This is a genomic window from Nocardia sp. NPDC059240, from assembly GCF_042753865.1.
In the GTDB taxonomy this organism is placed as follows: Bacteria; Actinomycetota; Actinomycetes; order Mycobacteriales; family Mycobacteriaceae; genus Nocardia.
In genome coordinates, this window is record NZ_JBHZAC010000005.1 from 1 (window position 1) to 56,896 (window position 56,896).

At 67.4% G+C, this 56,896-nt stretch carries 51 protein-coding genes, 1 pseudogene and 1 riboswitch (1 of these 53 cut by a window edge); of the genes and pseudogenes, 25 read left to right on the plus strand and 27 right to left on the minus strand.

Translation table 11 applies throughout. From position 1 onward, the window contains the following. Window positions 1-433: 433 nt before the first annotated feature. On the plus strand, window positions 434-577 hold the full coding sequence (locus tag ACFXHA_RS18830) for a hypothetical protein (protein WP_379358347.1): 144 nt from the start codon (window positions 434-436) through the stop codon (window positions 575-577). Between the two features lie 7 nt (window positions 578-584). Here ACFXHA_RS18830 and ACFXHA_RS18835 read toward each other — a convergent pair whose 3' ends face one another. After that, window positions 585-1,223, minus strand: a complete 639-nt coding sequence (locus tag ACFXHA_RS18835; protein WP_379358349.1) for a hypothetical protein — start codon at window positions 1,221-1,223, stop codon at window positions 585-587. Between the two features lie 789 nt (window positions 1,224-2,012). On the opposite strand from ACFXHA_RS18835, the gene ACFXHA_RS18840 reads away from it, so the two are divergent. From ACFXHA_RS18840 to ACFXHA_RS18850, 3 genes are all read left to right on the plus strand, one after another. Further along, entirely contained in the window at window positions 2,013-3,845 is a 1,833-nt protein-coding gene (locus ACFXHA_RS18840) for an ArnT family glycosyltransferase (protein WP_379358351.1), read from the plus strand. Window positions 3,846-3,951: 106 nt separating this feature from the next. Next, entirely contained in the window at window positions 3,952-5,001 is a 1,050-nt protein-coding gene (locus ACFXHA_RS18845) for a 3-oxoacyl-ACP synthase III family protein (RefSeq protein ID WP_379358353.1), read from the plus strand. A 76-nt stretch (window positions 5,002-5,077) separates the two neighbouring features. Next, window positions 5,078-5,950, plus strand: coding sequence for an SDR family NAD(P)-dependent oxidoreductase (locus ACFXHA_RS18850; protein ID WP_379358355.1), 873 nt, complete (start codon window positions 5,078-5,080; stop codon window positions 5,948-5,950). A gap of 16 nt (window positions 5,951-5,966) precedes the next feature. Here the strand turns inward: ACFXHA_RS18850 and ACFXHA_RS18855 are convergent, their stop codons facing one another. Continuing rightward, the gene (locus ACFXHA_RS18855) at window positions 5,967-6,896 is read right to left on the minus strand and encodes an NAD-dependent epimerase/dehydratase family protein (protein WP_379358357.1); all 930 of its coding nucleotides are present in this window, start codon (window positions 6,894-6,896) and stop codon (window positions 5,967-5,969) included. 146 nt (window positions 6,897-7,042) lie between these two features. Between ACFXHA_RS18855 and ACFXHA_RS18860 the strand changes: the two genes are divergently transcribed. Beyond that, window positions 7,043-7,747, plus strand: coding sequence for a TetR/AcrR family transcriptional regulator (locus tag ACFXHA_RS18860; RefSeq protein WP_379358359.1), 705 nt, complete (start codon window positions 7,043-7,045; stop codon window positions 7,745-7,747). 70 nt (window positions 7,748-7,817) lie between these two features. Here the strand turns inward: ACFXHA_RS18860 and groL are convergent, their stop codons facing one another. The 10 genes from groL to ACFXHA_RS18910 all read right to left on the minus strand — a co-directional run bounded on the left by groL (window position 7,818) and on the right by ACFXHA_RS18910 (window position 17,520). Beyond that, window positions 7,818-9,440 carry a chaperonin GroEL gene (gene groL, locus ACFXHA_RS18865; protein WP_379358361.1) on the minus strand — a complete coding sequence of 541 codons (1,623 nt, stop codon included), beginning with the start codon at window positions 9,438-9,440 and terminating at the stop codon, window positions 7,818-7,820. Window positions 9,441-9,673: 233 nt separating this feature from the next. Beyond that, the gene (locus ACFXHA_RS18870; protein WP_157389774.1) at window positions 9,674-9,976 is read right to left on the minus strand and encodes a hypothetical protein; all 303 of its coding nucleotides are present in this window, start codon (window positions 9,974-9,976) and stop codon (window positions 9,674-9,676) included. Window positions 9,977-10,083: 107 nt separating this feature from the next. Next, complete coding sequence (locus ACFXHA_RS18875) at window positions 10,084-10,839, minus strand: Clp protease N-terminal domain-containing protein (RefSeq protein WP_379358364.1); 756 nt, start codon at window positions 10,837-10,839, stop codon at window positions 10,084-10,086. A 66-nt stretch (window positions 10,840-10,905) separates the two neighbouring features. Then, window positions 10,906-11,988 carry an NAD(P)/FAD-dependent oxidoreductase gene (locus tag ACFXHA_RS18880; protein ID WP_379358366.1) on the minus strand — a complete coding sequence of 361 codons (1,083 nt, stop codon included), beginning with the start codon at window positions 11,986-11,988 and terminating at the stop codon, window positions 10,906-10,908. A gap of 129 nt (window positions 11,989-12,117) precedes the next feature. Then, window positions 12,118-13,008 (minus strand): RNA polymerase sigma-70 factor, encoded by an 891-nt coding sequence (locus ACFXHA_RS18885; protein WP_379358368.1) that lies wholly within the window; start codon window positions 13,006-13,008, stop codon window positions 12,118-12,120. Window positions 13,009-13,155: 147 nt separating this feature from the next. Further along, window positions 13,156-13,587 (minus strand): hypothetical protein, encoded by a 432-nt coding sequence (locus tag ACFXHA_RS18890; RefSeq protein ID WP_379358370.1) that lies wholly within the window; start codon window positions 13,585-13,587, stop codon window positions 13,156-13,158. 125 nt (window positions 13,588-13,712) lie between these two features. Beyond that, entirely contained in the window at window positions 13,713-14,066 is a 354-nt protein-coding gene (locus ACFXHA_RS18895; protein WP_379358372.1) for a UBP-type zinc finger domain-containing protein, read from the minus strand. Beyond that, on the minus strand, window positions 14,066-15,529 hold the full coding sequence (locus ACFXHA_RS18900; RefSeq protein WP_379358373.1) for an ATP-binding protein: 1,464 nt from the start codon (window positions 15,527-15,529) through the stop codon (window positions 14,066-14,068). The genes ACFXHA_RS18895 and ACFXHA_RS18900 overlap by 1 nt, the downstream gene beginning before the upstream one ends. Window positions 15,530-15,541: 12 nt before the next feature. Next, window positions 15,542-17,215 carry an FAD-dependent oxidoreductase gene (locus tag ACFXHA_RS18905; protein ID WP_379358375.1) on the minus strand — a complete coding sequence of 558 codons (1,674 nt, stop codon included), beginning with the start codon at window positions 17,213-17,215 and terminating at the stop codon, window positions 15,542-15,544. A gap of 107 nt (window positions 17,216-17,322) precedes the next feature. Continuing rightward, window positions 17,323-17,520 carry a hypothetical protein gene (locus tag ACFXHA_RS18910; RefSeq protein WP_379358377.1) on the minus strand — a complete coding sequence of 66 codons (198 nt, stop codon included), beginning with the start codon at window positions 17,518-17,520 and terminating at the stop codon, window positions 17,323-17,325. Window positions 17,521-17,781: 261 nt separating this feature from the next. Here ACFXHA_RS18910 and ACFXHA_RS18915 point away from each other — a divergent pair, with 261 nt between their 5' ends. Both ACFXHA_RS18915 and ACFXHA_RS18920 read left to right on the plus strand, forming a co-directional pair. After that, on the plus strand, window positions 17,782-18,237 hold the full coding sequence (locus tag ACFXHA_RS18915) for an SRPBCC family protein (RefSeq protein WP_379358379.1): 456 nt from the start codon (window positions 17,782-17,784) through the stop codon (window positions 18,235-18,237). Between the two features lie 15 nt (window positions 18,238-18,252). Further along, entirely contained in the window at window positions 18,253-18,954 is a 702-nt protein-coding gene (locus ACFXHA_RS18920; RefSeq protein ID WP_379358381.1) for an SIMPL domain-containing protein, read from the plus strand. Here ACFXHA_RS18920 and ACFXHA_RS18925 read toward each other — a convergent pair whose 3' ends face one another. Further along, complete coding sequence (locus tag ACFXHA_RS18925; RefSeq protein WP_379358383.1) at window positions 18,955-19,983, minus strand: beta-ketoacyl-ACP synthase III; 1,029 nt, start codon at window positions 19,981-19,983, stop codon at window positions 18,955-18,957. 287 nt (window positions 19,984-20,270) lie between these two features. Between ACFXHA_RS18925 and ACFXHA_RS18930 the strand changes: the two genes are divergently transcribed. The 4 genes from ACFXHA_RS18930 to ACFXHA_RS18945 all read left to right on the plus strand — a co-directional run bounded on the left by ACFXHA_RS18930 (window position 20,271) and on the right by ACFXHA_RS18945 (window position 25,692). Next, window positions 20,271-20,987 (plus strand): phosphatidylserine decarboxylase, encoded by a 717-nt coding sequence (locus ACFXHA_RS18930; RefSeq protein ID WP_379359565.1) that lies wholly within the window; start codon window positions 20,271-20,273, stop codon window positions 20,985-20,987. Further along, entirely contained in the window at window positions 20,987-21,901 is a 915-nt protein-coding gene (gene pssA / locus ACFXHA_RS18935; RefSeq protein WP_379359567.1) for a CDP-diacylglycerol--serine O-phosphatidyltransferase, read from the plus strand. The genes ACFXHA_RS18930 and pssA overlap by 1 nt, the downstream gene beginning before the upstream one ends. Window positions 21,902-21,933: 32 nt before the next feature. After that, window positions 21,934-24,249, plus strand: a complete 2,316-nt coding sequence (locus ACFXHA_RS18940) for an AAA family ATPase (RefSeq protein ID WP_379358385.1) — start codon at window positions 21,934-21,936, stop codon at window positions 24,247-24,249. A 123-nt stretch (window positions 24,250-24,372) separates the two neighbouring features. After that, window positions 24,373-25,692, plus strand: a complete 1,320-nt coding sequence (locus ACFXHA_RS18945; RefSeq protein ID WP_379358387.1) for a hypothetical protein — start codon at window positions 24,373-24,375, stop codon at window positions 25,690-25,692. Window positions 25,693-25,720: 28 nt separating this feature from the next. On the opposite strand, the gene ACFXHA_RS18950 is transcribed toward ACFXHA_RS18945, so the two are convergent. The 5 genes from ACFXHA_RS18950 to ACFXHA_RS18970 all read right to left on the minus strand — a co-directional run bounded on the left by ACFXHA_RS18950 (window position 25,721) and on the right by ACFXHA_RS18970 (window position 30,180). Next, entirely contained in the window at window positions 25,721-27,082 is a 1,362-nt protein-coding gene (locus ACFXHA_RS18950; RefSeq protein WP_379358389.1) for a DUF5933 domain-containing protein, read from the minus strand. A gap of 160 nt (window positions 27,083-27,242) precedes the next feature. Then, window positions 27,243-28,391, minus strand: coding sequence for a glutamate--cysteine ligase (locus ACFXHA_RS18955; protein WP_379358391.1), 1,149 nt, complete (start codon window positions 28,389-28,391; stop codon window positions 27,243-27,245). 18 nt (window positions 28,392-28,409) lie between these two features. Continuing rightward, on the minus strand, window positions 28,410-29,078 hold the full coding sequence (locus ACFXHA_RS18960; protein ID WP_379358393.1) for a superoxide dismutase family protein: 669 nt from the start codon (window positions 29,076-29,078) through the stop codon (window positions 28,410-28,412). 129 nt (window positions 29,079-29,207) lie between these two features. After that, entirely contained in the window at window positions 29,208-29,795 is a 588-nt protein-coding gene (locus ACFXHA_RS18965) for a LytR C-terminal domain-containing protein (protein WP_379358395.1), read from the minus strand. 43 nt (window positions 29,796-29,838) lie between these two features. Further along, window positions 29,839-30,180, minus strand: coding sequence for a DUF3263 domain-containing protein (locus ACFXHA_RS18970; protein WP_379358397.1), 342 nt, complete (start codon window positions 30,178-30,180; stop codon window positions 29,839-29,841). A gap of 217 nt (window positions 30,181-30,397) precedes the next feature. Between ACFXHA_RS18970 and ACFXHA_RS18975 the strand changes: the two genes are divergently transcribed. From ACFXHA_RS18975 to ACFXHA_RS18985, 3 genes are read left to right on the plus strand one after another with little or no spacing between them, the layout of a single operon-like run. After that, complete coding sequence (locus ACFXHA_RS18975; protein ID WP_379358399.1) at window positions 30,398-31,021, plus strand: peptide deformylase; 624 nt, start codon at window positions 30,398-30,400, stop codon at window positions 31,019-31,021. Window positions 31,022-31,030: 9 nt separating this feature from the next. After that, window positions 31,031-31,981 (plus strand): GNAT family N-acetyltransferase, encoded by a 951-nt coding sequence (locus ACFXHA_RS18980; protein ID WP_379358401.1) that lies wholly within the window; start codon window positions 31,031-31,033, stop codon window positions 31,979-31,981. A 51-nt stretch (window positions 31,982-32,032) separates the two neighbouring features. Next, the gene (locus ACFXHA_RS18985; RefSeq protein ID WP_379358403.1) at window positions 32,033-32,848 is read left to right on the plus strand and encodes an exodeoxyribonuclease III; all 816 of its coding nucleotides are present in this window, start codon (window positions 32,033-32,035) and stop codon (window positions 32,846-32,848) included. A gap of 6 nt (window positions 32,849-32,854) precedes the next feature. Here ACFXHA_RS18985 and ACFXHA_RS18990 read toward each other — a convergent pair whose 3' ends face one another. The 4 genes from ACFXHA_RS18990 to ACFXHA_RS19005 form a co-directional block, all read right to left on the minus strand. After that, window positions 32,855-33,493, minus strand: a complete 639-nt coding sequence (locus tag ACFXHA_RS18990) for a hypothetical protein (protein WP_379359569.1) — start codon at window positions 33,491-33,493, stop codon at window positions 32,855-32,857. 110 nt (window positions 33,494-33,603) lie between these two features. Beyond that, the gene (locus ACFXHA_RS18995) at window positions 33,604-35,430 is read right to left on the minus strand and encodes an acyl-CoA dehydrogenase (RefSeq protein ID WP_379358405.1); all 1,827 of its coding nucleotides are present in this window, start codon (window positions 35,428-35,430) and stop codon (window positions 33,604-33,606) included. Window positions 35,431-35,588: 158 nt separating this feature from the next. Next, on the minus strand, window positions 35,589-36,542 hold the full coding sequence (locus tag ACFXHA_RS19000) for an oxygenase MpaB family protein (protein ID WP_379358407.1): 954 nt from the start codon (window positions 36,540-36,542) through the stop codon (window positions 35,589-35,591). A gap of 101 nt (window positions 36,543-36,643) precedes the next feature. After that, window positions 36,644-38,563, minus strand: coding sequence for an acyl-CoA dehydrogenase family protein (locus ACFXHA_RS19005; protein WP_379358409.1), 1,920 nt, complete (start codon window positions 38,561-38,563; stop codon window positions 36,644-36,646). Between the two features lie 155 nt (window positions 38,564-38,718). On the opposite strand from ACFXHA_RS19005, the gene ACFXHA_RS19010 reads away from it, so the two are divergent. The 4 genes from ACFXHA_RS19010 to ACFXHA_RS19025 all read left to right on the plus strand — a co-directional run bounded on the left by ACFXHA_RS19010 (window position 38,719) and on the right by ACFXHA_RS19025 (window position 44,344). Further along, window positions 38,719-39,345 (plus strand): TetR/AcrR family transcriptional regulator, encoded by a 627-nt coding sequence (locus ACFXHA_RS19010; RefSeq protein ID WP_379358411.1) that lies wholly within the window; start codon window positions 38,719-38,721, stop codon window positions 39,343-39,345. Window positions 39,346-39,439: 94 nt separating this feature from the next. Further along, the gene (locus tag ACFXHA_RS19015) at window positions 39,440-40,645 is read left to right on the plus strand and encodes a homogentisate 1,2-dioxygenase (protein WP_379359571.1); all 1,206 of its coding nucleotides are present in this window, start codon (window positions 39,440-39,442) and stop codon (window positions 40,643-40,645) included. 44 nt (window positions 40,646-40,689) lie between these two features. Beyond that, window positions 40,690-41,868: a fumarylacetoacetase gene (fahA, locus tag ACFXHA_RS19020; protein WP_379358413.1), complete on the plus strand. Its 1,179-nt coding sequence runs from the start codon at window positions 40,690-40,692 to the stop codon at window positions 41,866-41,868. 124 nt (window positions 41,869-41,992) lie between these two features. Next, window positions 41,993-44,344 (plus strand): MMPL family transporter, encoded by a 2,352-nt coding sequence (locus ACFXHA_RS19025; protein ID WP_379358415.1) that lies wholly within the window; start codon window positions 41,993-41,995, stop codon window positions 44,342-44,344. Between the two features lie 39 nt (window positions 44,345-44,383). Here the strand turns inward: ACFXHA_RS19025 and ACFXHA_RS19030 are convergent. Beyond that, window positions 44,384-45,670: pseudogene (locus tag ACFXHA_RS19030) on the minus strand (MFS transporter); the annotation flags it as partial. A gap of 69 nt (window positions 45,671-45,739) precedes the next feature. Between ACFXHA_RS19030 and ACFXHA_RS19035 the strand changes: the two are divergent. Both ACFXHA_RS19035 and ACFXHA_RS19040 read left to right on the plus strand, forming a co-directional pair. After that, entirely contained in the window at window positions 45,740-46,714 is a 975-nt protein-coding gene (locus ACFXHA_RS19035; RefSeq protein ID WP_379358417.1) for a LysR family transcriptional regulator, read from the plus strand. A gap of 5 nt (window positions 46,715-46,719) precedes the next feature. Beyond that, the gene (locus tag ACFXHA_RS19040) at window positions 46,720-48,462 is read left to right on the plus strand and encodes a serine/threonine-protein kinase (protein ID WP_379358419.1); all 1,743 of its coding nucleotides are present in this window, start codon (window positions 46,720-46,722) and stop codon (window positions 48,460-48,462) included. A gap of 12 nt (window positions 48,463-48,474) precedes the next feature. Here ACFXHA_RS19040 and ACFXHA_RS19045 read toward each other — a convergent pair whose 3' ends face one another. Then, complete coding sequence (locus ACFXHA_RS19045; protein ID WP_379358421.1) at window positions 48,475-49,170, minus strand: TetR/AcrR family transcriptional regulator; 696 nt, start codon at window positions 49,168-49,170, stop codon at window positions 48,475-48,477. 96 nt (window positions 49,171-49,266) lie between these two features. On the opposite strand from ACFXHA_RS19045, the gene ACFXHA_RS19050 reads away from it, so the two are divergent. Together ACFXHA_RS19050 and thiC are read left to right on the plus strand one after the other, a co-directional pair. Beyond that, the gene (locus tag ACFXHA_RS19050; RefSeq protein WP_379358423.1) at window positions 49,267-50,661 is read left to right on the plus strand and encodes a lipase family protein; all 1,395 of its coding nucleotides are present in this window, start codon (window positions 49,267-49,269) and stop codon (window positions 50,659-50,661) included. A 76-nt stretch (window positions 50,662-50,737) separates the two neighbouring features. Then, a riboswitch (TPP riboswitch) is annotated at window positions 50,738-50,846 on the plus strand. Beyond that, window positions 50,838-52,520 (plus strand): phosphomethylpyrimidine synthase ThiC, encoded by a 1,683-nt coding sequence (thiC, locus tag ACFXHA_RS19055; RefSeq protein WP_379358425.1) that lies wholly within the window; start codon window positions 50,838-50,840, stop codon window positions 52,518-52,520. (Overlaps the previous riboswitch by 9 nt.) A gap of 56 nt (window positions 52,521-52,576) precedes the next feature. Here the strand turns inward: thiC and ACFXHA_RS19060 are convergent, their stop codons facing one another. From ACFXHA_RS19060 to ACFXHA_RS19070, 3 genes are all read right to left on the minus strand, one after another. Next, window positions 52,577-52,984 carry a VOC family protein gene (locus tag ACFXHA_RS19060; protein ID WP_379358427.1) on the minus strand — a complete coding sequence of 136 codons (408 nt, stop codon included), beginning with the start codon at window positions 52,982-52,984 and terminating at the stop codon, window positions 52,577-52,579. 65 nt (window positions 52,985-53,049) lie between these two features. Continuing rightward, on the minus strand, window positions 53,050-54,048 hold the full coding sequence (locus tag ACFXHA_RS19065; RefSeq protein ID WP_379358429.1) for a 2-hydroxyacid dehydrogenase: 999 nt from the start codon (window positions 54,046-54,048) through the stop codon (window positions 53,050-53,052). A 48-nt stretch (window positions 54,049-54,096) separates the two neighbouring features. Further along, window positions 54,097-54,747, minus strand: coding sequence for a TetR/AcrR family transcriptional regulator (locus ACFXHA_RS19070; protein ID WP_379358431.1), 651 nt, complete (start codon window positions 54,745-54,747; stop codon window positions 54,097-54,099). A gap of 87 nt (window positions 54,748-54,834) precedes the next feature. Here ACFXHA_RS19070 and ACFXHA_RS19075 point away from each other — a divergent pair, with 87 nt between their 5' ends. The 3 genes from ACFXHA_RS19075 to ACFXHA_RS19085 all read left to right on the plus strand — a co-directional run. Beyond that, window positions 54,835-55,992 (plus strand): epoxide hydrolase family protein, encoded by a 1,158-nt coding sequence (locus ACFXHA_RS19075; protein WP_379358433.1) that lies wholly within the window; start codon window positions 54,835-54,837, stop codon window positions 55,990-55,992. A gap of 98 nt (window positions 55,993-56,090) precedes the next feature. Further along, window positions 56,091-56,714, plus strand: a complete 624-nt coding sequence (locus ACFXHA_RS19080) for an NAD(P)-dependent oxidoreductase (RefSeq protein ID WP_379358435.1) — start codon at window positions 56,091-56,093, stop codon at window positions 56,712-56,714. Window positions 56,715-56,845: 131 nt separating this feature from the next. Continuing rightward, window positions 56,846-56,896, plus strand: partial view of an alpha/beta fold hydrolase gene (locus ACFXHA_RS19085; RefSeq protein ID WP_379358437.1) — the beginning only. 738 nt of this gene lie beyond the right edge of the window; the window shows 51 of its 789 coding nt (coding positions 1-51); it begins with the start codon at window positions 56,846-56,848; the stop codon falls past the right edge of the window.

The following is a 56,896-nucleotide window of genomic DNA, read 5'->3' on the forward strand; positions in this document are numbered from 1 at the left end:
GTTTGAACCGGCTTGTCGGTGAGGCTGCTTGTTTGTTGCTTGTGAAGCTTAGCTCAACCCTCGCAGCAGAACCAAATCCGCCGATCAGGTGAAGCATTGGTGATCATCAGGCGCTCCTCGTACAACCTCGTTTCCCAGGCCCTTGGGGCTCCGGGTCGGTGTCCGTGTCGCTCTGACCTGGAATAAGTTACGTGGTGCGCAGAAGCAAAGTCAAATCGGCTGGTCAGACCCACAATTTACTCAATTCGCACACTCAGGACTTGCGGCCGTTCACCACTAGGACGACCTTGATGGGGTGTACGTCTGCGATTGGTCGATTACGAGTGGTGTCGTCGACGAGTTCGCGGAACGACTTCCCGGCAATAAAGAAACCGACTGGCGTGTTAGTTGGCTGCCGGGCCGACTCTTCACCCGGGCTCAAGCGGTGGCCGCGATGGAATTGGTCGAGCTGCTCTACGACAAGACCACCGCGGACAACGGCACGATCCACGCCACCATCGCCGCCACGGCCGAGCAGCTCGGCGTCCGGCCCATCGACATCGCGGTCACGCTCTCCGAGCGCCACCCCTATCCCTGACCACGGATCAGAAGCCGGCGCGCTGCATGAACTGCTTGGCGGCGTCGACACTCTGAAAGCCGGGCAGCTCGAAGTACAGGTTGGACTGCGGGACGAAGACCTCGAGCGTCGCGGTGCCCTCGGAATACGTGTTGCCCGGATCGATGCGGACGAGGCGCGTGCCCTCATCGGTCGTCCACTCCGGCTGTTGACTACCCCAGATCCGCCGAATCGTGTCGGGCTGCGTGGAGATATAGGCGATGGCGTAGTTGTCGTTGCTCTGGAAGTGCATGAGTCCCTGCACCAGCGGGTTGTTCCCACCGAGGGTGAATCCGGCCGCCGCGTCGTAGCCGAGCATGTCGTCGGCGGGCTTGGCCCGGATATCGTGCTGCAGCACCGCTTGGCGCAGGGCCATCGGCAGCGCATCGACAATCGGTTGCACCGCGGGCGGCACTGCGACCGGGGCCTTGGATGTCGTTGTCGGCTTGGCCGAAGTCCTGGTGGTCGAGGGCGCACCGGTACTGGAGGTCGACAGGGGCGTAGCAGCGGAACTCGCCGCGGCACCGTTGCTCGTCGAATCGTCGACGCTGACCGCGAACACCACACCCACCACCGCGAGCAATGCCACCACGGCAGCGATGATCAGCGCGATCGGCGACTTCCACATCGGCCGTCGCGGTCCCGCCGGCGGCGCTCCCCACTGCTGCGGAGGCATCCCCGACGGCGGGAACCCCTGCCCGCCCTGCGCCCAGGGCTGACCCGGCGGAGGCTGGGCGCCCCATGTCTGTCCGGGCTGCGGCTGACCCGACCATGATTGGCCCGGCTGCGGTGGATACGGCTGCGGCCGGCCCGGTGGCGGCCAAGACTGACCGGGCTGGGGCTGGGCGTATTGTGGCTGCCCCTGCGGGACCTGGCCGGGCAACGGCGGCGGGAAACCTTGTGTCCCTTGCGAATACGGTGGCAATGGCGACCCGGCGTCGCCGGGCGGGCCGAACTGGCCAGGCCGGCCGGGCCCGCCAGGTCCACCGAGCCAGCCGGACCCCGTGGGCTCTCCGGGCTGCGAAGGCTCTCCGGGCTGTCGGGGTACTCCGGTTTGTTCGGGTCCACCGGGTTGTCCGGGCTCTCCTGGGCTCCCGGGTTGGCCGGGGTTGGCGGGGTCGGGATTCTGCGGCGGATTTGTCATCGGGTCGTCTCCTCAGTCGGATCTGCCCTGATAGGCGGGCCGCACCCCATCTCGGCTCGTGGTCGGAGCGTACCGATCGGACGGAACCTGCAAACTTTCAGCACACTTCAGGGCGGCGGGTCCGCTCCGCCCGACGGGACGATGACCGTCGGGCGGAGGGGTCCATCGGGGGACGGGCGGGTCTACACCGTCGGGGCGATTTCGGGCCGGAGCCCTACAACCACGGGTGGAATTCCTTTGACAACCCCCAGTGGCGGGCCGAGATTGGGGGTTGTGACAGGGGCAATCGCAGTACCCGTACGGTCCGGAACCGACTGGTCACGATGGCTGCGGGGGCCCGACGAGCAACCGCGCTGGGCTCGGCCCGCGCTGCTCGCGCTCGCGACGGTGGCGGGAGTGCTCTATGTCTGGGGCATCGGCACACGGACACCGCACCTCTACTACTCGGCCGCCGCGCGCTCGATGAGTATGAGCTGGCACAACTTCTTCTATGCGGCCTTCGATCCGGACGCGACCATCAGCATCGACAAACTCCCGGGCTCGATCTGGATCCAGGCGTTGTCGGTACGGATCTTCGGGCCACACCTCTGGGCCTACCAATTACCGCAGGTCATCGAGGGCGTGCTCACCGTGCTCGTGCTCTATCGGGCGGTGCGGCGGCTGTCCGGTCCCCATGCGGCACTGGTCGCGGCGGCGATTGCCGCGCTCGCGCCCGCGTCGGTCGCGCTGAATCGCGGCAATATCTCCGACACGCTGCTGATCCTGCTGCTGGTGCTCGCCGCCGATCAGGCGGCGGCCGTCATCGCCTCCGGGCGGACCCGGCATCTGCTCTATTGCGGACTGTGGGTGGGCCTCGCCTTCCAGGCGAAGATGGTGCAGGCCTGGCTGGTCATTCCGGCTATCGCGGCGGCGGTCCTGATCGCATCGTCAAAAACCGAACTGCGGCAGCGGATCACGGGGATCGCAGGATTCGGGGCGGTCACGGCGGTGGTGTCGCTGAGCTGGATGACGCTGGTCGGGCTGCTGCCCGCCGGGCATCGGCCCTACGTCGACGGCAGTCACCACAACTCGCTGTTCGAGCAGGTGTTCGTCTACAACGGGGCCAGTCGCACCAATGACGGATTCGGTGTCGGGGCCGCGAATTTCGTGACCGGCGGCGATGGCGCGGGATACCGGGCTGCCCTGGTACTCGGACCGGACAATCGCTTCGACCACGTCTTCGGCGGCGGTGGCGGGCGCGAGGCCGGATGGCTCGTCCCGCTCGCGCTGGTGTGCCTGCTCGCGCTGGGCTGGGCCGCGCGGCGGCGGCCGCGGACCGACCCAGAGACCGCCGCGCTGACGCTGTGGGGCGGGTGGCTGCTCATCCACCTCGCGGTTTTCCTGCTCATCGGCACGGTCAATCCGTACTACCTGGCCGTCCTCATTCCACCGGTTGCGGCCCTGATCGGACTGGGGGCCAACGCTTTCCGTCAGTCGACGGACCGGCGGGTGCGCGCACTGGGGCTGCTCGCCGTCGCCGCAACCGCCGCCTACGGCTGGCGGCTGTCGGCGGATGCGCCCGGCTGGGCGCGCATGGCCCTGGTCGTCGTCACCGTGGCTGTCATCGCCGCCGCGCTGCGCGTGCGCGAATCACTCGCGACCGCGTTATTACTGGTGGCGGCACTGGCGGCGCCCACCGCCGCAGCGGTGTCGGTGGTCGTCGACGGTTACGGTCCGCTCGACACTCCTTACGAGTCGGCGCGGGCCCGGCAGGTCACCCAGGGATTCATGGCGTCCTCGATCGACGAGGCCCGCAAACTCGATGCCGACCTGGCGAAAATGCCGGTACACGTGCGCTATCCGCTGATCAGCTACACCACCGCGCTGGCCTCGCCGTTCATTCTGGTCAGCGGTCGACAGGTACCCAGCATCGGTGGATTCACCGGCGCCGCACCCGTCCCGGCCACCGCCGACGTGGCCCGCATGATCGACGCCGGGGAGGTCGGCATAGCCCTGATCACCAACGCCGACGACGATCGCCTCGCCTGGATCCGGCAGCACTGCCGTGCACTCCCGGGACAGGGCGACGGTGCAGCGATCCAGGTCTACAACTGCGCCCACCACTGAACACGGAACCGGTCGAACGATCGAATTATCTTGTGCCACGCTACTTTTCACCACGGTGGTTGTAACCGTTCCGAGCCCGGCACAAGATCGATAACTTCCGTGGAACATGACAACTGAACAGCTTTCGGCCATCGCCTACACGCAGGCGGGCCCGCTCGAACTCCCCGCGGCCACCGGGCGCGCGATCGGCATCCTCGGTACCGGCTCCTACCTGCCCGACCGCGTGGTCGGCAATGCCGAGATCGCCGCCACCACCGGCGTCACCGAGGACTGGATCCACGCCAAAACCGGAATCCGCACCCGCCGCTACGCCGCACCCGACCAGGCCACCTCCGACCTGGCCGCGCACGCCGCGCGAGCCGCCCTGGCGGACGCCGGAATCCGGGCCGGACAACTCGACTACATCGTGGTCGCCACCTCCACCCCTGACCATCCACAACCCGCCACCGCCGCCCTGGTGCAGCACCTGCTCGGCGCGGACGGCGCGGCGGCCTTCGACGTGAACGCCGTGTGCACCGGATTCCTGTTCGGAATGCGCGCGGCCGCGGGCATGCTGGCGGCGGACGGATACGGGCTGGTCATCGGCGCGGACATCTACTCGCGCATCATCGACCCCACCGATCGGCGCACCGCGGTGCTCTTCGGCGACGGCGCGGGCGCGGTGGTGCTCGGGCCGGTCGACCAACCCGCCGGAATCCTCGGCACCGTGCTACGCACCCACGGCGATCGACACCGGACCATCCGAGTCCCGGCCGGCGGCAGCCGGATTCCCGCCCGGCTGCTCGAACGCGAAGACAAGGCGCACTACTTCACCATGGCGGGACGCGAGGTCCGCGACTTCGTCGCCACACAACTGCCGCTGTCCATCAAAGAGGTACTGCGCGCTACCGGAGTGCCGGAAACCGCTGTGCGGCACTTCATTCCGCATCAGGCCAACGGTGCCATGCTGCGCGAACTGGCACCCTCGCTGGATCTGCCTCAGGCCCGGCTGCACCTCGTGGTCGAGCGATACGCCAATACCGGCGCGGCCTCGGTGCCCATCGCATTGGATGTCGCCCACCGGACCGGGGCACTGACCGCGGGCGAGCCCGTGCTGTTGTCGGCGTTCGGCGGCGGCATGTCCATCGGCAGCACCCTGCTGCGCTGGGGGTCCTGATCGCCGCGGCCTGCAATGGAGTTGCGCCGGGCCGAACCGGTCCCGAATCGTGCTGCGGCACTTAGCATGCGTAAGCATGCAAGACATCAACAGGCTGCTCCACAAGATCAGACACGGCCTGGACACGCAGGTCAACGTCGCGCGACTGCGGCGGCACCGCACCCTCACGGAGGCCGCCGCCGGACGCACCGTCCTGATCACGGGGGCCTCCTCCGGCATCGGACGGGCCGCCGCACTGCGGCTCGGCGCGGCCGGCGCCACCGTGCTGCTGGTCGCCCGCCGCGCCGACGAACTCGAACAGGTCGCCGCCGAGATCGAGGCGAACGGCGGCATCGCCACCGCTTATCCGTGCGATCTCAACGATTTCGACGCCCTCGACGCCATGACCGCCAAGGTGCTCGCCGACCACGGCGGCATCGACATCCTCGTCAACAATGCCGGACGCTCCATCCGCCGCCGCCTCGACGAGTCCTACGACCGCTTCCACGACTTCGAACGCACCATGCGGCTCAACTACTTCGCCGCCGTCCGCCTCATCCTCGCCTTCGCGCCCGGCATGCGAGCGCACGGCGACGGGCAGATCATCAACATCCTGTCGCTGGCCAACCTCTACGGCGGCCCCGGGTACGCCGCCTACGTCGCCTCCAAGGCCGCCCTCGACTCGCTCAGCAGCAACCTGCAGGCCGAAACCCACACCGAGAACCTGCGATTCACCTCGATCTACCTCCCCCTCGTGCGCACCGACATGATCACCGCCAACCCCGTCTACCAGCAGGCCACCGCCAACGCCCTCACCTCCGAAGAGGGCGGCGACATCATCTGCGACGCCATCATCGACCGCCCCCGCCGCCTCGCCCCCGTCATGGGCCGCGTCGCCGCCCTCGTCGACAGCCTGCTCCCCGACCGCGCCGACGCCATCCGCAACGCACGCTTCCGGCAAGGCATGTGATCGACCGACGGAGTCCTTACTCGTGGACCGCGGGCTCGAAGGCGAGAGTGGCGCGCAGGGTGTCCTCCAGCGGGGTCGGTTCCAGACCGAAATGGGCGGTCGCCGCGGTGGAGTCGAGGATGAAGGGGCGATCGAACTGGTAGGCCAGCTCACGCATTTCGCGGGCGGCGGGGACGAACAGGCCGACCGTCCAGAGCAGGGCGGCGGGCATGCGGGCGACTCGGGCGGGTGATACGCCCGCGAGTTCGGCGGTCAGTTCGGCCAAGGCTCGCACCGAAACCGGTGGGACGGTCGGCACGTGCCAGGCTCGGCCCCAGGCGGTGTCATCGGCGGCGACCGCGACCAGCAGGCGGGCCACGTCATCGGTGGCGGTCCAGCTGTGCGGGGCGTCGAGGTCGGCGGGGACCAGTGCCTTCTTGCCCGCTTTCAGGGCAGGCAGGGCCACGGCGGTGAACGCCGAGTTCGCGCCCGCGCCAAGGTAGTCCGAGCCGCGGACCTCGGCGGTGCGGAGGCGGCCGGACTCGTGGGCGTCCAGTTGCTCGGCCCACATCTCGGCGCGCACCCGGCCCTTGCGTGAATTCGGGTGCAGCGGCTGGTCTTCGGTGACCGGGCCGTCGAATTCGCCGTAGCCGTAAAGGTTTCCCACGGTGATGAGTGCTGCGTTGGAGCGCTCGGCGGCGGTCAGGATGGACCGGTGCAGGGCTGGAAAGTCCTGGGGCCAGCGGTGATAGGCGGGCTGGGCACACTGGTAGAGGGCGGTGGCATCGGCGCAGTGGGCGGTCAGCGCGGCGGGATCACCGGCATCGGCGGCAATGCGTTCGATGGCCGGATCCTCGGGGCCGGAGCCGGTGCGGCTGATGACGCGGACGCGCTCACCGCGGGCGGCGAGCAGGCGGGCGGTGGCCGAGCCGACCGGGCCCGCTCCGATGACGACGTGCAGGGACATGAGGTCCTCGATCCTGTCGGGAAGATGGCGAGAACACTGTTCTCGCGCAATCAACGATAGAAGTGCACAGTGTTTCTCGTCAAGAACAGTGTTCTCGCAGTCATCTACCGTTCTCTGACCGGTTTCCCGTTCTCTACACTGCCGATATGTCCGCCGGATCCCTGCGCGCCCGCGTCCGCACCGAAATGATCGAAGAGATCAAGACCACCGCGCGCAAACGCCTGGCGGTCGACGGGGCAAACCTCTCGCTGCGCGGCGTCGCCCGCGACATGGGCATCGTCGCCTCCGCGCTCTACCGCTACTTCCCCAGCCGCGACGACCTGCTCACCGCCCTCATCCTGGACAGCTACCGCTCCCTCGGCGACGCCGCCACCCGCGCCCTGCGCACCGCACCGCCGGAAGACGAACGCGCCCAATGGCTCGCGGTCTGCACGGCGGTCCGCGACTGGGCGCTGGCCAACCCCACCGAATACGGCCTCCTCTACGGCAGCCCCATCCCCGGCTACGACGCCCCGGAAGACACCGTCGCCCCCGCCGCAACGGTCGTCATGCTGCTGGTCGGAATCGCCATCGGCGCATGGGAATCCGGCCGCCTCACCGCCACCCCACTCCCCACCCCACTCCCCGCCCCCGTGCGCACCGACCTCCGCGTCCTGATCGACCAGCAGTCCCCCGGCGCAGACTTCCCCGAAGAGGTCCTCGACCGCGTATTCCTAGCCTGGACACAGCTTTTCGGCCTGATCACCTTCGAAATCTTCGGCCGCTTCGACGGCACGATCAGCGCCCTGCCGATCTACTTCACCCACCAGATGGCCTTGATGGCCGACCTCGTCGGCCTACCGGCCGAATAAACGACATCGGGCCCGGTCACCGTTAGGTGACCGGGCCCGATCTATTCAATTCCGTTGCCGGAGGCGCGGACTAGAAGTCCATGCCGCCCATGCCACCGGTCGGGTCGCCCGCGGGGGCGGCCTTCTCCGGCTTGTCGGCGACGACGGCCTCGGTGGTCAGGAACAGGGCCGCGATGGAGGCCGCGTTCTGCAGGGCCGAGCGGGTGACCTTGACCGGGTCGGCAACGCCGGCGGCCAGCAGGTCGACGTACTCGCCGGACTCGGCGTTCAGGCCGTGGCCCGCCGGGAGGTTCGAGACCTTCTCGGCGACAACGCCGGGCTCCAGGCCCGCGTTGAAGGCGATCTGCTTCAGCGGCGCGGACAGCGCGACGCGAACGATGTTCGCGCCGGTGGCCTCGTCACCGGTCAGGGTCAGGGCGTCCAGCGCGGGAGCGGCCTGCAGCAGGGCCACGCCACCACCGGCGACGATGCCCTCTTCGACGGCAGCCTTCGCATTGCGGACGGCGTCCTCGATGCGGTGCTTGCGCTCCTTGAGCTCGACCTCGGTCGCGGCGCCGGCCTTGATCACCGCAACACCGCCGGCCAGCTTGGCCAGACGCTCCTGCAGCTTCTCACGGTCGTAGTCCGAGTCCGAGTTCTCGATCTCGGTGCGGATCTGCGCGACACGGCCCTTGATGGCCTCCGGGTCGCCCGCGCCCTCGACGATGGTGGTCTCGTCCTTGGTGATGACGACCTTGCGGGCGGTGCCCAGCAGCTCGACACCGGCGGTCTCCAGGGAGAGGCCGACCTCTTCGCTGATGACCTCGCCACCGGTCAGGATGGCGATGTCGGCCAGCATGGCCTTGCGACGGTCACCGAAGCCCGGCGCCTTGACGGCGATGGACTTGAAGGTGCCACGGATCTTGTTGACGACCAGGGTCGACAGGGCTTCGCCCTCAACGTCTTCCGCGATGATCAGCAGCGGCTTGCCAGCCTGGATGACCTTCTCCAGCAGCGGCAGCAGGTCCTTGACGGTCGAGATCTTCGAGCCGACGAGCAGGATGTACGGGTCCTCGAGGACCGCTTCCTGACGCTCCGGGTCGGTCACGAAGTAACCGGAGATGTAGCCCTTGTCGAAGCGCATGCCCTCGGTGAGCTCCAGCTGGAGACCGAAGGTGTTGCTCTCCTCGACGGTGATGACGCCTTCCTTGCCGACCTTGTCCATGGCCTCGGCGATGAGCTCACCGATGGACGAGTCGCCAGCGGAGATACCGGCGGTGGCAGCGATCTGCTCCTTGGTCTCCACCTCCTTGGCGGTGGCCAGCAGGGCGGTGGTGACGGCCTCGACGGCCTTCTCGATACCGCGCTTCAGACCCAGCGGGTTCGCACCGGCGGCCACGTTGCGCAGGCCCTCACGGACCAGCGCCTGGGCCAGCACGGTGGCGGTGGTGGTGCCGTCACCCGCGACGTCGTCGGTCTTCTTCGCAACTTCCTTGACGAGCTCCGCGCCGATCTTCTCGTACGGATCCTCGAGCTCGATCTCCTTGGCGATGGAGACACCATCGTTGGTGATGGTGGGGGCACCCCACTTCTTCTCCAGCACCACGTTGCGGCCCTTGGGGCCCAGGGTCACCTTGACAGCGTCGGCGAGGCTGTTCAGGCCACGCTCGAGTCCGCGGCGAGCCTCTTCGTCGTACGCAATTGTCTTGGCCATTGCGTTGAGATCCTCCAGATCAGGGATGGGCATGATCTGGTCAGGTTCGGTGCCCGCGACGGACGACCCGGCTCTACTCGGTTGAGCGCGGCCTGGCCTCACCGTTTCCGACCTAGCACTCACCGGTACGGAGTGCCAAATCCCTTTCTAGCACTCGCCACCAGCGAGTGCAAGGTTGCGGGGAACCGGCGAATGGCCGCGCGAGCGTCTCGGCGGCCGATGTCTCCCGAGGACTACGAGAAGTGGCTGCGGTCGTCTACGCGGAGTAGGAGGGCTATCAGGGCGTCGGTGCGGCGTTCCTCCGGGGTGCGGGGTTCGCCGTGCTCGATGGTGACGAGTTCGGCGTCCTGCAGGAGGAGTTCGGCTTCGATGCGCATGATGGCCCGGATGAACGGTGGGGCGACCTCGGGTGGGAGGTCTCCGTTCACGATGTAACCGCCGTCCGGCGTGTCCTCGGTGGAGACATAACTCAGCGCGCGCAGCAGATCGGCGCGCTTTTCCCCCGCAACTAGGTCGGAACCCTCGTCGCCCGCCATTCCACAATCGTATCTGGCGCATCACGCACACCATGGGACGCGGTGCGAAGGGAGCGAACGGGAGCCCTACATCACCAGGTCGGCAGCATGGTGCAGCGACACGCCGACTACTCCGGATCGGTCACGGGGGTGGTGACGCCGGGGATGGGCAGCGAGCCGAGCAGGGTCGCGATATCGACGGAGACCGCGTCCTTGTCCAGGCCCAGGCCGGTCAGCACGCCGGAACCGTTCTCCAGATCGAGCAGGGCGAGCAGCAGATGCTCGGTGCCGATGTAGTTGTGGCCCAGCCGCAGCGCCTCACGGAAGGTGAGTTCGAGGACCTTGCGGGCCTGCGCGTCGAAGGGGACGAGCGCGGGGACGGGGTCGCCGGTGGCGGCGGGGAGGGCGGCGGTGGCGACCCGGCGCAACGCATCCTCGGAGATGCCCTTGGCCTTGATGACCTTCACCGCAAGGGATTTCGGCTCGGCCAGCAGGCCGAGCACCAGGTGTTCGGGGCGGATCTCGATATTGCCGACACCCTTGGCTTCCTCCTGGGCGGCCATGATGACGTGGCGGGCGCGTGGAGTGAAGCGGGCGAATCCGGCATTGGGGTCGAGTGCGGCGGTCTGACCCGGGTCAGCGGGAGTCTTGGGCACGAAGCGCTTCTGCGCGGCCTGCTTGGTGACGCCCATGCTCCCGCCGATATCGGTCCAGGAGGCGCCGGAGCGGCGGGCCTGGTCGACGAAGTGGCCGATCAGATGGTCGGCCACCTCGCCCATGTGATTGCCGACCACCACGGCGTCGGAGAGTTGCTCGAGCACGTCGTCGGGACGTGCCTTCTTGATGCCGTCGATCAGGTCGTCGAGGCGGATCGAGTTCGTCATGCGTCAACTGTAGGTTGACCAAGCAAGGCTGGTCAACCATTGGTTGACGATTGCAGCGTGGTCGGATCAGAGCTTCGCCGCCCGGCCGACCGCGCTGACGATCTGCTCCTTCACCCACGCCGCCGGGCGACCGGTCAGCGCCCTGCTGCCGTTCGAATCATCGGCCTTCATCACCTGCACGAGACCGTCGCGACGCCCCAGGCTCATGCAGGTCAGCACGAACCGCGGCAGGTAGGGCGCGGCCTGCTTGCCGCGCAGGCCGGCCGCCACGGCCGCGCCCACGTACTTGCCCGCGGGCTGCGCGGCCTGGCACGACATCCGCGCCTCGCGGCCGTTGTGCCCGATCATCACCGCCGCATCACCGACCGCGTACACGTCCGCGACGCCTTGCACCCGCAGCCGGTCGTCGACCAGCACCCGGCCGCGGCCGTCCACCGGCAGCCCCGAGTCGGCCGCGACCTCCGGCACGGTGAAACCCGTTGTCCAGAGCACGATGTCGACGTCGAGGTGGTCGCCGTCGACCAGTTCGAGGCCGGTGGCGGTCACCGCGGCGACCTTGGCCACCCGCACCTGGACGCCGAGGCGATCCAGCACGGCGCGAATGTGCGCCACGGCCTTGGGAATCAGCCAGCTGCCGGGCTCGTCCGAATTCACCAGTACGACTTCGAGACCCGGGTTGGTCTCGGCCAACTCGGTGGCGGTCTCGATCCCGGTCGCGCCGCCACCGACGACGGCGACCCGGCCCGCGAGCGCCGGAATCCGGTGCACGTCTTCCGAAGTGGCGACGGTATGCGCGAATTCGGCTGCGCCGGGGACCATCGAGAGGTCGGCACGACTGCCGAGCGCGTAGATCAGGGTGTCGTAGGCGACGGCGTCACCGCCGGCCAGTTCGACCCGGCGGGCGGCGGTGTCGATGCGCTCCGCGCGACCGTTGACGAACTCGATGCCCTTGGCGGCCAGGGTCTTCCGCAGTTCCCAGCGCGCCACGTCCTGTCCGGCGAGAACCTGGTGCAGCCGCACCCGGTCGACGAATTCGGTGTGCAGGTCGATGACGGTGACGTGCGCGCCCTTCGCCTTGCGGGCCTGCTGCGCCGCGGCCAGTCCCGCGTAGCCCGCGCCCAGAATGACGATTCGATGCTGTCCGGTCATGAGAGTGCTCCTTCTCGAGAAGTGCCCGCCGGCTCCGCTCGGTAGCCGACACCCTCTAGACCGGACAGCATCCCGATCCCTGACAGTTCCGGGACGTGTGCCGCGTCACAGTCCCCTCGAGCTGGGCGGTCACTGCCCTTCGCGCTGGAAGTAGGCCAGCTTGTCCGGGTTCACGACGAGCTGCAGCGCGGCGATCGACTCCCCGTCGAAGGTGGTGGACACGGTGGCCAGCACGGCCTCGCCGTCGCGGACCACGAAGGCCGGTGCGGCATTGACCTCTTCGATCGCGATGGCGACCGTCGCGGCCACGGTCGGGATCTTGGCGAACAGCCCCACCAGGTAGCGGGCCACCTTCTCGGCGCCGACGATGGGCCGCTTGGCCGCATTGACCTTGGTGCCCCCGTCGGCGAGCGCGACGATATCGGCGGTGAACATGGATTCGAGCGCCGCGAGATCACCGGATTGTGCCGCGTTCAGGAACTTTTCGACCAGTTCCCGCGCGTGCGCCGGGGCGGGTTCGAAGCGCGGGCGCTCCTCCTGCACCCGATGCGCGGCCCGGCGATACACCTGCTGGGAATTGGCCTCGGTGAGGCCGAGCATGTCGGCGATCTCGCGGTGCGCGTACCCGAATGCCTCGCGCAGCACGAAGACCGCGCGCTCGGTCGGGCTGAGCCGTTCGGCCAAGGTCAGGAAGGCCATCGAAACCAGTTCCCGCTGCTCCGCCGATTCCAGCGGACCGAGTTCCCCGTGCGCGGTCGCTACCGGCTCCGGAAGCCATGGGCCCACATACATTTCGCGGCGGGCGCGGGCCGAATCCAGCCAGCTGCGGCAGAGATTCACCAGGATGGTGGTCAACCAGGCTTCGGCGGAACGGATTTCGGCGCGATTGCTGGCATCCCACCGCAGGTAGGTCTCCTGCACGGCGTCTTCCGCCTCGGCCGCCGACCCGAACATCCGGTAGGCGAGCGCGAACAACCGCGGCCGATGACGCTCGAATTCGACCAGCCCTGGGGCGTCCATCTGCTTACCCGTCCTCGTTGTGCGCACTAGGAAGGGGACATTACGCCTGCGGCGGCGCATGACGGTGGTGACTATCCACACCCCGCCACCGTGCACCGCCGCACCAATGGACCGCCAATGAATCTCTGACGGAGATCACCGGCGAAACTACTTGGGTGCCACCCGGATTGCGACCGCGACGGGGGTGTTCGCGTAGGTGGTGGCCAGGCAGGCGAGTTTCGCGGTGCCCAGCGCCACGTTCGGGCTGCCGTCCAGGAACGAGCCCGGGTTGGCGGCCAGGATCTGGTCGATGACCTGCTTCTCGGTGTCATCGGTGAGATCGCGGAAGTCACCGCAGGTGGTCTGGGCCCCGGCGGGCGCACTGGTCTTCTTCACGACGGTGGCGCTGGTCGGGGCGGCCGCGGGTTCCGTGAACGGGGTGGTGGCAGAGGTCGAAGCGGCAGGGGCGGTAGTTCTGGCCGCGGTACTGGTGGCGGCTTGTTTCAGGCCGCTCGTATCACCGGATTTGTCCGAACCACAGCCGACGAGACTCAACGCCATCGCACCTGCGGCGAGGGCGACGATCGAAAGACGCTTCATACCCTGCTTTCCGAACTTTCCAAAGAGTGCCTCGCACCCGACCGGCCGGGCGCTCGCAGCAGCGTACCCGGCCCCGGCGACTCCTGGAAGAAGAAAGTTCGGACCCCTATTTTCTGGTCATACGCTCAGTGCAGGTGCGACTGCCAGTCCGCGGGAACGCGCCCGTGCGGGCCCGGTACCGGCTGATCCAGCGGATGCGCGTGCGGCGGCGCGAGTTCCGGGCCGCCCTCGTACATCTCCTTGTTCTCGAAGTTGTAGTACCACTCCTCACCCGGCTCGAAGCTCTGGATGAACGGGTGCCCGGTGCTCTCGAAATGCTTGGTGCCGTGCTGGTTCGGCGACATATCGCAACAGCCGACGTGCCCGCATTGCGCGCACCGGCGCAGGTGCACCCACCAGCCGCCCGCCGCGTCGCATTCCACGCATCCGGATCCGCTGGGCGACACCGCGATATCGATGCCTTCGATCTGCTCGCTCATCAGTTGCCTTCCGTCGTAGCCGGTTCCGCGGGACTGGCCGCTTCGAGCGGCAGCCGGACGATGAAACGGGTGTTCCCGGGCTCGGATTCGACCCGGATGTCACCGTGATGCTTGTTCACCACGATCCGGAACGAGATGTCCAGGCCCAGCCCGGTGCCCTCGCCGACCGGCTTGGTGGTGAAGAACGGTTCGAAGATACGGGTACGGATCTCCTCCGGGACGCCCGGTCCAGTATCACCGATTTCCACTGCGGCACAGTCGCCTTCGCGATATGTGCGGACGGTCAGCGTGCCCTGCCCACCCATGGCGGCGACCGCGTTGTCGATCAGGTTGGTCCACACCTGGTTGAGTTCGGCGGCGTAGCAGGGCACGTTCGGCAGCGCCGGATCGTATTCCTTGACCACCGTGATGTCGTCACCGATCTTGCGCGCCAGCATGACCAGCGTGGAATCGAGCAGCTCGTGCAGATCCGACACCTGGAACGGGGCCCGGTCCATCTGCGAGTACTGCTTGGCCGCGTTCACCAGCGAGGAGATGCGGGTGGTCGAATCGGTGATCTCGTTCATCAGCAATTCGGTCTCGACCGTGTAGTTGAGCCAGCGGATCGCACCCTCGAAAACCTCGGGGCCGCAACCGGACAGGGTCCCGGCCACCTTCTCCAGCCAGTCGGTGTCGAAACCGGCCTGCACGAAGTTGGGTGCGAGATCCCAGCCGTTGGCGATGCCGTGCTCCTCGAGCCAGTCGCCCAGCTCGTCCTCGCGGTCGGCGGCCTCCATGGAGGTGAGCGTGGGGGCTTTGGCGACCTGCGCGGCCGCCTCCTCCTGCAACTGCACCAGCGATTCGAGGGCCTTGGAGTCGAACTTGCCGTGCGCCATCATCTTCAGCTTGTGCCGCATCCCGGCCACCCGCTCACGCAGCGACGAGGTGGCGCGCACCGCGGCGGCGGCCGGATTGTTCAGCTCGTGGGTCAGACCCGCCGACAGCGAACCCAGCGCCAACAGCCGTTCCCGTTGTCCGATGCGCTCATTGGCATTGCGGTTGCCGAAGAAGACGCCCTCCAGCAGGTGCAGGGCCATCGGGAACCAGTCCTGCATCATCTTCGCGAAGGTGCCCGCGTCGAGGACGAAGAACTTGGACGGCCGCGTCACGTAGAAGGACGCGGTGTAGGTCTGCTCGACCTTGTCGCCCATGTACGCCGTCCACGCGCCCGAGTAAGAGCCGACGTGTTCGGTGCGGACGAGTTCGATCTCCTCGCCGCTGGAGTTCTTGGTCAGCACCACTTCGCCGTCCATCAGGACGTAGAAGCAGGTGGCCGGATCGCCCTCGCGGAAAACGAGTCCGGGCTCGAACATTTCGACGCGGCCGTCGCGGCACAGCCAGGCCAGTTGGTCGGCGTCGAGCTTCTCGAACAGGAACAGCTTGCGCAGTTCGTTCGGGTCGCAGATCAATCGGGTGTTGCCCATATCGGCCTACTCCTACTGTTTCGCGAGCCAGCGGTGCACCAGCATGACGGCCATCGCGCCCTCGCCGACCGCCGAGGCGACCCGCTTGGCGGATTCCGACCGCACGTCGCCGGCCACGAACACGCCGGGCACGCTGGTCTCGAGATGCTGTGGGGGACGCGGCAGTTCCCACCCGGCGGGACGTTCGCCGTCCACCATCAGGTCCGGTCCGGCCAGCACGTAGCCCTTGTCGTCACGTTTGACCATGCCGTCGAGCCAGTCGGTTTCCGGAGCCGCGCCGATGAACAGGAACAACCGCTCGGTGTCCACCTTTTCTTCCACACCGGTCTCGTTGTTGCGGAGCACGATGCGCTCGAGGTGGTCGTCACCGTCGGCGGCCACCACCTCGGTGCGGGCGTGCACCTTGATATTGGGAATCTGCTCGATCTGCTGGATCAGGTAGTGCGACATGGACGCTTCCAGCGACTCGCCGCGCACCAGAATGTGCACGGTGGCCGCGCGCCGGGACAGGAACACCGCCGCCTGACCGGCCGAATTCGCGCCGCCCACGATGTAGATGTCCTTGTCGGCGCAGTCGCTGGCCTCGGTCATGGCCGAGCCGTAGTAGACGCCGCGCCCGGTGTACTCGTCCACGCCGGGGGCCGGGTGGTGGCGGTAGTTGACGCCGGTCGCGATGAGCACTGAATGCGCGGCCACCGTGCCGCCGTCGGCGAAGCGGACCACGCGGGCCGCGCCGCACGCCTCGAGCCCCACCACTTCGCGCGCGGTGATCAGCTCGGCCCCGAATTTCACGGCCTGCCGCCGGGCTCGATCGGCCAGCTGCGCACCGGACACCCCGTCCGGGAAGCCCAGGTAGTTCTCGATGCGGGAGCTCTGTCCGGCCTGCCCACCGGTGGCCGTGCGTTCCACCAGTACGGTGCGCAAACCCTCCGACGCGCCGTAAACCGCCGCGCCGAGACCGGCCGGTCCGCCGCCGACCACGATCAGGTCGTAGAAGTCGCTGGAGGCATCGGTATTGAGGCCGACACCCTCGGCCAGCTGCGCGTCGGTGGGCATGATCAGCACCTCACCCGAGGAGCTGATGATCACCGGGCACTGGTCCTCGGTGGCATGGGCCGCGGTCAGCAGGCGCGCGCCCTCCGGCTCGTCGACCTGATACCAGCGATACGGCAACTGGTTGCGCGCCAGGAACTCCCGTACCTCCGAGCAGCGCGCCGACCAGCGGTGACCCACCACCTTGGTCTCGGTGACCGGCTTGTGCTCGTCACCGCGCCACGCCTCGAGCAGTGCGTCGACCACCGGGTAGAGCTTCTCCTCCGGCGGATCCCACGGCTTGAGCAGATAGTGGTCCAGGTCCACCACATTGATGGCTTCGATGGCGGCGTTGGTGTCCGCGTAGGCGGTCAGCAGCACGCGGCGCGCATAGGGATGCAGGTCCATGGCCTGCTCCAGGAATTCCACCCCGTTCATACCGGGCATCCGGTAGTCGGCGATCAGGACCGCGACCGGCTGTCCCCGCAGTTTCATCTCGCGCAGCGCCTCGAGCGCATCCGCGCCGGACTCCGCCCGCAGAATCCGGTAGTCCGCCCCGTACCGGCGGCGCAGGTCTCGCACCACCGCCCGCGAGACGCCGGGATCGTCGTCGACGCTGAGAATGGCCGGCTTCGCGGCAGCTGGAGAAGTCACCTATCGAGTATGGAGCGGCCGGGCAAGTCCGCAGCGGTCGGACCGTGCCATTTTCGCGCCAGGCTGAACCCGCGTGCATCTGTGGTCGAGGTCGGAGCCACCCGGTCTCAAATCCGATGATGCTGAACGAGATCCAGCTCGGTCGGAGTGAGTAATCGTTCCAGTCGTTCTTCGAGGGCCCCATTGGGCTTCTTGCGTCCGGCATGCCTCGGCGTCGTGGTGGACCCCGCGACGGTTCCCTGCTCTTCGGCGGGCAGGAGTGGAACCATCGTGGTTTTACGATGCAGGAGCGAGCGCAGGTTCACGGCCGATCACCTCACGTTTCCCAATCGGAAGCTGGTGGCGGTGTCTGATGCTTCGTCTATCCCACATTGTGCGCCGCGCATTACATTTCGGACATCGACACCCCCGTAATGTGATCTAGTTGATTTTCAGCCGGGGAATGAACCAGCGGGGCGAGCTATTCGTGCAGGTAGGGCGGGGTGATCCGGACCACTGCCGCGGGGTGAGCCACGCCACCCGAATTAGGATGCCCGGTACCGACCGTTACGTCCCCGGAGGCAATGTTGCCGAACAATCTCGAAGCCACCATCGATATCGCGGCAGCGCCGGAGCAGGTCTGGAGTGTCGTCTCCGATCTGAAGCGCATTCGCGAATTCAGTCCGCAAACCTTGCGCATGCAACCGCTGGGACGAACCGTGCACACCGGAACCTGGACGGTGAATCTCAACAAGGCGTCGGGCTACGTGTACCCGACCACGTCGCGGGTCGTGCGATTCGAACCGAACAAGGCGATCGCGTTCCGCATGACCGAGAACCGGACGGTCTGGAGCTACACGCTCGAGCCGACCGCGGACGGCACCCGGCTCGTCCAGCGCCGCGATGTCCCCAACGGCAAGCTGCCCGGTTGGTTGCAGAAGACCATCGACACCGTCTTCGGCGGTGAGCAGCCGTTCGAGGGCGCGCTCGTCGCCGGGATGAACGAAACCCTCGGCAAGATCAAGCAAACCGTGGAGCGCTGAGCGTAGGTTCGGCCTATGCGACGACTTACAGCGATCTGCGCCGCGGCCGCCGGTGTCGCGCTGCTGCTGAGCGGCTGCGGCAGTTCGAGTTCCGGTGACCGGACGGTCACCGTCACCGGGACCGGGAAGGTGCAGGGGACCCCGGATGTGCTCAATGCCGATCTGGGCACCGAGGTGAGCGCGGCCGATGTGTCCGCGGCCGTGGACCAGGCCAACAGCCAGGCCAAGGCGATCACCGACGCCATGGTCACGGCGGGCGCGAAGCGCGAGGACGTCAAGACCAGTGATCTGTCCGTCCAGCCCACCTACGGGCCGGACGGGCACAACATCACCGGGTATCGCGCCACCAATTCCCTGCATGTGGCCGTGCGGGATCTCCCCAAGGCGTCGGCGGTCCTCGCGGCGGCCGTGCAGGCGGGCGGCAACGACACCCGGATCAACTCGGTGGCATTCGGCTTGGAGGACAACACCAAACTGCTGTCCGATGCTCGCGCTCGCGCCTTCGACGATGCCAAGAGTCGTGCCCAGCAGTACGCGGACCTATCGGGCCTGAAGCTGAAATCGGTCAAGACGATCAGCGAGAACGGCAGTGGCGTCACGCCTACCCCGACGCCGATGTACCGGCAGGCCGTTCCCGGGGCCGCGCCGAACATCAGCCTCGAACCAGGCCAGCAGACGGTCACCTTCGAGGTGACCGCCGTCTGGGATATCGGTTAACTACTTCCAGTTCGGCAGGGTGACGACCTGGGCGGCGTAGGACAGGCCCGCGCCGAAGGCGATGAGCAGGGCGGTGCCGCCGGGTTTGGCGTCGCCGTTGCGCATCATGGCCTCCATGGCCAGTGGGATCGAGGCGGCGGAGGTATTGCCGGTCTCCTCGATGTCATTGGCCAGGGCGCAACTCTCGGGGAGTTTCAGCACCCGGGCCATGATTTCGATGATGCGGCCGTTGGCCTGATGCGGGACCATCGCGTCCAGATCGTCGGTGGTGAGTCCCGCGCGTTCGATGGCGTCGCGGCAGACCTTCTCCAAAGAGTGTGCGGCCCAGCGGAAGACGGCCGTGCCCTCCATAGCGAGATAGGGCCGGACGGCGTCGAGGCCTTTTTCGTCGATCTCGGCGAAGAACTCCATCCAGTCCTTGTCCTGGCGGATGGCGTGATGCTGGGTGCCGTCCGAACCCCAGACGGTGGGGCCGATGCCGGGTTCGTCGGAGGGGCCGATCACCACCGCGCCCGCGCCGTCGGCGAACAGGAAGGCGGTGCTGCGATCGGTCGGGTTGATCGTGTCGGTCAGCCGTTCCACGCCGATGACCAGGGCATTGCGGGCGGTGCCGCCCTTGACCAGGTCCGAGGCCAGGGCGACCGCGTGGCAGAAGCCCGCACAGCCGGCCGAGACATCGAAGGCCGCAACGTTTTTCAGGCCGAGTTCGGTGGCGATCTGCGGCGCCGCGGCCGGCGTGAGCAGCAGCCAGGTCGAGGTGGCGACGATGACGCAGTCGATCGAGTCCGGATCGATCTCCGCGGCCTCGATGGCGTCGCGCGCGGCCGCCGCGCTCATGCTGATGATCGTCTCCTCGGGGGAGGCGAAGCGGCGGGTACGGATACCGGACCGGGTCCGAATCCATTCGTCGCTGGAATCGATGGGTCCCGCGACCTCATCATTGGTGACGACTCGCCGGGGGCGGTAAACGCCGAGCCCGAGCATTGCCGTGTGCTCTACCCCGCTGATCGAGGCAATTCGAGCAGCCATTGGTTCTCTCCTATGTACTGCGCGTCGAACGTGACCTTCATCGGGTTCCCCACCCCCCACGGAACACTGATGTCACCGCAGACATGAGGCTCCCTCAGCTTAATCGGCCTAGCGCCCCGGGGGTGTGCGTATGCGCACAATGGCGGGGTATTGCGAGGTAGGTCACCAACCTTTCAAGCCCAGGACAGCGGCCGTTCAGGAACCGAGAACGCGAGCGTTGAACTCCCTTCCCGTACGCTGTGATCGCGGTCAAAGACCGCACCTATCCGCGCATGAAAGAGGAGCTTGTGGCCCGCCGACCCACCCCGCCCGGCACTCCGGAACAGACCGGCCTCGGTCACGTCGCCGACCTGGTCCGCAAAGCGATTCCGCCGCTGCATCCCGCGGGTCTCCCCTTCGTTGCCGCGCCGCTCGCGGTGGCCACCCTGGGTTACCGGCGAAAGTGGCTGCGCCGCACGGGATTGCTGGCGGCCGCGGCCTGCGCCACCTTCTTCCGCCACCCGAATCGGGTGCCGCCGAACCGGCCCGGTGTGGTGGTCGCGCCCGCCGACGGTGAGGTCGCCCTCGTCGATATGGCGGTGCCGCCGGCCGAACTCGGCCTCGGTGACGCGCCGCTGCCGCGGGTCAGCATTTTCTTGTCGGTGCTGGACGTGCACGTGCAGCGGGTGCCGGTGAGCGGCCTGGTGGAGCAGATCGCCTACCAGAAGGGCCAGTTCCTCTCCGCCGATCTGCCCGAGGCCAGCGACCGCAACGAGCGCAACAGCATGGTCATCGAGACCGCGTCGGGTCAGCGCATTGTCGTGGTGCAGATCGCCGGGCTGCTGGCGCGCCGCATCATCTGCGAGGCGAAGGCCGGCGACAAGATCGGCATCGGTGACACCTACGGCCTGATCCGATTCGGTTCGCGCGTGGACACCTACTTCCCGGCCGGTACCGCTCTGCTGGTGACGCCGGGACAGCGGACCATCGGCGCGGAAACGGTGCTGGCCGAACTGGATTCATGATGGAGCAACTCGCGCCCGTGCCCAACGGCCAGCGCCGCCGCAATCGCACCATCATGCTGCTGCCCAGCATGGTGACCATTCTCGGCCTGTGCTCGGGCCTGTCCGCGGTGAAGTTCGCGATGGAGGGCAAGCTCAGCATCGCGCTGGCGCTGGTCGGCGCGGCCGCGGTGTTCGACATGCTGGACGGCCGCATCGCGCGCATGCTCGATGCCACCAGCAAGATGGGCGCGGAACTGGATTCGCTCTCGGACGCCATCGCGTTCGGTGTCACGCCCGCGCTGGTGCTGTACGTGAGCTTCCTGCACGCCGACAGCATCGGCTGGATCATCGCGCTGATGTTCGCGGTGTGCATGGTGTTGCGGCTGGCTCGCTTCAACACGCTGATGGACGACGACAATCGACCGGATTGGCAGCGGGAGTACTTCACCGGGGTGCCCGCGCCGGCGGGCGCGTTGATCGCGCTGCTGCCCATCGCGCTGTCGGAGCAGTTCCACGACGGCTGGTGGGTGAGCTTCCCGTTGGTCGCGGTATGGACCGTGCTGACGGGGCTGCTGTGCGTGAGTACGTTGCCGACGCTGGCCGTGAAGTCGGTGTCGGTGGCCCCGCGCTCGGCGCCGATCCTGCTGGTGCTGGTCGGCCTGGCCGCGGCCCTGCTGGTCACCTACCCGCTGATTCTGATGATGGCGCTGGTCGCGTTGTACCTGTGCCACATTCCGTTCGCGGTGCACTCGGCCCGCTGGGTGGCCGCGCGCCCGGAGACCTGGAATCACAAGCCCGCCGAACGGCGCGCCCAGCGCCGGGCGCAGCGCCGCCAGCGGCCGCTGGCCGGGCGGGTGCCGAAGGTTTCCACCGCCCGCCTGCGGTTGCGTCGCCCGGGTCCCCGCGATCGGGTACCCAACCGCGCCAACCGCTGAAGTCGGGCGGTCGGCACAGGCAGAATTGACGGGTGCCGGAAATCAAGCTGACCGCTCGCCGGAATTCCGCCGGTGGGGACGCCCGCTGGGGATTGGTGCGCTTGCACCCGGAAGTCCTGATGGCGCTGGGCCTCACGCCCGGCGCGGGCATCACGCTGATCGGTGGTCGGCGCACGACCGCGGTGGTCGGGGAGTTCCGGCCGACCCAGCACCTGGGCCCGAAATTCGCCCTGCTCGACGAGGTGACGTTGAGCAACGCGAAGGTACGCGAGGACGAGGCGGTGACGATTCTCCCGGCCTTCGAATCAGATGCTCGGCAGGTCACCGTCTCCGGCTCGGCGCTGGCCGGGACGATTCCCGCGGCGACCTTGCGCCAGGCCCTGCTGGGCAAGGTGGTGACCGTCGGCGACAGTGTGACCCTGCTGCCGCGCGACCTGCTGCCGGGTGACAATCCGGCGGCCGCGCGAAAGGCCCTGACCGGCTTGCGAATCGCGTGGACCTCGGAGGTGTTGCGGGTCACGGCCACCGATCCGCATCCCGGTCCCGTGACGATCCGGCCGAGCACCTCGGTGACCCTGGGTATGCCCGGCGGCGTCACCGATACACCGCACGGGCTGCTCGACGACGTGCCCCGGGTGTCGCCGGGCATCGTGGCCGAGCGTCCCGGCCCGGCCGACACGGCGGGCGCGTCTGCCCTGGACACGCCCGAACCCGCCAAGCCCGAACCGAAGCTGGCGGATCTGGCCGGGGTGCAGGCGCAGGCCGCCAAACTGACGGAGTGGCTCAAGCTCTCGCTCGATGAGCCGAACCTGTTGAAAACCCTTGGCGCTTCCCCGCATCTGGGCGCGTTGATCACCGGCCCGGCGGGCGTCGGCAAGGCGACGCTGGCGCGGGCGGTCGCGGGTCACCACCGGGTGGTGGAGCTCGACGGCCCGGCAGTGGGGTCCTTGGAGAGCGGCAGCCGCTTGCTCGAGGTGTCCAATCGGGTGACCGAGATCTGTTCCGGTGCGGGCGGAATCCTGCTGATCACCGATATCGACGCCCTGCTGCCCGATACTCCGGAGCCGGTGGCCGCGCTGATCCTGGATCAATTGCGCTGCGCCATAGCGCGTCCGGCGGTCGCGGTGCTGGCGACCACGTCCAACGCGGTGGGCATCGATCCCCGGTTGCGTGCGCCGGAGCTTTTCGACCGTGAGGTGTCGCTGCCGCTGCCGAACGGCGCGGTGCGCGCCGCCCTGCTGGAGCGGTTGCTGCGTGACGCCCCGGCCGACGGCCTGAAGCTGGACGAGATCGCCGCGCGCACACCCGGATTCGTGGTGTCGGACCTGGCCGCGCTGGTGCGGGAGGCGGCGCTGCGGGCGGCGGCGCGGGCGAGCCGGGAGCACGAGGAAACCGGGCATGAGGTGCCTCCGGTTTTCCTGCAGGAGGATTTGACCGGGGCGCTGGAGGTGATTCGCCCTTTATCGCGGTCGGGCTCCGCGGAGTTGGCTATTGGCAACACGAGTCTTGACGATGTCGGCGGCATGGGCGAGACCAAGCGGGCTCTCACGGAGGCGGTGTTGTGGCCGCTGCAGCATCCGGATTCGTTCGCGCGCCTCGGTATCGAGCCGCCGCGGGGCGTGCTGTTGTACGGCCCGCCGGGCTGCGGCAAGACCTTCCTGGTGCGGGCGCTGGCCGGCACCGGCCAGTTGAGCGTGCACGCGGTGAAGGGCGCGGAGCTGCTGGACAAGTGGGTGGGTTCTTCCGAGCGGGCGGTGCGCGAATTGTTCCAGCGGGCGCGGGATTCCGCGCCGTCGCTGATCTTCCTGGACGAGGTGGACGCGCTCGCGCCGCGGCGTGGGCAGTCGAGCGATGCGGGGGTGACGGATCGGGTGGTGGCGGCCTTGCTGACCGAGCTCGACGGTGCGGAGCCGTTGCGCGATGTGGTGGTGGTCGGCGCCACCAACCGGCCCGAGCTGATCGATCCGGCGGTGCTGCGGCCCGGACGGCTGGAGCGGCTGGTTTTCGTGCCGCCGCCGGATGCCAAGGCGCGGGCCGACATTCTGCGCAACCTGGTGCGGCGTACGACGGCGAAGTTCACCTCCCTGACTACGGACACCAAGCTGATGCGGCTGGCCGAGGACCTGGAGGGCTATTCGTCGGCCGACTGCACGGCCTTGCTGCGGGAGGCCGCGCTGGCCGCGATGCGCCGCGATATCGATGCCGGGGAGGTGCGGGCGGAGGACATCGCGGCCGCGCGGAAGGCGGTGCGGCCGTCGCTGGATCCGATGCAGGTGGAGTCGCTGCGGCGCTATGCGGAGGTGCGGGAGTCGGCCGGGCAGGCGGGCGATCCGTCCGGATATGTCTGATCGCCGAAGCCAATAACGGACCGATAAGTCTTATTTGGCGTCAACTTCCCAGAGTTAGCGGAATATTCGCAAAATAGGCGAGTCGAACCGATCGGTCCGAGTATCGGCGGTAACTTTGCGCAGGTGAGGTCGTATCAGGTCGCCGCGGAGACGATCACCGCGCTCGTCGCCGCAACGGTTGCTGGTCTTGCACTGGCCTTGCCGATCGACTTCGGCTGGACCTCGAAGACTTCCGCGCTGCAGCTGGATCTGCTGTCCTACAGCCTGCCCCGTGCCATCGCGGCGGGCGTCCTGGTCGCCATGATCGTCGCGGTGCTCATCACCACCCTCGGCAGCCCCAAGGTCGCCTGGGGCACCACGCTGGGCGGCCTGCTGGCGCTGCTGTGCAATCACCTGCTCGGGCATGCCTCCGATCCGCATTCCTCGCTGTCCACCATGAATTTCATCGATTCACTGGCGGGCGGACTGGTGCTGGGCGCGATGGGCGCGGCGGTGCTGCATCATCGGCTGCCGGCGTTCGGGTGGACGCTGGGCATCCTGATCAGCCTGCTGCTGGGTTCGGTGAATCCGGTGCCGCGGGTGGGCGGCAGCCTCGACGATTCGTCCATCGTGCACTGGCACGCCACCGATATGCCGCCGATCTGGATGATCGTGCTGGCGCTGGCGCTGGCCGCCTACGGCTTCCTGACCAATCGCAATCGCCCGGTCGCGCAACGACTGTCGATCGAACTGCCGCTGACCCCGATCCTGGCGGGCGTGGTGCTGGTGCTGGTGACCTTGGCCAGCGCGGAGTGGCTGGCCCGGCACGGGGACAGCGTGGCCGGTATCGGATTGGCGGTGGTGACCGCGGTGGGCACCGCGCTGATCGCGGCCATGCTGCTGCCGGGCCGCGACGGTGAGATCGTGCTGCTGGCCGTGGGACTCAGTGCGGTGGGCAGCGCGACCATCGCGGCGCAACTGCCGGCGTGGTCGATTCCATTGCTGGTGGCGGTGACCGCCTTCGGCATGTGGACCGGCAGCAGGCATCCCGGGCTGATCGCCTGCTTGGCGGCGGCGATCGTGGTGGGCCTGACCACGGCGCTGACCTCGGACACCGATTGGGCGGTGCTGGTTGTCGGCGGTGCGGCGGCGGTGTCCTGGCTCATCGGTTTCGGGCTCACCTCGGCCCGGCCGCGCTATGTGCCGAGCCGGGTGCTGGGCACCTCGGTGATCTTCGTGCCGTCGGCGGTGCTGGGCATGCGCGACTATGTGGCGCGCGGCGACTACGCGGTGCAGTCGCGGGATCACCCGCTGATGTGCACGGTGTCCTCGGGCAATACCGCGACGCCCGCCTGGACCTCGATGCTGGTGGCCGCGGGCTGTCTGGCCGGGCTGATGCTGTTGCGCCGCAATCGCGCGCTGCCCGCCGCCCCGGCCGCCGCCGAGCCGGAGTCCATCGACTGAAAGCAGCCGGCGTCCACCGACTGAAAGCTCAGGCGCGTACGGCGTTTTCGAGCCGGTCGGCCGCGACCGCGGGCTGCGCGAACCAGGTCCGGTAGAAGGCCGTCACGAACGCGGCGAGCAGGCCGAGCACCAGCGCGCCCGCCGGGGCGGGATGTTCGGCGAACCCGGCCGAGAGGTACCGGTAGGACAGCAGCAGTCCGGCGAAGAGCACGGCCCCGCTGGCAACGAGGCGGATGCGGGTGGCGTCCCAGCCGCGTTCCGGTGCGCGCAGCGCGGATTCGATGGTCAGGCACAGCACCGCACCGGCGACCAGGTCCGCGCCGTAGTGGTAGCCGAAGCCGAGGGTGGCCGACAGCGTAGCGATGAGCCAGAACGCGCCGCCCCAGCGCAGCCACGCCGGTGCGGGCGCGCCGGTGCTGGGGTCGCGGCGGGAGTGGATGAAGATCGACAGCGCCCACGCGGTGTGCAGCGACGGCATGCAGTTGCGCGGCGTGTAGTGGTCGAAGGCGATCGACCCGGGCGAGAGGTCCACCGGCGGTATGACATTGGGCCAGTACTGGCCGAGGGAGAAGGCGTGCCCGTCCGCGCCGTAGGCGAAGATCGGTCCGACGACCGGGAAGATCACGTAGAAGATGGGCCCGATCAGCCCGAGCACGAGGAACGTGCGCACCAGGTAGTGCCGGGGCCAGACGCCGGTCTTCACCACATTGCGCAGCTGCCAGATGGTCACGATCATCGCGCCGAGCGGCAGTTCGATGTAGACCCAGTGCAGTACCGACGAGGCGATGGGGCTGAGCCAGGCCAGCAGCTGACCCATCATCCAGGACGGGTCGCCGAGCGCGTGGTCGACGAGCACAATGTGCTCGTCGAGGACGCGGGGCCCGGCCAACACGGTGATGCCCAGCCAGACGTCGGCGACCTTGCTGGAGAGCACCAGCAGGATGCCGAGGGCGCCCGCGTGCAGGGCGTTGGCCCGTTCGGCGCCCTGCCATTTCCACAGTGCCAGTGCCAGAATCGCGATCAGGACCAGGACCGGGCCGTTGCCCATGGCGAGCGGTCCGCCGTTGAGGGTCCGAATCCCTTGGTAGACAAGGTCGATGCCGAGTGCCGCCGCGACCGCGATGCCGCGCCGCCGCCAGGACAGCCCGATGAGGGCGAGTCCGAGTCCGGCCCAGGGCACGGTGAAGGATTTGGCATTACCGGCGAAGTCGTCCCAGATGCTCTCGACGGGGCCGACGAAGTGGTGCCGGGCGGCGACGAACTGCAGTGCGAGGAGCAACAGCGCACCGGCGGCCAGCGCGGCGGTGATTCGAGTGCGCGGCGACGGCGTCCACATTCCCAGGCGGCGTGCGGCACCGCCGGATCGGGAGCGCGGGTCGTCGAGCAACATCCAGCCATAGTAAACGCCGCATGAACGCCACCCCTATGCCCAGTTGAACGTGGCCTGCGACACCTGATGAACAGCCCCCGGTCAGGGCTTTATCGTCGCTGGCCACGCGTACACCGTCCGCATTTCGGCGTAACCGAAATCACAACGGTGCAAGTCGCTTTTAGTGCTCGAGTTCGTGCACCAGCGAGTCGACGACCGCCACCAGGTCGCCCTGTGCGGCGGCGGCCACCCGGCGCTGGCGCTGGTAGGACGCGCCCCGCTTGGGGATGTCGGCGACCAGTGCCAGTTCGTTCTCGCAGCCGAGGCTCTTGGCGGTCGGCTCGAGCCGGTTGAGCAGGTCCATCAGGTCGTCGGTGACCAGGCGTTCGTTGCTGGCCGCGTCGGTGATGATGATGGCGTCCAGTCCGTATCGCGCTGCGCGCCACTTGTTTTCCTGCACATGCCAGGGCGGCAGGATGTCGGGTAGCGGCTCGCCGGATTCGACTCGCCGATCCAGATCGACGATGAGGCAGTGGATCAGCGCCACGATGGCGGACAGTTCGGCCTTGGACGGGGTGCCGTCGCAGATGCGCACCTCGATGGTCCCCCACTTGGGTGCGGGCCGGATGTCCCAGTGCATGCCGCCGACCTGTTCGAACACACCGGTTTTCATCTGGTCGTGCACGAATCCCTCGAACTGACCCCAGTTTTCGAACTGGAAGGGCAGTCCGGCGGTGGGCAGCTGCTGGAACATGAGCGCCCGGTTGCTGGCGTAGCCGGTGTCCACGCCCGCCCACATGGGTGAGGAGGCGGACAGCGCCAGCAGGTGCGGGTAGGACTGCAGCATCGCGTTGAGGATCGGGAAGACCTTCTCCGGGTGCGAGATTCCGACGTGCACGTGCACGCCCCAGATCAGCATCTGGCGGCCCCACCACTGGGTGCGCTCGATGAGCTCGTCGTAATGCGCACTGCGCGTGAGCTGTTGGGCGGACCACTGCGCGAACGGATGCGTGCCCGCGCAGAACAGGTCGACGCCCATCTTGTCGGCCTCGCGCCGGACCACGTCCTGGGTGGCGCGCAGTTCGTCGACCACTTCGCTGACGGTGTCGTGTTTGCCCGACACCAGTTCGACGGTGTTCCTCAGCAGTTCCTTGGTGATCTGCGGGGTGCCGTCCCAGGCGCGCAGATCACCACAGGCCTCGAAAACGGCTGCCGCCGTGTTGGACAGGTCGCGCGTGCGCTTGTCGACGAGCGCGACCTCCCATTCCACGCCGAGCGTGGGCCGAGGCGAAGAGTTGAAGGGGACCTTCGTAGTGCCTGCCCCGGCCATGGCTCACCTCAATAGGTTTCAGGCGATGACGCCGCAGGCGATCCGAGCGCCCGCGTCGCCGGTCGCGAGGGTGTCCGCATCCGGTGCGGGCGCGTACCGAGTGGGAATGTTGCCGAAGTTGTCGGCACCCGCGTGGATGATCAGGGCCTTGCCCTTGATCTCGTCCAGCGTGACGGAATCGGTGGTGGTGGTCAGCGTGGCGGTGCCGTCCTTGAGCACCTCGAGCGAGGTGAGGTCACCGCTGGAGGGGTGCATGCCGGACTCGCCGACCTGCAGATGGCCACCGGCGGAGAGGAAGTCACCGGTCGCGCCGCCCGCGGGCGGCGCGGAGTTGGCCTCGCACTTGCCGACCGAGTGGATGTGCAGACCGTGGAAGCCCTGCTTGAGACCGTGCGCCGAGATGATGACCTCGAGGTGACCGCTCTTGCTGGTGAAGGTGGCGGTACCGACGGCCTGACCGTTGGAGTCCTTGAGGGTGGCCGAGACCGAATCCTTCGGCTCGGCGGCATTGCCGAGTCCGCCGGTGCTGCCCGCGGGGGCAGCCGAGCTGGTGAAGACGGCCGGGTTCGTCCCCTTGACGTCACTCGATTCCTGGCTGTTCGAGCACGCGGTGAGGCCGAGAGCGGCGACCGCGAGCACCGGAGCAACAGTCCACCAAGACGGGCGACGAGTCGAGGACGAGGCCATCGGGGAACTCCTTTACGAGTCCGAGTTTATCGGAAAGCAGGGTGGACATAGTTCGTACCGGACAAGATGATGCCAGAGCCACGTGCACATCCCGTGGAGGGGCCATCGTGGTGTTCTGTCGTCCCGTACTCAGTTACCCGTGACGATGACGATGACGCCGGCGGGCGAGTCCGCGATTCCGGGGAACCGAGGTTCGGCCGAGCAGCCCAGTTCCGCGGCGATGGCCTGGGCCAATGCCTGTTCCTTGGGCGAACTGCCGTAGTACACGGTGGTTTTCGGGATGACACCGTTCGGGTAGTTGCCGACCTCGGCCACATTGAAACCCTCACCGGCGAGCTGATCCCCGGTCTTCTTGGCCAGTCCGGCAACCGTGCCGTTGTTGTAAACCCGTACGGGCAGGGCCTTGTCGACGCCCGCCGCCGCCGTGGTGGTGGGCGCGACCGTGGTGGTGGTCGGCGCGGGGGTGGTCGTGGCCGCTGCCGTTGTGGTCGGCACGACCGGCACGGTGGTGGTGGCCTGGGCCGAATTCTGCTGTGCCGCAGTGGTGCTGGGTGCGGCGCTGCCGGACTGCGAGCTGGTGGTAGCGCTCGCGTCGGAGGAATCCGAGCTCGACAGCGACATCGCGCCGATCCCCGCGAACACGATGGCCAGCGCGATCAGGACCATCGCCAGGGCGCGCAGCGGCGGACCGCCGGACGGCGAATTCGGGTTGCTCACGGCGTCGAGCCTAATGGGTACCGGGGTCCGAGCGCGGGATCACTCACACCTGGAAGCCGAGACGGCGTGCGGCCCTGGTCTTCTGGCGGCTGGCCCGCAGCCGGCGCAGGCGCTTGACCAGCATGGGGTCCGCGGCCAGCGCCTCGGGCTTGTCGACGACGGCATTGAGGACCTGGTAGTAGCGGGTGGCCGAGAGGTCGAAGAGCTCGCGGATGGCCTCTTCCTTGGCCCCCGCGTACTTCCACCATTTGCGCTCGAAATCGAGAATGTCGAGTTCGCGGCGGGAAAGACCGTGCGCGCCATCCTCGTCGGAGACGCCGTCGGGGCCAGCCGCAGTGATTCCGTCCTCGCTTGCGGGGACGTCTCGTGCCGCTGCGCTGTCCATAGTGCTCCCTCGCCGAGTGGTCACCAGACGAATATGGTGCTTGTGCGTCAGCGATCATTCAACCACGCGGCACAGACTTCCCGACGCGTACCACTCGGCGTGTTCTGTGACTCGAGCCTCGGCGTGTTGGTGGCCGCACGGCCCCGCCGCCGCGCGTCGCAGCCGCATGTCCGGGGGGTGATCTCTCGGATAAAGCCAGCCCAGTAGGCTGCTCACCATGGCTATTCTCCCGATTCGCATTGTCGGCGACCCGGTTCTGCACCGCGCGACCACTCCGGTCACGCAGTCACCGGAGGAGCTGGCCGAGCAGATCGCGGACATGTACGAGACCATGGACGCCGCCAACGGCGTGGGGCTGGCCGCGAATCAGGTCATCCTGAAGGACGAGGACGAGCTCTCCCCGCGCATCTTCGTCTACGACTGCCCCGACGACGTCCCCGGCGGCAAGATGGTCCGCCGCCGCGGCTGCGTGGTCAATCCGGTGCTGGTGACCTCCGAGATCCCGGAAACCATGCCGGATCCCGACGATGACGAAGAGGGCTGCCTGTCGGTGCCCGGCGAGCAGTTCCCCACCGGCCGCGCCGACTGGGCCCGGGTCACCGGCACCGACGAGAAGGGCGAGCCGGTCGATATCGAGGGCCACGGTTTCTTCGCGCGCATGCTGCAGCACGAGACCGGCCACCTCGACGGCTTCCTCTACGTGGACGTGCTGGTCGGCCGCAATGCCCGGGCCGCCAAGAAGTCCATCAAGCGAAACGGCTGGGGCAAGCCGGGTTTGAGCTGGGTGCCGGGCACCGTCCCGGACCCGTTCGGCCACGATGACGACGAAGACGACGACTGACCCACGCCGGTGACCGAACCCGAACTCCCGCCGCTCGGCAAGCGGGTGGTGATCCGCTACCGCCTGCCCGCCGGTTATCCGCAGCCGCTGACGGATGTGATCGGCGAACTCACCGCCACCGACCCGCTGACCGTGCGCACCGCCGACGGCCAGGTGGTGTCGATCGCCTGGGATCAGGTGGTGGCGTGGAAACCGGTCGGGCCCAGGCCCATTCGGACCAGCGAGATCCGCTCCCTGGAGGCGGCGGCCGCCGACGGCTGGCCGGGCCTGATGCGGTCCTGGATCGACGGCTGGCTGCTGCGCGCCGGGGACGGCTACACCAATCGCGCGAATTCCGCGGTGCCGCTGGGCGGTACGGACGGACCGGCACTGATGGATACGGACACGCTGCGGCAGCTCGGCGAGTGGTACGCCGCGCACGGCCTGCCGCTGGTGCTGCAATTGCCGGATCGCCTGGCCACCGCGCCCGCGGCGTGGCGCAGCTGGAGCGAAACCCTGGTGCTTGCCGTCGATATCGCGAATGTGCAGCTGCCGCAGGGTCCGCCGATGGTGCGGTTCACGACCGAGCCGGACGGGGCGTGGCTGTCCACGCACCGGCATCGCGGCGGTGACACCGATGTCGGCTCCACCCCCTCGGTAGAGGTGCTGACCGCGGTGCGCGACGGTGAAGTCACCTTCGCCACACTGGGTTTGCCGACGCCGCTGGCCATCGGCCGGGCCGCGCTCACCACCGCGCCGGACGGCCGCAAATGGGTGGGCCTGACCTGCGTGGCGGTGGCGGCCGGGCATCGCCGGCACGGGCTGGGCGCGCTGGTGTGCGCGGAGATGATCCGGTGGGGGCAGACGCGGGGCGCGACGCACGCGTACGTGCAGGTGTCGGACGACAACGACGCGGCGCAGGCGTTGTATGGGGAGATGGGTTTCGTGGAGCACCACCGCTACCGGTACGCCGCGCCCTAGATTTTTCGATTCCGCTTTGGATAGACCCTCTTGCTGAAAGGTTCACCGCTCGTGCGCATCGCTACCTGGAACGTGAATTCGATTCGCACCCGGCAGGATCGGGTGCTGGCCTGGCTGGACCGCACCGACGTCGACGTGCTGGCCATGCAGGAAACCAAATGCAAGGACGAGCAGTTCCCGTTCGAGGCGTTCGAGGCCGCCGGGTACGAGGTCGCGCACGTCGGCCTCAACCAGTGGAACGGGGTGGCGATCGCGTCGCGGGTCGGGCTCGACGATGTCGAGATCGGCTTCCCGGATCAGCCCGGCTTCGACAAGGACGCCGGGGAGTCGCTGCTGAGCACGCCGGTGGTCGAGGCGCGCGCGATCGGCGCGACCTGCGGCGGGGTGCGGGTGTGGAGCCTGTACGTGCCCAACGGCCGTGCGCTGGACGATCCGCACTACACCTACAAGCTGGAATGGCTTGCCGCGCTGCGCAATGCGGGCAGCAAGTGGCTCTCGGAGGATCCGGACGCGCAGATCGCCCTGGTCGGCGACTGGAATATCGCCCCGACCGACCTGGATATCTGGTCGCCGGAATTCTTCGAGGGCAAGACGCATGTGTCCGAGCGTGAACGCGACGCCTTCGAGGCGTTCGGCGAGGCGGGCTTCACCGACGTGATGCGCCCGTTCCACCCCGGCCCGGGCGTCTATACCTACTGGGACTACACCCAGTTGCGCTTCCCGCGCCGCGAGGGCATGCGCATCGACTACATCCTCGCCTCCCCCGCCCTGGCGGCCCGCGTCACCGAATCGAACGTGGACCGCGAGGAGCGAAAGGGCAAGGGCGCCAGCGATCACGCGCCCGTGGTGGCCGAGCTCGCCGAGTAGGCGTCGCTAGACCGGCCTGGTCTTGATGGCGTCGCGGGATATGAACACGTCATACGTGCCCGGCGTGGCGATCACCGCGTTGCCGTAGGCCGAGCGCACGAAAGGCTTTGTGTACCAGGACTGATTCTTCATGTCCTGGAAGAAGTCGGCGTCGCTGCCGTTGAGGAAGATCTGGTTCTGCTTGGTGGCGATGCCGTCGAGGCGCTGCCCGTAGAGCCGGGTCACCTTGTAGCCGGAGTTGAAGCCGAGCGCGTTCACCCAGGGTTCGAGTTCCACGATATTGGCCTGCAGCACCCACATATCGCCCTCGACCTGGTAGGTCTTGTGCTCGTCGGCGTGGTCCTTGTCGCCGTAGAGGGTGAGGTCCACATTCATCATGTGTTCCTGCCCCGCAATGGGTTTGGCCTCGATGTGGGCGGCCTTCACCTCCCCGGTGAGTCCGAGGAACGTCTGTAGCAGCGTGGTGATCCAGAGGATGACCACGGCCACGAGCACGAGTCCGACCGCGCCCGCCCCTCGTCCGGCGAGCACTCGCCAGCCGACCTTGCGCGCCTTGAGGACCGCCGTGATCAGAAGTGCGATCGCGCCGATGCCTAGCACCAGCAGCAGAATCTGAATCCAGCCGAAGGTTACCGGGAAGACCATGTCGTAGTTGTACCCGTTGGGCACGACACAACACAGCAGGTCACAAAACGAAGTGTGCGTGTCATTCCGGCGAGTCACGGCTCGCCGGAATGACACGCACCGGAGCTACGTCAGAACGCGGCTTCGTCCAACTTCATGATGTCGTTGTCGATGCTCTCGATCACCGTGCGCACGCCCGTGATCAGCGGGAGCTTGTTCTTCGCGAACCAGGACGCGACACCGACCTTGCCGGTGTAGAAGTTCTTGTCCTTCTCGTCCGCGCCGGCGTCCAGCGCGGCCTGCGCGATGGCGGCCTGCTCCAGCAGTCGCCACGCGATGACGAGATCGCCCACGGCGTACAGGAATCGGACCGAACCGAGGCCGACCTTGTACAGCTCGTCGACCTGCTGCTGCGAGGCGAACAGGTAGCCGGTGAGGGTGGCCGCGATGCCCTGCACGTCCTCCAGCGCGGTGCCGAGCAGTCCGCGCTCGACCTTGAACTGGTCGGGGCCGCCGTCGACGAACTTCTTGATCAGGCCCGCGACGTGGCCGAGCGCCACGCCCTTGTCGCGAATGATCTTGCGGAAGAAGAAGTCCTGCGCCTGGATGGCGGTGGTGCCCTCGTAGAGCGAGTCGATCTTGCAGTCGCGGATGTACTGCTCGATCGGGTAGTCCTGCAGGTAGCCGGAGCCGCCCAGGGTCTGCAGCGATTCGGTCAGGCTCTCGTAGGCGCGGTCCGAGCCGCAGCCCTTGACGATCGGCAGCAGCAGGTCGTTGACCTTCTCCGCCAGCTCGGCGTCGATACCGTAATTGGCCTGCGCCACATCGGCGTTCTGGTGCGAGGCGCAGTACATGTACAGCGCGCGCAGACCCTCGGCGTAGCCCTTCTGGGTGGCCAGCGAGCGACGCACGTCCGGGTGGTGGGTGATGGTGACGCGCGGCGCGGCCTTGTCGGTCATCTGGGTCAGGTCCGCGCCCTGCACGCGCTGCTTGGCGTACTCCAGGGCGTTCAGGTAGCCGGTGGACAGCGCGCCGGTGGCCTTGGTGCCTACCATCATCCGCGCGTTCTCGATGACCTTGAACATCTGCGCGATGCCGTTGTGCACGTCGCCGACCAGGTAGCCGATGGCCGGGATGTCGCCGCCGAAGGTGATCTCACAGGTGGGCGAGGACTTGATGCCCATCTTGTGCTCGACGCCGGTGACCAGCGCGCCGTTCTTGGCGCCGATGGCCATGGTCTCGGTGTCGAACAGGAAGCGCGGCACCACGAACAGCGACAGGCCCTTGGTGCCCGGTCCGGCGCCCTCGGGGCGGGCCAGCACCAGGTGGAAGATGTTGTCGGCGGTGTCGCCGACGTCGCCGCCGGAGATGAAGCGCTTCACGCCCTCGATGTGCCAGGTGCCGTCGGCCTGCTGGATGGCCTTGGTGCGGCCCATGCCGACATCGGAGCCCGCGTCGGGCTCGGTCAGCACCATGGTTCCGCCCCAGCGGTTTTCCCACGCGAAGGCGGCCCACTTCTGCTGCTGCTCGGTGCCCTCGTCGAAGAGCACCTTGTGCATGAGCGGACCCATATTGAAGAAGGAGGCCGAGTTGTTGGCGGCCACGATCATTTCCTGGATGCCCCAGATGAGGGCGTTGGGCGCGGGCACCCCGCCCATCTCCTCGGACATGCCCAGACCCGAGTAGCCCGCCTCGTTGACCGCGGCCACGGTCTTCTTCAGCGGCTCCGGCACGGTGATGGTGTGCTGATCCGGCAGGAAGACCACCGGGTTGCGGTCGGCGTCGACGAACGATTCCGCGATCGGCCCCTCCGCGAGGCGCTTCGCCTCGGCGAGCATCTCTCGAGCGGTGTCGCCGTCCAGGTCGCCGTAGGCACCCTGGTCCAGCAGTTCCCCGATACCCAGTACCTCGAACAAGTTGAACTCGATGTCTCGTAGGTTCGCCTTGTAGTGGGACACGGAAGGGCCTCCTCGGCTGAGTCTTGACTTTTCGAGCGAATCTCGAAGATCAAGGGCGAGGTTGCCGTACGCTCGTCCGGTTACGCAAGCGTAGGCAGGCCTCTTAACCCGGGAAGGCCCTTCCGACCGGCAAAAACCCCGAAATGTTAACCGCGCCGTTATGCGCTCGAGCGTGCTGAACGGCCGTACAGTTCCTTGGCCTGCGCCGGAGTGACGGTCACCGGGTTTGCGGGAACCCCGGCTCGCATGTGCTCCTCGAGCAGACGACCGGTCATCCGACCGATGAAGTGCTTGGCCACCTTCAGCTTCAACTGGTCGTTCTTCAAGGCCGCCATGGCCGCGCGGACCGCGGGCGGATAGGCGGCGTCGAGTACGCCCGGCTGGTCGAATCCGCCGGTCTCGCGCATCCATTTCGGCAGTGTCGCAATGGCCGCCGGGGCCACCAGGCGACTGCCCGCCCACAGGCTCATGCCCTTCTCACTGGGCGTGAACAGCAGGTAGTGCATGCCGCGACGGGCGCGTTCGGAGCTGCACAGCTGCGGGCGCACGCGTTCGAAGTACTCGCGCACTTCTTCGCGGGAGGTGGGGACGTCCTCGGGACGGCAGGTCTGCAGTTCGGCGGCGATGACGCACTCCCGCCAGTACTGCGCTTCCTCCTCCGGGCTCAGCGGGCCCGGGCCGTACATCTCGTAGCACTTGAGCACCGAGTGCCAGCCGGTCACATGGATCCACAGCTGCGAGTCGGGATTGTTTGCGCTGTAGCGCTTTCCACTGATCGGCTCGATGCCGGTGGCCTTGGCGTGCACCTGCATGAGGTGTTCGGACGCCTCGATCGCCATGCGACTGTCGGCGACGGCCGCGATGAGGAAGTACGCGAAGGTGTGGTCGAGCCGCCCACGCGGGTCGGCGTAGATGCCGCCGACATCGGCCACGGCCGCGGTCAGATCCGGGTCGAAGTGCTCGAGGGTGACCGCGCGCTGGAATCCGATGAGCGCGGTCGGCGCGGTCCACAACTTCCAGGTGACCGAGCCCGGGCCGAAGAAGCCGTAGTCGACCTCGCGGACGGTGCGTGCGGGTGCGTCGAACTGGGGACGCGCGGTCTTCTCAGTCATCGTGCTGCTCCTTTGCAGTGTCGATGGCTAGGCGGATCAGCCTATTCATTCACGAATGTAGCATTTGCGGGCCGGGTCGGCCCGGCCCGCAACGGTGAAGCTCAGGGATTCATTTCATAAACGCCCGCCAGGGCCGTGACCTGCTCCAACACCCGCGCGAAGCGCGCGTCGGAGGCGACCGGGCGGCGGACCAGATCGAGCGCGCGGACCTGCTGTGCCTTGGTGGCGGTGGGCTTGGTGTGCAGGGTCAGGGCGTGCTTGGAGAACTCGCGCACGAACAGGTCGAAGAGTTGATCGAGGACGGCCTCGTCGGCCCCGGCGATCTCGGCCTGCTCCAGGATCAGCTGGGCGTACGGGAGGGTGGTGAACAGCTCGCCGAGGGCGAAGAGGAAGTCCACGTCCTCCTGCTGCTGCGCGGTCGGGGTGGCGGCGGCCAGCAGGGTCTGGAAGGCGAGGGCCTGCTCCAGGAAGACCGCGACATTCGGGATGTGCGCGAACTTCTCGAAGACCGGACGCCAGTCGGTGAAGCGGATCTTGCCCAGGCCGCTGCTCGGGCCCTGCCGGAACAGGAATTCGTCGTCGGCGCTGTCGCGTCGGGTGGGCACGGGAGCGTGTGCGGCACGGGCGAATTCGGCCCGCAATGCCGGGACCGCCTTGGCGGCCGGGCCACCGGCGCGGCGGCTGGTCCAGCTCAGCGCGCCCGACACGGCGCGTACCGCTCCCTTGGGCGCGACGCCCGCACCCGGCAGGTAGCGCAGCGCGGCCAGGGCGGCGTCGGCGGGATGGAACATGAAGTTGGGCATGAACTTCAGCGACAGCGCCATATTGACGTGGACCGTGCCCTCCAGGCGCGGCAGGCCGAACATGCCGACCATGGCCATCGGGAAGTACATGTCGTTCTCGAAGCCGCGCGCCGCGATCACGTCGGCGAGGTCCTCGTACAGTTTCTGGCCGTGCCGGGTGACCGACATCTTCTCGATGGCATTGAAAAGCAGGTAGCGACGGTCGTTCTCGTTGGCGCTGCGCATGTAGTCGATGGCCCGCTCGCTGTAGAGCTTCATGCCGATCAGGCGCGCGTAGCTGTCCGCGAGCAGCGATTTCACCTGCGGGAACTCGGTCACGCGGTGCCCGAACAACATTCGATTGTGCGCGTGGTTCACCGCCTCGAACATGGCGTGCTCGCACGCGCCGACCGCACCGAAGCCGAGATTGAACTTGCCGACATTGACGGTGTTCATGGCGGCGTCGAACGCGGCCCGCCCGGTGTGCAGGATGTCGGATTCGGCGACCGGGTACTTGTCGAGATCGAAGGCGGCGACGTACATCTGGGAGTCGACGACGTTCTTGCGCAGCTTGTAGTTCTTGTGCCGGGAGTCGGCGGCGAAGAACAGGTAGCCGGAGTACTCCTCATCGGTCATCTTCCGCATGAAGTCGGCGGAGTCGATGATCGGCTTGTCGGCGCGGCGGCCGAACACCGACACCATGCCCGCGAGATTGCCGTTGCCGATGTAGTACTTGCCGCCGGTGGCCGTGTAACCGCCGCGAGGTTTCGGCTCCAACACCATGTCGGTGGAGTAGATGTCCGCGCCGTGTTCCTGTTCGGAGAGGCCGAAGGCGAAGATCTCGCCGGATTCCAGCAGCGCGGCCGCACGAGCCTTGGCCTCCTGATTGGCGCTCTGCCAGATCGGGCCCAGGCCGAGGATGGTGACCTGCCAGACGTACCAGTACTGCATGCCGTAGAAGCCGAGGATCTTGCTCATCATGGCGATGCGCGCGGTGTCCCAGCGCTTGTGCTCGTCGCCGCCCGCCTGCTCGGCCGGGGTCAGGAAGGTCGCGAAGACCCGTTCGCGCTTGATGAAGTCGAGGAAGTCCGCGTACCAGACCCGGTCCCGGCTCTCGGCCAGGAGGCGGACCTTGCCGAAGGCTTCGAAGTAGTCGACGGTGGCGCGCAGCAGTCGTGCGCTCTCCGCGTCGAACTCGGCGAATTCGCAGGTCTTCGGGTTGAACAGGGTCTGACTCATCGGGATCCATCTCCTCCGGCCGGGGGCGTCCTCGGCTCAACCGGGTGGTTTCCTACGTGAATGTAGCATTTTTGTGCAGCGCTGTAGGAAACGATCTTGTTACCCCTGCGGACCAGCCGTTCCCTCCTCCGCGCACACTGCTATCGTCGGTGCGCATGGGTACCGATTCGGCGATACGACCACGCCAGCGCGCGCGGCATCTGGGTCCCGAACGCCGGCGCCCACAGGTTCTCGACACCGCGCTGGAGATCGCCGTCGAAGACGGCATCGCCGCGGTGACCATCGCCGCCGTGGCCGACCGCATGAAGGTGACCCGGCCCGTCGTCTACGCCTGCTTCACCGATCGGGTCGAACTGCTCCAGGCGCTGATCCAGCGCGAGGAGGAATACCTGGTGGCGGGCATCCTCGATGTGCTGCCGCGCCGCCGGGTCGAGGCCGACGAGGCGGTGTTCGTGGAGGGCTTCCGCGCGCTGCTGCACACCGTGTCGCAGCGGCCCGACAGCTGGCGACTGCTGTACGGGAATCCCGATCCGGCCGTGGCGGATTCGTTCGGCAAGGGGCGGATACTCGCGGTCGAGCGCTGCACCCGCCGGCTGCGGCCGACCCTGAAGGCGTGGGGTACCGAGGCGGCCGAGCGCAAGCTGCCCGCCTTGGTCGAACTGTGGGTGTCGGCCGGTGAGGGCGCGGTGCGCACCCTGCTCACCGACCCGGGCGACTGGACCCCGGACACGTTGGGCGAGTTCATCGGAGCGGCCGTCTACCGGGCCCTGCGGCACGCCTGAGCCACGCTCGAGCACACCTGCCCGAACCAGGGCCGCACCCGCAATCCGATGGCTACGATGGGAAACGGACCATCGGTCAATGCGGGAGACGGCAATGACGTTCTATCGGCAGGTCGGTTCGGTGCCACCCAAGCGGCACACCCAACATCGGGATGCGCAAGGTCGGCTCTATTACGAAGAGCTGATGGGAGAAGAAGGCTTCTCCGGCGACTCCTCGCTGCTCTATCACCGGGGATTGCCTCCGGCCATTGTGGATTCGTCGGTGTGGGCGCTGCCCGAGCAGCGGCTGCACGCGAATCATCCACTCCGGCACCGGCATCTGAAGCTGCACGAACTGTTCCTGGGCGACAAACCCGGGGAGAGCGATGTGGTGACCGGGCGGCGGTTGCTGCTCGGCAATGCCGATGTGCGGATCTCGTATGTGGCGGCGCTGCGGGAGTCGGCGCTGTACCGCAATGCCGTCGGGGACGAGCTGGCCTACATCGAATCCGGTTCGGGCCGGGTGGAAACCGTGTTCGGGACGCTGCCCGTACGGCAGGGGCACCAGGTGCTGCTGCCGCGCGCCACCACCCACCGCTGGATCCCCGACGGGCCGGAACCGTTGCGCGCCTACATTATCGAGGGCACCGGGCATATCACTCCACCCAAGCGGTATCTCTCGAAATACGGGCAGCTCCTGGAGCACGCACCGTATTGCGAGCGGGATCTGCACGGACCGACCGAGCCCGTGAGTGCCGAGGGTGAGAATGTGGAGGTGCTGGTCAAGCATCGCCCAGCCGGTCAGATCGTCGGCACCAGCATGGTTTACGCCACCCACCCCTTCGATGTGGTGGGCTGGGACGGCTGCCTGTATCCGTTCACCTTCGATATCGCCGACTTCGAACCCATCACCGGCCGCGTGCATCAGCCGCCGCCCGCGCATCAGGCGTTCGAGGGCCAGAACTTCGTGATCTGTAATTTCGTGCCGCGCAAGGTGGACTACCACCCGCTCTCGATTCCGGTGCCCTACTACCACTCCAATGTGGACTCCGACGAGATCATGTTCTATTGCGGCGGGGATTACGAGGCGCGCAAGGGATCCGGGATCGGACTGGGCTCGGTGTCGGTGCATCCCGGTGGGTACGCGCACGGGCCGCAGCCCGGGGCCTACGAGCGCAGCATCGGCCTCGAGTTCTTCGACGAGCTGGCGGTCATGGTGGACACCTTCCATCCGTTGCAGCTGGGTGAGGGCGCGTTGGCGTGTGAGGATCCGGGCTACGCCTGGACCTGGTCGGGTCGTGGCCCGAACCAGTGGATTTGAGCGACGAGCGGAGCAGGTGGGTGACGGGGAAGGTGAACGGGGAGATGAGCAGTCGCGTGCGTATCGAGGTGCCGGAGGGTTCCGGATTCGGGCCGACCCACCTGCCGTACTGCGTGTTCCGCCCGCTGGGCGAGGAGCCGCGGGTGGGGGTGCGGCTGGGTGATTCGATCATCGATCTGGCGGTGGCGCTGGATGATCCGATGTTCCATCAGCCCAGCCTGAACGCCTTCATGACGCAGGGTCCGCAGTGCTGGCGGGAGGTGCGTGAGCGGGTGGCGGTGGCCGCCGACTCGGAGCTGCCCGCGGCGGCGGTACACGAGGTGCGGGCGGTGCGGCTGGATCTGCCGGTGGAGATCGGCGATTACGTCGACTTCTACGCCAGCCTCGATCACGCCACCGCCCTGGGCAGCATGCTGCGGCCGAACGGGGATGCGCTGCTGCCGAATTGGCGGCATCTGCCGGTGGGATATCACGGGCGCTCGGGCACGGTGGTGGTGTCGGGCACCGAGGTGATCCGACCGCACGGGCAGCGCCGGACCGATTCCGGCGCACCGGATTTCGGGCCGAGTCGCCGCCTGGACATCGAGGCGGAGCTGGGTTTCCTGGTGGGCGCGGGTTCGCCGCTCGGAACACCCATCGGGACCGGCGATTTCGCCGAGCACGTCTTCGGGGTGGCGCTGGTCAACGATTGGTCGGCGCGCGATATCCAGGCGTGGGAGGGGCAACCGCTGGGCCCGTTCCTCGGCAAGTCCTTCGCTACCAGCCTGTCGGCGTGGGTGACGCCGCTGGACGCGCTGACCGAGGCGCGGATTCCGCTGCCCGCGCAGGATCCCGAGCCGCTGCCGTATCTGCGGGACGAGGCGGCCTGGGGTCTGGATATCGAGTTACGGGTCAGTTGGAACAACCAACTGGTCTCCACTCCCCCGTTCCGGCGCATGTACTGGTCGCCCGCGCAGATGCTCGCGCACATGACCGTCAACGGGGCCTCCACCCGCACCGGCGACCTGTTCGCCTCCGGCACCATTTCCGGGGCCGAGCGCGGCGAGCGCGGGTCGCTGATGGAAATGAGCTGGGGCGGCACCGAACCCATCGAGTTGAACGGGGTGCAGCGCACCTTCCTCAACGACGGCGACGAGGTCGTCATCACGGCCACCGCACCGGCCGTCGGCGGCGGCCGCATGGAACTGGGTGAAGTGCGCGGCCGGATCGCGAAAGCTGTTTAGCCTCCACTTTTCAATGCTTCATAGCCATGAGCTATGTCCATGAGCATCGTCACTGCACCTACCGAGCGGTAGACCAGGAACGTTAACGTTCCGACCGTCTGAAGACTGTCGGAGGGTTGCGTCAATGTTGACCAGTTCTGCCCGGTTCGCCATGGCTCGCCCGCGCGCGGTCCTGGTCGCCGCGCTGTTGCTCATGCTGATCTGCGGCGGCTTCGGTGCCACCGTGAAGGACCACATGGTCGGCGGCGGCTATCTGACCGACTCGCTGGAGTCGGTGCAGGCCAACGACTTCATCACGAAGAACTTCCCCGGCGGCAATCCGAATCTCATCGTCATGGTGAGCGGCGACGGCGGCGTCAACAGTCCGGACGTGCGCGCGGAGGCCCAACGTGTCACCGACACGCTCGGCAACGACCCGAATGTGACCGGTGTGCAGTCCTATTGGACCAACCTCACCACCCGTTCCGATCTGGCCACCGCGCTGAAGAGCAAGGACGGCAGGCGCGGGCTCATCCTGGCCACGGTCACCGGCACCGACACCGATGTGCAGAACCGGGCCGCCGTGCTGTCCGCCGAGTTGAACGGCGACCACGACGGCGTGCAGGTGCGGGTCGGCGGCATGGCGGGCACTTTCGCCGATATCAACCATCAGGTCGAGAAGGATCTGCTGCTGGCCGAGGCCATTGCGGTGCCGGTGTCGGCGATCCTGCTGGTGCTGGTGTTCGGCAGCGTGATCGCGGCGCTGCTGCCGGTCGGCGTGGGGCTGTTCGCGATTGCCGCGACGCTGGGCATTCTGCGCGGGCTCACCACGGTCATGGACGTGTCGATCTTCGCGCTCAATATGACCAGCGCGCTCGGGTTGGCGCTGGCCATCGACTACAGCCTGTTCATTGTCAGCCGCTATCGCGAAGAGCTCGGCAACGGTCTCGACACCCGCGCCGCGGTCCTGCGCTCGGTGCAGACGGCGGGCCGCACCGTGGTGTTCTCCGGGCTGACCGTCGCGCTCGCGCTGGCCGCGCTGGCGGTGTTCCCGCAACCGTTCTTCAAGTCCTTCGCCTACGCCGGTGTCGCCGTCGTGGTGGCGGCGGTGGGCGCGTCGGTGCTGCTGCTGCCCGCTGCGCTCATGCTGCTCGGTGATCGGGTGAATGCCTGGGATCTGCGAAAACCGGTGCGCCGCCTGCTGGGTCGCGGTGAGCCCGCGCCGAAGCCGGTCGAGCAGACCTTCTGGTACCGGCTGGTGACCGGGGTGATGAAGCGCGCCCTGCCGGTCGCGGTGGTCGCGGCGGCGATGCTGCTGGCGCTCGGATCCCCGTTCCTGAAGGCGCATTTCGGCACGCCGGACGATCGGGTGATCGGGACGTTCGCGTCCAGCCGCCAGGTGGGTGACGCGCTGCGGCAGGACTTCAATGCCGATATGGGGTCCAGCGCGGTGGTGGTGCTGCCCGGATTCCACGGCGACGCCAAGGAAATCGGCGCGTACGCCAAGGACCTGGCCGCCGTGCCGGGCGTTGCGGCGGTGCTGTCGAGTGACGGCGTGTACGGGGTGCCGCCGGGTGCCACTGCCGTCACGAAGCTGGCGGCGGGTGTCCCGCAGATGATCGGGCCCGGCGGGACCTATCTCTCGGTCGGGACCACGGTTGCGCCGTACTCTCCTGCGGGCAAGCAACAACTCGCGGCCCTCCGTGCGGTGCCCGCACCCGGTGCGGTGCTCTTCGGCGGCGCGGCTGCCTTGAACAAGGACACCATGGATTCGGTGATCAGCCGAATCCCGTTGGCGGCCGGGCTGATCGCGATCATCACGCTGATCCTGCTGTTCCTGTTCACCGGCAGCGTGGTGCTCCCGGTGAAGGCACTGCTGCTCAACATGCTGTCGCTGACCGCCACCTTCGGCGCGATGATCTGGATCTTCGAGCAGGGCCACCTGTCGAGCCTGCTGGGCTTCACCTCGGTCGGCAGTCTCGACCTGTTCATGCCGATCCTCATGTTCTGCCTGGCTTTCGGCATGTCCATGGACTACGAGGTGTTCCTGCTGTCCCGCATTCGCGAGGAGTGGCTGGCCTCGGATCGCGACCCGGCGGCCAATACCCGGTCGGTGGCTCTCGGAGTGGCCCGCACCGGCCGGATCTTCACCGCCGCAGCGGGTTTGATGGCCGTGGTCCTGCTGGCGGTGGCCACTTCCGAGGTCGCACCCATGAAGCTCTTCGGCATCGGGCTGGCGCTGGCCGTGGTCTCGGATGCCACCATCATTCGCGGTCTGCTCGCCCCGGCGCTCATGCGGTTGATGTCCACCGGGAACTGGTGGGCCCCGAAACCGCTTGCGGCGCTGCACAAGCGGATCGGGTTGGAGGAGTCAGCGCCGGTAGCCGAGGGCGACCACGCCGGCGGCGACCAGCACCAGGACGCCGATGACGCCGAGGCCATGGCCCATGCTGTCAGCGAAGGCGGCCGGATGGTGGGCACCGTCCCCCGCGTGTGACGCCATCAGGGTGCCGATCACCGCGACACCGATGGCAGCGCCGAATTCGCGTGCGGCGGAGTTCAATCCGGCGCCCAGGCCGGAGCGGTCGGCGGGCAGGTTGGCCATGACGCCGGTGGTGAGCACCGGCGCGGCGAAGCCCATCCCGAACGACAGCAGCACCAGGTAGGCCGCGTACAGGGGGTAAGGGGTGCTCGCGTCGGCCGTGGCGACCAGCAGCAGGCCGATTCCGATGACGGCGAGTCCACCGGCCGCCGGAAGCCGCGGCCCCATTCCGGCCTCCAGCCGCACCGCATAGCGGGGCACCAGGATCATGCCGATGGTGAGCGGCACGATCGCCAAGCCCGCGGCCGCCGGCGAGAAGCCCTTCACGTATTGCAGGTATTGCGAGTTCACGAAGAACAGCGCGAAGAGGCCGAAAAACGTGGTAGCCGTGCCCAATACAGCCACCGACAGTGCCCGGGAACGGAACACGCGCGGGTCGATGAGCGGATGCGGGGAGCGCAGCGAATGCCATCCCAGCACCGCGATCAGCACGATGCCGAGCCCGAATCCGGCCAGCACCTCCACCGAACCCCACCCATGTGACGGGCCCTCGATGACGCCGTAGAGCAGGGCAACCGATCCGGCGGTGAGCAGCAGCGCGCCCACCGGATCCTGATTCGCCTCGCGGCGTGCGGTTTTCGGGGTGACCACGGCGACCACCACCATGAGCAGCAGCCCGGTCGGCACCATCACCCAGAACAGCGACTGCCACGGCAGAAACTCCTGCAGCACTCCGCCGCCGATATTGCCCAGTGCCCCACCGAGACCCAGCGAGAGCGTCCAGGTGGCCAGCGCATGCGCCCGGGTCCGGGCGTCCGGGGACAGCTGCACCAGGATCGACATGGTGGCGGGCATGATGAGCGCCGCGCCCGCGCCCGAAACCGCGCGCCCCGCAATGAGTACCGCCGGATACGCGGCCAAGGCGCTGGTCAATGCGCCGGCCGCGAACAATCCGAGCCCGGTCAGCAGCGCACCCTTGCGCCCGTATCGATCACCGAGCGCGCCCGCCGGAATGAGCAGTGCGGCGAACACGATCACGTAGGCGTCGACGGCCCACAACAATTCGGCAGGCCGGGGATGCAGGGATGAGGCGGCCAGCAGTGGAATGGACAGATTGATCGCCGCCACCATGGACTGCGCCACCATGATGCAGGCGCAGACGGCGAGCAAGACCGCGCGTGGCGGCCCGGCGACGCGGGTCTCGGTGACCGGTGCTCCGGACACGACTGTGGACATGGATGTGCTCCAAACGGCAATGGGAAATTGGAATTCCGTCACCATCCGGACGGAACGAATTCCACGCTAAAGCCGCCCAAGCCATTACTCAAATGCATCTTTATCATTCAATACATGCACCGCACGCAATCCACCGACCTCCGGGGCCTGGACCTGAACCTGCTGGTCACCCTGGATGCCCTGCTCACCGAGCACAGCGTGACCGGTGCCGCCGAACGTCTGCGCCTCTCCGAACCCGCGGTCAGCCGCGCCTTGGGCCGCATCCGCCGCAGCATCGGCGACCCGATCCTGGTCCGCGCGGGCCGCATCATGGTCCCCACCCCGCACGCCCTCGCCATCGAGCCCGAGGTCCGCGAACTGGTCGACCGCATGCAACGCCTCTTCTCCTCGGCCCGCACCACCGACATCCGCACCGTCACCCGTGACCTGACTGTCCTGGCCCACTACGCCATGGCCGCCGTCTTCGGCCCCACCCTCGTCGAACGCGCGGCCGCCGAAGCCCCCGGCATCACCCTCCGCTTCCTCAACGAGGGCCACACCGACACCCCCATGCTCCGCGACGGCCACGCCGACCTGGAAATGGGCATCATCGGCGACCGCGCCCCCGAAATCCACGTCGCCCCGGTCTTCGAGGACCGCATGATCGGCGCGGCCCGCGCAGGCCACCCCCTGCTGCGCGGCAACACAATCCGCCTCGACGACTACGTCACGGCCCGCCACCTCGCCGCCTCCCGCCGCGGCCGCCTCACCGGCCCCATCGACGAAGCTCTCGCCCGCCAGAACCTCCGCCGCGAGGTCACAGCCTCGGTAGCGGGCATCACCGGCTCCCTCTTCTTCCTCCGTAACAGCGACCTACTCGGCAACATCCCCGCCTGTGCCCGCCCCATGGCCGAACAACTCGGCCTGACCTGCTTCGACCTCCCCCTCGAAACCCCACCCCTCCCTTACGCCCTGGCCTGGCACCCCCGCAACGAAGCGGATCCGGCACACACCTGGCTGCGCAACACCGTCCGCGAGATCATGCTCGCCGCCCACGCCGGCAACCGACCGGCCTATCATGCGTGTGAACGGGGTCACAGAAAGGCTTGATGGGGGTGAGCTTTCGGCCGGGCACGGTATTCGAGGGATACCGGATCGAACGACTGCTGGGTACGGGCGGGATGGGGAGTGTCTATCTGGCCCGGCATCCGCGTCTGCCCCGGCTGGTCGCCCTGAAGGTGTTGCTCGACGAGACCGGCGGCGAACTGCGCAGGCGGTTCGTCCGGGAGGCGACCCTGATCGCCGCGCTCGAGCACCCCAATATCGTGCACATCCACGACTACAGCGGGCCGGACGGCGACGCCCTGTGGATCTCGATGCGATATGTGGCCGGGGGCGATATGGCGGATCTCCTTGCCCGCGAGGGTGGTCGACTCGCAGCAGACCGCGCGGTCCGCTTGATTGCGCAGGCCGCCCGGGGACTGGATCACGCGCATCGCCATCGCATCCTGCACCGGGATGTGAAACCGCTGAACCTGCTCATGGATCGGGACGGGGACGAGGAACGGGTCGTCGTCACGGATTTCGGGATCGCGCGCATGCTCGACGCGACACGCTCGACCAAGTCCGCACCGATGACCTACGCGTACGCCGCGCCGGAACGGTTCGACTCGCAGGCGGTCATCGATCACCGCTCGGATGTGTACTCCCTCGGTTGCACGCTCTACGAGCTCCTCACCGGCAAGAAGCCTTATCCGGCAAGCGATCTCGCCGCCATCATGGGCGCCCACCTGACCGCCACGCCGCCTCGCCCGAGCAAGCAGCTGAGCGAGCTGCCCGCCGGTTTGGATTCCGTCATCGCCACCGCGCTCGCGAAACGACCAGCCGATCGGTTCGGCTCCTGCCTCGATATGGCCGCCGCCGCCCAGACCGCTCTCGTCGGCTGGTCCGCGGGCCCCCGGGATCCCGCGGGAACGCCGCGCCGCATTCCGCGTCCTGGCACCACGGCGAAGGAGTCGGCGGGAAAACTGTTCGCGGGCTACCGCCTTCGTCAGCAGCTGTCCAAAAATCCTCAATGGTCGGTGTACTCGGCGTGGCACCCGCAGGTTCCCGGCCTCCTCGCGGTGAAAATCGGTTGCCAGGACGAACGACCCAAGCATGAATCGCACCGGCAATTCGTGCACGAGTTGGATCGAGTCCGGCAATTGGATCACCCCAATATCGCCCGGGTTCATGACCACAGCCGGATCGGCGACCGCACACTCTGGGTTGCCGCACGGTACATCCCCGGCGGCAACTCCTTGCAATCCCTGCTCGACAAGGAAGGCGGTCACCTTGCGGCGGATCATGCGGTGTGGCTGTGTCGTCAGATCGCCGAAGGCCTCGACCACGCTCACCGCCGCGGCATCGTGCATCGTCGCATCGTGCCCTCGAACATTCTGTTGGAATCCGACGGCGACCAGGAACGCCCGGTCATCATCAACTTCGGTAGCGGCCTGCTCCCGGACGTGACCAACCCCCGCACCGGCGAGCTCCCGCCGCTACCGTGGGCGGCCCCGGAGGTGTTGAGCGGGAACGACATCGACAGCCGCACCGACATCTACTACCTCGGGTGCACGCTGTACCGAATGCTCGTGGGCCGACCACCATTTCGGGGTGACCGACTGCCGACCCTCGTCAGAAGTCATCTCGCCGCGTCACCACCTCGACCGAGCCAACAGCTGTGGGGCCTGCCGGTCGCCTTCGACCAGGTCATCGCGACAGCCCTCGCGAAGAAGCCGGATCAGCGCTACGCCGGCTGCCTGGAATTCGCGGCAGCCGCCGAACAAGCCTTGCTTCCACCTACCTCGCTCGGGTGAGGCCATCGCCGCTCAGACGCGAGAGCGCCCGGCGTCGACGACTGCGACGAAGTGGGTCAGGTCGGCGGTGAGGGTTTCGACGGAATCGGGGGCGCCGCCGTCGTCGTGGTGGTGGAGCCAGTCGGCGACGAGTTCGAACATGCCGCCGATGGTCGCAAGGGCGAGCGGGAGGAGGGTGCGGTCGGTGTCCGGGTTGCCTTGGAGCCATTGGTGTTTGAGGAATTCGGCGGACCAGCGGCGGTTGGAGCGGCGTTGGGCCTCGACGGCCGGGGAGATGCCGCCGGCTTCGCCGAAGGTGACCTTGGCGAGGCGGGGGTCGTCGGCGATGGCGTGGACGAAGGCGGCGACGATGGCGGCACGGCGGGTGGGCCAGTCCGCGTCGGCCGTCTCGACGGCGGTCTGGGCCACGCGTTGCTGGATGCCGGTGCTGATTTGTTCCAGCAGGGCGGTGTAGCACGCCTCTTTGCTGTCGAAGTGATCGTAGAAGCCCTTGGTGCCGACGTAGGCGTGCTGACAGATCTGTTCGATCGAGGTCAGCGAATAACTCTGGCGGGCAAAGAGATCGGTGGCAGCGATGAGGAGCTGACGGCGGCGCTGGGCGCTGCGCTCGTCGGCGTCGAGGCCGCGGATCCGGCGCCGTGCCACCGGTGTCCGGTCGCTGGGTACGGCGGTCCGGTCGGTCGGCGCGGCAGATTTGCTGCGGGACATGCCTAGACGATAGCCAAGCTCATTTCAGAAAGACATCTTGTTGGTAAGTGGATACCGTGTTGTAATCGCTGTCACGTCCAGGAAGGGAACAGAGACGTGGCAATCGCAGGGGATCGCCGGACCCGGGGTAGGCGGCTGCTCGCAGTCGCCCTCGCGACGGCATTGACGGCAGCTTCGGCCGTACTGATAGGCGGCCTCGGCGCGGGATCGGCTGCCGCGCAACCGGAACCGCTGAATGTGGATTCGTTCTATCAAGCGCCCGACGGGTTCGAGAGCGCCGATCCGGGCACCATTCTGCGCAGCCGTGAAGTGCAGTTGGCGGTGCTCACCGTGCTGCCCGTGCACGTGCGGTCCTGGCAGTTGCTCTACCGCACCACCGACCTGTTCGGGCAGCCGACGGTCGCCGCCACCACGGTGGCGATTCCGGAGGGGGCCAACACTTCTCACGGCAGGCCGCTGGTCTCACACCAGTTCTTCTACGACAGCACCTCGCCGAATTGCGCACCCTCGTTCGTGCTGCAGCAGGGCGGCGGGCTGCCCGCCCTCGAAGGCATCCACTCCACGGTCGAATACCTGGAACTGGCGGCTTCCATCAGCCAGGGTTACGCCATCAATGTGCCCGACTACGAGGGGATGAACGGGCATCTCGCGGTCGCCAAGGAACCCGGCTACCTGATCCTCGACAGCGTGCGCGCCGCCGAGGCATTCCAGCCGCTGGGGCTGGACGGCGCGAATACGCCTGTCGCCCTGTGGGGTTACTCCGGTGGCGGCATGGGCAGCGGCTGGGCGGCGGAGATGCAGCCGAGCTATGCGCCGGAACTGAACGTCAAGGCCATCGCCATGGGTGCGCCCGTCTCGGATGTCGAATCCCTGTTGCACGTCAACGGTTCCATGTTCGCCAGCCTGATCGGCGTCGGCATCGCGTCACTGCGCAACGCGTACCCGAAGTTCGCGGAGACCACCGACAGGTACCTGACGCCGGAGGGGCGGGCGATCATGGACCGCACCGCGAATCAGTGTCTGGTGCGCAATGTGCTGAACCTGATGTTCACCGACTATCAGCGGATGATGACCATCCCGATCGCGGACTTCCTGGCGTTGCCGGAGATCAAGGAGGTCTTCGATTCGACCGTGCTGGGCAGCAATCCGCCGACCGCGCCGACCATGGTCTATCAAGGCGTCTACGACGAGGCGGTGCCGTGGTACACCAACGACCGCATGGTTCAACAGTGGTGTGACGGTGGCACTTCCGTCTACTACAAGCGCGATCACCTCAGCGAGCATCTGACGCTCACCACGCTCGGCATGGCCGATGCCTTCAACTGGATCAAGTCGCGGCTGGCTCCCGGCGCGGTCGATCCGGTGGGCTGCCGCACCGACAATGTCGTCACGATGCTGGCCAACCTGGATGCCTTGGCCACCCAGACCGAGATCAGCCTGAACGCCGCCTTCGGTGCGCTCGGCTGGCCCATCGGGCCACAAGAGCGCTGATCAGACCGGATCGTATATTCCACGGTCCCGGGTCGTTCGCGTCCCGGGACCGGGTATGGTCGCCTCGGAAGAAGTACGTATTGCCAACGGGGGCTCGCACCAGCGGGCTGAGAGGACGGCTAGGGCCGTCGACCGTATGAACCTGACCGGGTAATGCCGGCGTAGGGAGGATTCAAATGTCATCCAGCCGTGTCTCCAGCAGCCCTGTGTCCAATGGCAAGAGCAACGCAGGGCCAGTCGACACCGTGACAACCGGCCCCATCCAGGGCAGCGTCAAGCACTACGAGCAGGTCGAGGCCGACGGCACGACCCTGAACGTGCCGGTGCGACGCATCAACCTGACCAACGGCGAGCACTTCGACGTGTACGACACCTCGGGTCCGTACACCGACGACACCGCCACCATCGACCTCGAGGGCGGGCTCCCCAAGATCCGCGACGAGTGGGACAAGCCGCAGGTCGACGGACCGCCGACGCAGCTCAACTGGGCGCGTCAGGGCGTGATCACCGCCGAGATGCACTACATCGCCAAGCGTGAAGGCGTTGCGCCGGAACTGGTTCGCGACGAGGTCGCCGCCGGTCGCGCCGTGATCCCCGCCAACCACAAGCATCCCGAGTCCGAGCCGATGATCATCGGCAAGAAGTTCGCCGTGAAGATCAACGCGAACATCGGCAACTCGGCCGTGAGCTCCTCCATCGCCGAAGAGGTCGAGAAGATGGTGTGGGCCACCCGCTGGGGCGCCGACACCATCATGGATCTCTCCACCGGCAAGAACATTCACGAGACCCGCGAGTGGATCCTGCGCAACTCCCCCGTCCCGGTGGGCACCGTGCCGATCTACCAGGCGCTCGAGAAGGTGAACGGCGATCCCACCAAGCTGACGTGGGAGATGTACCGCGACACCGTGATCGAGCAGGCCGAGCAGGGCGTCGACTACATGACGGTGCACGCGGGCGTGCTGCTGCGCTACGTGCCGCTCGCGGCCAAGCGTGTCACCGGCATCGTCTCGCGCGGTGGTTCCATCATGGCCGCGTGGTGTCTGGCGCATCACCAGGAATCGTTCCTGTACACCAACTTCGCCGAGCTGTGCGAGATCCTCGCGAAGTACGACATCACCTTCTCCCTCGGCGACGGCCTGCGTCCCGGCTCCATCGCGGACGCCAATGACGAGGCCCAGTTCGCCGAGCTGCGCACCCTGGGCGAGCTCACCAAGATCGCGAAATCCTATGGCGTGCAGGTGATGATCGAGGGCCCCGGCCACGTGCCGATGCACAAGATCGTGGAGAACGTGCGGCTGGAGGAGGAGCTCTGCGAGGAGGCTCCGTTCTACACCCTCGGCCCGCTGGCCACCGATATCGCGCCCGCCTACGACCACATCACCTCGGCGATCGGCGCGGCCATCATCGCCCAGGCCGGCACCGCGATGCTCTGCTACGTGACGCCCAAGGAGCACCTGGGCCTGCCCAACCGCGACGACGTGAAGGTCGGCGTGATCACCTACAAGATCGCCGCCCACTCCGCCGACCTGGCCAAGCAGCACCCGCGCGCCCAGGACCGCGACAACGAACTGTCCAAGGCGCGCTTCGAGTTCCGCTGGACCGACCAGTTCAACCTCGCGCTGGACCCCGACACCGCGCGCGAGTACCACGACGAGACCATGCCCGCGGAGCCCGCCAAGACCGCCCACTTCTGCTCCATGTGCGGTCCGAAGTTCTGCTCCATGCGCATCTCGCAGGACGTGCGTGACTACGCCGAGAAGCACGGCCTCACCGACGTGTCCGCCATCGAGGCGGGCATGGCCGAGAAGTCCGTCGAATTCGCCGACGCGGGCAACAAGGTGTACCTGCCCATCGTCTGACGGCACCGAATCCTGTTCGGGGCGGGCGGCTTTCGAGCCACCCGCCCCGAGCTGTTTCAGGCCCGGTTCGAAATCTGCTGTACGGCCCAGCTATTGCCGTCCGGGTCGTCGAAGAACACGAAACCGACGTTGTCCAGGGCATCGCCCCCGGAGTTCGGGTTCTCGCCCAGCACCTGAACGTCGGTGACATCGACTCCACGCTCGACCAGTTCGGCGTGGGCGGCCTTGATATCCGGCACGACCAGTTGCAGACCCTTCAGATAGCCGGGTTCCATCTTCGGGACCACCCCCTCCCCGATGACGATCGAGCAGGCGGAGCCCGGCGGAGTGAGTTGGACGATGCGCATGCCATTGCCAGGGCGCACATCGTGGTCGACGTGGAAGCCGAGCTTGTCGCTGTAGAAGTCCTTGGCGCGGTCGACGTCGGAGACGGGGACGACGACCACTTCGAGTGTCCAGTTCATGACAAATCCTTCCGATCGGGGCGTTCCTCTGGAAGTCGGAGCCGAGACACCGGATTCATCATTGTTCAGTCCACGGGAACCAGCGTGTTTTCCGAGCGTCGTCCGGCGAGGTAATCGTCGATATTGCCGAGGGTGGTGTCGATGATCTGGCCGACCGCGGTGGCGGTGAAATACGCCTGATGCGAGGTGACCAGGACGTTCGGGATGGTCATCAGGCGGGCCAGGGTGTCGTCGGCGATGCCGGTGACCGAGCGGTCGAAGAAGAACAGGCCCGTCTCCTCCTCGTAGACATCCAGTCCGACACCGCCCAGCTTGCCGGTGCGCAGCGTTTCGAGCAGAGCATTGGCGTCGACCAGCCCGCCCCGGCTGCTGTTGATCAGCAGCGCACCGGGTTTCATGCGATCGAGGGCCTTCGCGTCGATGAGGTGACGGGTGGCGCTCAACAGCGGCACATGCAGTGACACGATGTCGGACTCGCCGAGCAGCGTCTCGAGTTCCGTATAGGTCATCCCCAATTCGTCACGGCAGCAAGGATTCTCCGCCACATCCCAGCCCAGCAGGCGGGTGCCGAAGCCGTGCGCGATGCGGGCGAAGCATTCGCCGATCTTCCCGGTGCCGATCACCCCGATGGTCATGCCGTGAATATCCCGGCCCATCAATCCGTCCAAGCGGAAATCGAATTCACGGGTCCGGTTCGCGGCCCGGATGATGCGCCGGTTCACCGCCATGGCCAGCGTCCAGGCGAATTCGGCCACCGCGTACGGCGAGTAGTACGACACCCGGGCGACGGTGAGCCCGAGTTCTGCCGCGACCTCGAGATCGATATTGTTGAAACCCGTTGAGCGCTGGGCGATCATGCGAGTGCCGCCGGCGGCGAGCGTGCGCAGCACCTCGGCGTCCAGTTGGGCGTTGACGCTGGTGCTGACCACCTCGTATCCCGCTGCCAGCGGGGCCGTGTTCCGGTTCAGAAACTCCTCGAGCATCCGGATGCCGTACCGCCCGTCGAGGGCCGCACGCAGCATGGGCTTCTCATCGGCCTGCACGCCGTAGGCGAGGATTTCCATGCGTCCACGCTATCGCCGCCGCTCACCCGATCCGGGGAGGCATTGCCGTCATTGGCCGCGGCGCTGCCAGCGGTGGGCGAATTCGCCGGGCTCGGGGGGTGGGCCCGGGAGGTCGCCGGGGGTGGCGAGGCCGTCGATGAGCAGGGCCAATACTCGGCGGCGGAGTTGTGCTGTGCGTTCAGGATCGGGCAGGGCGATGGCGGCACAGGATTCGAGGATCAGGCCGAGGTCGGCGACGGTGACGCCGGGACGCAGTCGGCCGGATTCCCGGGCCCGGCGCAGGAGTTCCGCATTGAGTTCGGCCGAGCGGCGGACGTCGGGGACGATCGACTCGTCGGGGGTGAAGGTGCCGGCCAGATGCGTGGTCAACGAGTGCACGTCGGCGTCCACTATCCGCTGCAGGAACTCGACCAGCGCGCTCCAGTCGTCGGAATTCTCCAGGGCCGCTTCGGCTTCCGTGTTGTAGCGGCGCAGGCCGTCGTAGCAGAGGGTGCGCAGTAGTTCCTCTTTGCTCGGGTAGCGGCGGTAGAGCGCGCTGATGCCGACACCCGCGCGTTCCGCGACGGCCGAGATCGGGGCCTTGGGTTCGGCCAGGAAGACGTCGCGCGCGGCGGCCAGGATGAGTTCGTCATTGCGGGCGGCCTGGGCCTTGCGGCCCGGGAGGGCGCGCTGAGCTGCGGGTTCGACTGTCTTCGCCATGGATCCGAGAATACCACTTGAACGGAATGATCCGTTCCGTTATGGTTGAAACAGAACGAAACATTCCGTTCCACTGAGGAGAGAATGATGAACGCCCAGACCGCCGCCTCCGCCATCCGCCCCTTCCGCATCGACGTCCCCCAGGCCCAGCTCGACGATCTGAACGAGCGGCTGCGCAAGGCGCTGTTCCCCAATGAGCTGCCGGGCGTGGGCGACTCCTACGGCGTCACCGTCGACCGGGTGCGCGGGCTCGCGCAGTACTGGCTGGCGGAATTCGATTGGCGGGCCCTGGAATCCGAGCTCAACGCCTACCCGCAGTTCACCACCGAGATCGACGGCGAGGACATCCACTTCCTGCATGTCCGCTCACCCCGAGCCGATGCCGTCCCGGCCGTGCTGATCCACGGCTGGCCCGGGTCGATCCTCGAGTACCTGGATGTCATCGAACCGCTGACCAACCCCGAAGACGCCGCGGCCCCGGCTTTCCACCTGGTCATCCCCTCGCTGCCGGGCTTCGGTTTCTCCGGCCCGACCCGCAGCACCGGCTGGGGCACCCGCCGGACCGCCCGCGCCTTCGTGGACCTCATGGTCCGGCTCGGCTACCAGCGTTTCGCCGCGATCGGCAATGACGCGGGCTCGATGGTCGCACCGGAGATGGCCCGCATCGCCCCCGATCGGCTGCTGGGAATGCATGTGACGCAGCTGTTCTCGTTCCCCTCCGGCGATCCGGCCGAGATGGCGGAGCTGTCCCAGGAGGACATGGCGGCGCTGGGGCATCTGCAGTGGTTCATGGACAACAAGTTCAGCTTCAACACCCTGCACAGCCAGCAGCCGCAAACCCTGGCCTTCGCGATCTCGGATTCACCGATCGGCCTGCTGGGCTGGAACTCCCAGCTCATGGGCGAGAGCCTCGACGCCGAATTCATCATCGGCAATGTGGCGATCTACTGGCTGACCGGCACGGCCGCCTCCTCGATCCGCTTCTACTGGGAGGACGCCCACGACACCGAGCGCACGCCGGGTCCGACCACCGTGCCGACCGGGCTGGCCATGTTCAAGGGCGACTTCCAGTCCATGCGTCGCTTCGCCGACCGCGATCACAAGAACATCGTGAGCTGGCATGCCTACGACGTGAATTCGTCCCGCTCCACCAGCCCGAACGATGCGGCCGGGCACTACGCCGCGCACGAGGCCACCGATGTCCTGGTCGCCGATATTCGTGAGTTCTTCGCTCCCCTGAGCTGATCTCGCATGTTCGCGAGACGCGTGGCGATGTTTCCCGGCAGCTTCCGTTGATGTACTGGAATCACCTTCCCGACAACGAATTTCACGAGGTGAGAGCCATGAAGGTAGCCATTTTCGGAGCCACCGGGACCGTCGGTCGCCACGTCGTCGCACGCGCCCTCGCGTCCGGGCATCAGGTCACCGTGCTGACCCGCGATCCCGCGCACATCAGTACCCCGCACGAGCGGTTGCGCGTCGAGGTCGGCGACGTCCTGGACCCGGCCGCCGTGGAGCGCACGGTCATCGGCCAGGACGCGGTGATCGTCACCCTGGGCGCGGGCCGCAAGGGCGTGGTCCGCGCCGAGGGCACCCGCCGCATCATCGAGGCCATGGATCGGACCGGGGTCAAGCGCCTGATCTGCCAGTCCTCCCTGGGTGTCGGCGACAGCCGCGGCAACCTGAACTTCGTCTGGAAGTACGTCATGTTCGGCATGCTGCTGCGCCAGGCGTACGCCGACCACGTGGTGCAGGAACAGTACGTGGTGGCCAGCGACCTGGACTGGACGATCGTGCGGCCCAGCGCCTTCACCGACGGCCCCGCCACCGGCAATTTCCGCCGCGGCTTCTCCGCCACGGAAACCGGCCTGACCCTGAAGATCTCGCGCGCCGATATCGCGAACTTCCTGGTGGAACAGCTTTCCGACGACACCTATCTGCGTCGCACACCCGGCATCTCGAACTGATCCGCGGTCCTACACGGCCCCGGCCGACATGTCAGCTCGACATCAGGCCGGTGTCAGCCGAACTCGCGAAAGTACTCACATCACAGCGATCCCGGCCCCCAAGGGCCGGGACACGAACAAGGAGTACCGCGATGAACGCCACCACCCGCAGCAACGACACCACCTGGACCGGCATGGTGCAG

Excerpts from the sequence above, each read along its gene's own strand:
- ACFXHA_RS18850 (WP_379358355.1), top strand. The coding sequence starts at position 5,078 with ATGCAAGACATCAACAGGCTGCTCCACAAGATCAGACACGGCCTGGAC.
- ACFXHA_RS18890 (WP_379358370.1), bottom strand. The coding sequence starts at position 13,587 with ATGAAGCGTCTTTCGATCGTCGCCCTCGCCGCAGGTGCGATGGCGTTG.
- ACFXHA_RS19025 (WP_379358415.1), top strand. The coding sequence starts at position 41,993 with ATGTTGACCAGTTCTGCCCGGTTCGCCATGGCTCGCCCGCGCGCGGTC.
- ACFXHA_RS19080 (WP_379358435.1), top strand. The coding sequence starts at position 56,091 with ATGAAGGTAGCCATTTTCGGAGCCACCGGGACCGTCGGTCGCCACGTC.
- ACFXHA_RS19010 (WP_379358411.1), top strand. The coding sequence starts at position 38,719 with ATGGGTACCGATTCGGCGATACGACCACGCCAGCGCGCGCGGCATCTG.
- ACFXHA_RS18950 (WP_379358389.1), bottom strand. The coding sequence starts at position 27,082 with ATGTTGCTCGACGACCCGCGCTCCCGATCCGGCGGTGCCGCACGCCGC.
- ACFXHA_RS18870 (WP_157389774.1), bottom strand. The coding sequence starts at position 9,976 with ATGGCGGGCGACGAGGGTTCCGACCTAGTTGCGGGGGAAAAGCGCGCC.
- ACFXHA_RS19000 (WP_379358407.1), bottom strand. The coding sequence starts at position 36,542 with ATGACTGAGAAGACCGCGCGTCCCCAGTTCGACGCACCCGCACGCACC.
- ACFXHA_RS18975 (WP_379358399.1), top strand. The coding sequence starts at position 30,398 with ATGGCTATTCTCCCGATTCGCATTGTCGGCGACCCGGTTCTGCACCGC.
- fahA (WP_379358413.1), top strand. The coding sequence starts at position 40,690 with ATGAGCAGTCGCGTGCGTATCGAGGTGCCGGAGGGTTCCGGATTCGGG.
- ACFXHA_RS19015 (WP_379359571.1), top strand. The coding sequence starts at position 39,440 with ATGACGTTCTATCGGCAGGTCGGTTCGGTGCCACCCAAGCGGCACACC.
- ACFXHA_RS19005 (WP_379358409.1), bottom strand. The coding sequence starts at position 38,563 with ATGAGTCAGACCCTGTTCAACCCGAAGACCTGCGAATTCGCCGAGTTC.
- pssA (WP_379359567.1), top strand. The coding sequence starts at position 20,987 with ATGGAGCAACTCGCGCCCGTGCCCAACGGCCAGCGCCGCCGCAATCGC.
- ACFXHA_RS18960 (WP_379358393.1), bottom strand. The coding sequence starts at position 29,078 with ATGGCCTCGTCCTCGACTCGTCGCCCGTCTTGGTGGACTGTTGCTCCG.
- ACFXHA_RS19060 (WP_379358427.1), bottom strand. The coding sequence starts at position 52,984 with ATGAACTGGACACTCGAAGTGGTCGTCGTCCCCGTCTCCGACGTCGAC.
- ACFXHA_RS19035 (WP_379358417.1), top strand. The coding sequence starts at position 45,740 with ATGCACCGCACGCAATCCACCGACCTCCGGGGCCTGGACCTGAACCTG.
- ACFXHA_RS18875 (WP_379358364.1), bottom strand. The coding sequence starts at position 10,839 with ATGACGAACTCGATCCGCCTCGACGACCTGATCGACGGCATCAAGAAG.
- ACFXHA_RS18855 (WP_379358357.1), bottom strand. The coding sequence starts at position 6,896 with ATGTCCCTGCACGTCGTCATCGGAGCGGGCCCGGTCGGCTCGGCCACC.
- ACFXHA_RS18900 (WP_379358373.1), bottom strand. The coding sequence starts at position 15,529 with ATGGGCAACACCCGATTGATCTGCGACCCGAACGAACTGCGCAAGCTG.
- ACFXHA_RS18920 (WP_379358381.1), top strand. The coding sequence starts at position 18,253 with ATGCGACGACTTACAGCGATCTGCGCCGCGGCCGCCGGTGTCGCGCTG.
- ACFXHA_RS18830 (WP_379358347.1), top strand. The coding sequence starts at position 434 with ATGGAATTGGTCGAGCTGCTCTACGACAAGACCACCGCGGACAACGGC.
- ACFXHA_RS19065 (WP_379358429.1), bottom strand. The coding sequence starts at position 54,048 with ATGGAAATCCTCGCCTACGGCGTGCAGGCCGATGAGAAGCCCATGCTG.
- ACFXHA_RS18990 (WP_379359569.1), bottom strand. The coding sequence starts at position 33,493 with ATGGTCTTCCCGGTAACCTTCGGCTGGATTCAGATTCTGCTGCTGGTG.
- ACFXHA_RS19045 (WP_379358421.1), bottom strand. The coding sequence starts at position 49,170 with ATGTCCCGCAGCAAATCTGCCGCGCCGACCGACCGGACCGCCGTACCC.
- groL (WP_379358361.1), bottom strand. The coding sequence starts at position 9,440 with ATGGCCAAGACAATTGCGTACGACGAAGAGGCTCGCCGCGGACTCGAG.
- ACFXHA_RS18925 (WP_379358383.1), bottom strand. The coding sequence starts at position 19,983 with ATGGCTGCTCGAATTGCCTCGATCAGCGGGGTAGAGCACACGGCAATG.
- ACFXHA_RS18970 (WP_379358397.1), bottom strand. The coding sequence starts at position 30,180 with ATGGACAGCGCAGCGGCACGAGACGTCCCCGCAAGCGAGGACGGAATC.
- ACFXHA_RS18955 (WP_379358391.1), bottom strand. The coding sequence starts at position 28,391 with ATGGCCGGGGCAGGCACTACGAAGGTCCCCTTCAACTCTTCGCCTCGG.
- ACFXHA_RS19075 (WP_379358433.1), top strand. The coding sequence starts at position 54,835 with ATGAACGCCCAGACCGCCGCCTCCGCCATCCGCCCCTTCCGCATCGAC.
- thiC (WP_379358425.1), top strand. The coding sequence starts at position 50,838 with ATGTCATCCAGCCGTGTCTCCAGCAGCCCTGTGTCCAATGGCAAGAGC.
- ACFXHA_RS18895 (WP_379358372.1), bottom strand. The coding sequence starts at position 14,066 with ATGAGCGAGCAGATCGAAGGCATCGATATCGCGGTGTCGCCCAGCGGA.
- ACFXHA_RS18835 (WP_379358349.1), bottom strand. The coding sequence starts at position 1,223 with ATGTGGAAGTCGCCGATCGCGCTGATCATCGCTGCCGTGGTGGCATTG.
- ACFXHA_RS18845 (WP_379358353.1), top strand. The coding sequence starts at position 3,952 with ATGACAACTGAACAGCTTTCGGCCATCGCCTACACGCAGGCGGGCCCG.
- ACFXHA_RS18885 (WP_379358368.1), bottom strand. The coding sequence starts at position 13,008 with ATGGACGCCCCAGGGCTGGTCGAATTCGAGCGTCATCGGCCGCGGTTG.
- ACFXHA_RS19070 (WP_379358431.1), bottom strand. The coding sequence starts at position 54,747 with ATGGCGAAGACAGTCGAACCCGCAGCTCAGCGCGCCCTCCCGGGCCGC.
- ACFXHA_RS18860 (WP_379358359.1), top strand. The coding sequence starts at position 7,043 with ATGTCCGCCGGATCCCTGCGCGCCCGCGTCCGCACCGAAATGATCGAA.
- ACFXHA_RS18880 (WP_379358366.1), bottom strand. The coding sequence starts at position 11,988 with ATGACCGGACAGCATCGAATCGTCATTCTGGGCGCGGGCTACGCGGGA.